This is a genomic window from Paenibacillus sp. HB172176 (assembly GCF_011947265.1).
Classification (GTDB): domain Bacteria; phylum Bacillota; class Bacilli; order Paenibacillales; family Paenibacillaceae; genus Pristimantibacillus.
On sequence record NZ_JAATHD010000002.1, the window covers coordinates 230,687 to 287,264 of the forward strand.

Genomic DNA, 56,578 nt, shown 5'->3' on the forward strand with positions numbered 1-56,578 from the left:
GACCAAGCCATCATGCGTTCGAGGAACGTCGCCGTCATATTTATCAATCAGAATGCGGCTGAGCTTCTGTATGTTGGAAGCTTTGCTTCGGAACAAGCCAATTCGCCTAATATCCTGCTCAAGCTCTTCTAATTCCACGCTCAAATAATCTTGAGGGGTCTTATATTTCCGGAAGAGATCCGCCGTTACTTTATTGACCGTCTCGTCCGTGCATTGCGCAGACAACAGAACAGCTATCGTAAGCTCAAATGGATTATCATGCCTAAGCTCGCAATGCGCGTCCGGGAACATCTCCGCTATAATATCCAATATATGACGCGTCTTCTGCTTTGCATTCATCATAAGCCTCCACTTTAATACTATCGTTCAAAGTGTAGCGAAATTTGTCACGCCGCGCAACCTAAAAACGTTAGAATTCCATAAAAAAACTGCCCCGAAGGGCAGTTTTTTCACAAAACGTTCCCGCTTTCGCGCAAAAGTCAAATATAGGACTGCCAGACTAGCCGTTCGAAGCGCTTGAAAGCAGTTTGACGGATGAAACCGAATTGCCGTTGTACGTCATTTCGATGCTGCCGCCTACCTTCAAACTCGAGGCTTTGCCGGCTGTGCCGTCCTCGTTCAGTATGTCCACATCCTGAATCGAAACCGCGCTGACATTTCCTTCGGCATTCTTCACATTAATCTTGCTGTCGGCCAGATTAATCGTCACGACCTGATACTGAATCGTATGATGAACGCGGATATTAATGGCGGAGAGCTCCTTCATATTCAGATTGGCCGTCACCGTATCCCCAATCTTCAAATTCTGTATTGTCGCCTTGGGCATCAGCATATCTTCATAAGCGCTGGTTGCATAAGAGATTTTGGCAGAGCCGCCATCCCTGGTTTGGAGCGTAATCATCTTCGCATCCATATTAATCTCGGAAACGACTCCTGTATACTCCAGCACGTAATCAAAGGAAACGATATTTTTGCCTGAATATTTCACGACGACATTTACATTCTGCGCGCCAAGATTCATTGCTGCTTCCTTCTCCATCGCATTGCCGAAATAACTGAATTTCGTCTTGTCTGTAAAGTAGAACGGCGAATACACATTGCCGTCGACATCCACCAGCGAAATGTAGTTCAGCTCTTCATTATAATGCTCGATCTCGACTCCGGCCAGCACCTTCAGATCGCGATTAAGCACCTTGATCTTTACGATTTGGTCCTCATTGTTCAAGCTTAACTCGACTTGATCGCTTTCGGCTATGAGATCGCTTAGAACAGCGTCGGGCAGACCGTTAATCTCCACCTTGGCGTCTGTAGCCAAAGGCTTCGTTACATAGGAGCCGTCAGCCATCTGCAATGTAACCGTCTTGGACGCATTGGCATAGAATAGGCCGGAAATCGACGTTACTGCCGGCTTTGCTGCCATGATAATCTCCAACGCCTCGGGCTCCTCGCGGAAGTCATCCTGAACGATAGTTAAGCTGACAGTCGCCTTCAAATCATCGATTGACAATACATTGCCATCTGTATCCTTAATCGCCAAATCTTCATGATAAGCCAAAGGAACAGGCTTGCCGTCAACCAAAATATAAATAACTCCATCCTCTTCATTATAACTAATGAACGTGCCCGTGATCGATGAGGTGTGCTGCTCCGTGCCTTGTACCTCGACGTACAGCGCCTTGCCGTCCTTGGCGAATACCGTCACGTCTCCGTATTGAAGCACATCGTCCATCGTAGCCGGACTTTCGGAATCGAAACGATAGAAAAGCGTTGCCGAATCGATCGCATAGGTCTGCTCTTTATCCTCCTCGCTGTTGTAGACAGTCAACGAAGATGCCGTCATGTCGGTAACGACACCGTTGATCTGCCCATTGAACGTCACCGGGAACGTCGATTCCGCGCGGCTGAACAGGGTGGCAAGACTGGCCCTTGTTACATCCAGTTCCGGCGCAAAGGTTGTTTCCGTAACGCCCTTCACCAGTCCCAATTGAACGGCGGCGTTCACATAACCGCGATAGAGGCTGTCGATGCTGTTATCGTCATCGAAGCGAGTCTCTGTACTCCCTAACTGATTCGCAATAGCCGCTTGTCCCATCGCTCTGACGATCAGCTTCGTTGTCCATTCCCGGCTGGCGGGCTTGGAGCCCCAGTCGACATCAGGCTCTGCCGCGGCAAGCGCGTATTCCTCAGAGCGATCGAGCAACCCCTCCGAGAACGCGACTTCGATGTATTCCTTGTAGAATTCTCCGACCTTGAAGGATTTGTCGAATACGATTAATGCATTATGATCCGCTTTCGTATCCAGTTTCGTGAAGCGAAGCGCCATAAGAACAGCCTCTTGCTGCGATACGCTGTTCTCCGGTTTGAACGTTACTGGTCCGTCAAGCGTTGTCTGATAACCATTAATAACGCCTTGCAGATACAGCTTGGCGATATGCTTCTCCGCCCAATAATCCCAAGCTACATCAGTGAAAGGCGTGTATGATCCGTAGGCTGCCGCATAGGTTGCAACAGGTTTCGATAATACTGCGGCGCCCGAACCCGTAACGAGAGTTACGGCTAGCGCGCCGGTAACTATTTTTTTCCATGCATCTTGCTTTGGCATTGGCGAAAATCCCCTTTTCTCATTCAAATGAATAATAAATATCATTAATCGATCATTATGATTGCGAATCTCTTGTAATAGGATCATCGAGATCCACATGTCCCATCAAGCTTTCAACCTTTTCGCCATCTTGGGTCAATTCAATTTCATTCACGAAGTCGAATTGAAACAACGTGCTCTTCAGCGTTTCGATCAGCATCAACTCGCCCGGCGCGCCTAATCGCTTCTCGTCGTTGAGGCCTACATCGATGCTGACTCTGCCTGCATCAAGCTTGACCGAATGAATAGCAATGTCCTTCCACAAAGAAATGATCTGTCCCTCAACCGATTTCTGAAGCTCATCCATCGTGTTCTGAATCAATTCTTCATGGGATGCATACGTAATTTCCGCCTTGCGCTCGACTGTTTCGGTGAAATCCGGATTTCCTCCATAGAGCATAACCTCCGCATGCTTCTCCGGATTCGGCGTGGCGGCAGGTTCATATTTATCAGCTTCCGCGCCGCCTCCGTTAGAAGCAGGCTCCTGCGTTGCTGTCGGCATGCTTGTCACCGCTCCGGCCTGAACGTTCTCCGACAAGCTCACATCGTTCTTCTGAACCGCCCCGCAGCCGGCAATCGCCAGCGCAAGGAGAACTGTCGGAAGCAACCGATGAAGGCCGTTGTTCCTTATTCCCATAGCATTCAACTCCTGCCCTTTAAGAGGTCATTCAAAAAGTCCATTTTTTTGAACATTTATCTTAATTCAGTTTCAAATATTCCAGAATGCCCTTCGCGACCTCGTCGGCAAGCTTGTTCTGCATGCTGTCCGAATACAGCATCTTAGCATCTCCGTCATTCGTCAGATAACCGGCCTCAATCAGAACGGCAGGCATCGTCGTTTCCTTGATTACCTTATAGGCGGCTTGTCTCACTCCTCGATCCTTGAGCCCCGTGCCTGCCAGTACATGCTTGTGAATGACATTCGCAAGCGGAATGCTCTCCGGACGCTGATAGTAGGTTTCGGATCCGCTGACAGCCGTATTATCATAAGAATTCGCATGAATCGATACGAATAAGTCCGCTTTCAAGTCTTCCGCGAATTTGATGCGATCGGTTAATTCGACGAAGGTGTCGTCCGATCTTGTCATGTGAACGGCGACGCGACCATCCTTCTCCAAAGCTGCGGCAATCTTGAGCGCCATGCTAAGATTGAATTCCTTCTCCCATTTATTCAGTGTCTTGCTGAACGCGCCAGGATCCTTGGCGCCGTGTCCGGCATCGATAACGACGTCGTACAGAGGCTCATCGCCGGTCGGCTCCTCCGGATTTGCCGGCGTTTCCGGGTCGCTTCCCTCCGCCGGCTCGGCTGGCGGAGCGGGATCGATGCCGGAATTCGAATCTGCCGGCACCTCGCTTGCAGGCATGAAGGTGAAAATCGTCTCATTATTCTTCTCCGTCATCACATAGCCGGTATCTTCACCAACGAGCACCACAAGCCTTGCTGTCAGCGGACTCAACTGAAACTGTGAGAATCGGAAGCTGCTTAGCAGCGGGTTGTCCTCAACCGCGATTTCCTTCTGACCTTTCTCGAATTGATTCGCGAGCAGCGCATTGAAGGAGGCGTTCGGAATGTCGAAGACTAGACGTCTCGGCTCCTCCAGCAAGAATGGCTTGTTCGGTGTAATCTTGCCGAGATGCTTAATCGAAATCGAAGAAGAATCCCCGTTATAGTCAATTGAAGTAATATAGCCCATCTTCACAGCGGGCGTTTGCGAATTATCAGGCGCAGATCCCTCACCGTCGACCGGATTTTCTCCGTTATTCGAGCCTGAATTTCCATTTTCGCTTTCCTCTTCGCCAGTCGGCGGATCCGTATCAGGAGTTGTGTTCGGCGTCTTCTCCGTCATATGTACTTCTCGTTCCTTGTCCAGCCACTCAAATTCAAGGCCGAGCAATTGTCCGACGAAACGGACCGGGACCATGGTCCGATCTTCAATAATCTCAGGAGGAACTTCTGTTTCCTGAATTTCGCCGTTCACTCTTACAGCGGTCTGACCAATAATCAATTCAATCGTCGTCACATCATTCTTGACCGTTACCATCCGCAAGTCATTGTTCCAATCGACATCGTAGCCGATGCCTTCGGATAGAATGGCAAGCGGAACCAATGTTCTGTCGTTCTCGATCCTTGGCGCGACATCAGAGATAAGCTGCTTCCCGTTCAAGAACAGCTTGGGAGGCGCTGCAGCGGCTTGTCCAACCGAAGCGAACATCGTAAACAATACGAACACGACCATCATAATCGATACAAATTTCTTCATTTCCCACCTCGATGACTGAATTGTCCGCGTCGAATACGCCCCTTCGACATGAGCAGACAACTGTATAGACGCTGCTTGTCAGAAAAAGTTGCGCATAGAGGAAAAAAGAGGACATTCGCCTCAGGGGCCAAATGTCCTCTCACCGATAAAGTCAATTAGCCCAAACGAGCCGCGTGCTTCTGCTCGTAAGCGGTTATGGCGTCTTCATGCTGAAGCGTCAAGCCGATATCGTCAAGTCCTTGCAATAAGAACTGTCTGCGATGCTCGTCAAGCTCGAAGCCAAGCTCCAGCCCGTAATCGTCCCTAAGCTTCTTGTTCTCAAGATCAACCGTAAGCTTGTAGCCCTCGTGAGCCGCCGTGCGCTGGAACAAATCCTCTACTTGCTCTTCGCTTAATTTGACAGGAAGAATGCCGTTCTTGAAGCAGTTATTGTAGAAAATATCCGCATAAGACGGCGCGATAATGACCTTGTAGCCATAATCGAGAATCGCCCAAGGCGCATGCTCGCGCGAGGAGCCGCACCCGAAGTTCGCGCGCGAAATGAGCACACTCGCTCCTTCATAGCGAGGCTTGTTCGGCTCAAAATCGGGGTTGATTTCGCCCCCTTCGTCAAAACGCCATTCGAAAAACAGAAATTGTCCAAATCCGCTGCGCTCGATGCGCTTCAGAAATTGCTTGGGAATAATGGCGTCGGTATCAACATTGACACGATCGACAGGCGCTACGATGCCCGTCAGTTGTTTGAATGGTTCCATAGTAAGTAATCCCTCTCTTCTCTATTAGTTCATGACGGCGGATTTGATTTCCCAGTCGCGCACATCGGTGAAGCGGCCTTTGACGGCTGCGGCTGCAGCCATAGCCGGCGATACGAGATGCGTTCTGCCTCCGCGTCCTTGGCGTCCTTCGAAGTTGCGGTTCGATGTGGATGCGCAGCGCTCGCCCGGCTTAAGCACATCCGGATTCATGGCCAGACACATGGAGCAGCCAGCGTCGCGCCATTCGAAGCCTGCTTCGGAGAAGATCTTGTCAAGCCCTTCCTTCTCTGCTTGAATTTTGACGCGGCCGGAGCCCGGAACAACGATTGCCGTTACTTTGTCGCTCACTTTGTAGCCTCTCGCAATCTCGGCGGCAGCGCGCAAATCCTCGATGCGGCCGTTCGTGCAGGAGCCGATGAACACATAGTCGATTTCGATTTCGGTCATCGGAGTGCCCGGCTTAAGAGCCATATATTCCAGCGCCTTCTCGGCTGCTTTGCGTTCATTCTCCGTGGGAAGCTCGGAAGGGATCGGCACGTTCGAAGTGATGGACGTTCCCATGCCCGGGCTTGTTCCCCAGGTCACTTGCGGAATCAGGGAATCCACGTCGAATTCGAGAACCGTGTCGTATTCCGCGCCTTCGTCCGTAGTCAGCTTCGACCACTCCGCCACGGCTTCGTCAAAGTTTGCAGGAGCGTATTCGCGTCCGCGCAAGTAATTGAACGTCGTTGCATCGGGAGCGATCAGACCTGCGCGAGCGCCTCCCTCAATGGACATGTTGCATACGGTCATGCGCTCTTCCATCGTCAAGCTTGTAATCGCATCGCCGGTATATTCGATAACATAGCCGGTAGCGAAGTCGGTACCATATTTGGCGATAACGCCAAGAATCAAGTCCTTCGCTGTAACGCCCGGCTTGCGGGTGCCGTTGAAGCGAACTTCCATCGTTTTCGCTTTGGATTGCTGCAGACATTGCGTAGCCAGAACATGCTCAACCTCGCTTGTGCCGATACCGAAGGCAAGCGCGCCGAATGCGCCGTGCGTGGAAGTATGGCTGTCTCCGCATACAATTGTTTTGCCCGGCAGCGTCAGACCCAGCTCAGGTCCCATAACGTGAACGACGCCTTGGTCGGCGCTGTCCAGATCGAACAAGGTGACGCCGAAATCTTTGCAGTTCTGCGTTAATGTATCGATCTGCTGCTTCGAGATCGGATCGGTAATATTGTAACGATCCTTCGTCGGTACATTATGATCCATCGTCGCGAAGGTCAGATCCGGACGGCGCACCTTGCGGCCGCTGAGGCGAAGCCCTTCGAACGCCTGAGGAGACGTCACTTCATGCACCAGCTGCAGGTCGATATAAATGACGCTTGGCTTTCCTTCTTCCTGATGGATTACGTGATTATCCCAAATTTTTTCGAACATCGTTTTTTTCGCCATCATGCTCACCCCATCGATTCTTAGTAAAATGTAAACCTATCATATCATGTCTTTCTTCATTGATCTAAGATATAATATCTATAGCCGCTATAGGTACTAACTATAATCCATTATCAAGTTTCTGTATAGCCTCAGATTAAGGAAGGGGAATCTTCATATGGAATTAAGACAGCTTCATTATGTGAATCAAATCGCCCAGGAGAAAAATTTCTCGCGTGCCGCCGATAAGCTGCATATCGCTCAGCCTTCTCTCAGCCAGCAGCTGTCCAAGCTGGAGCAAGAGCTAGGTTTGCTGCTCTTCCGCCGCACGACCAATTCCGTGGAGCTGACACAAGCCGGTCAAGTGTTCGTGGAGAAAGCGCAAGCGATTCTCGACGCCGTAGAGCAGCTCCGCCAGGAGATGGACGATATGGCCCAAATGCGAAAAGGCCGGCTTGTAGTGGGCACGCTGCCCATTACGGGCTCGCATGTGCTTCCGCTCGTTCTGCCCGCCTTCGGCTCGGCTTTCCCGCAAATCGAGGTTGTGCTGGTTGAAGAGACCACCTCGAAGCTCGAGCAATTAACCGCAAGCGGCGGAACGGATCTCAGCCTGCTCTCTCTCCCGCTGATCGACAATACGCTGGCATGGGAGCCTTATCTGGAAGAAGAAATTTGCCTTGCCGTTCCAAGGCGGCATCGACTCGCGGAGCTGGGCGAGCCCGTTGATATCGCGCAGTTAAAGGATGAGGCGTTCATCGTGCTTAAGCGCGGTCAAGGCTTTCGCCAGATCGCTATGGAGCTGTGCCAGAAAGCGGGATTCACGCCGACCGTCGTGTTCGAGAGCAGCAATATCGAAACCGTTCAATCTCTGGTTGCGGGAGGCATGGGCATCGCCTTTGTCCCGCAAATGCTCACTCGGCCTCCCGGCACGGATTTTGCCCCGTCCTATCTGCAGTTGAAGCAGCATCCCTTCCGCACGCTGGTGATCGCAAGCCGCAAAGGCAGATATTTGTCCAAAGCGGCCAGAGCGTTCATCGACACGCTGAAGCAAACGATTCACCCCTACCGCTAGACATACAAAGAAGGACGCCGATCCTCGAACACCGGAATTCTGGTGCGCACCTGATCGACCAGGGAGAGATCGATGTCCGCGTACAGAATCGTCTCCTCTTCGCCCGCTTCTGCAACGATCTCCCCCCAAGGATCGATAACGAGAGAATGGCCGAAGAAGGAGGTCTCGCCGCTTTGTCCCATACGATTGCAGGCGATGACGTACATCTGATTCTCGATCGCTCTCGCGGTGAGCAGCGTGCGCCAATGATGGAGCCGGGGATTCGGCCATTCCGCCGGAACGAACAGGAGCTTTGCTCCTTGGAGGGCGAGCTTGCGCGACAGCTCGGGAAAGCGAATATCATAGCAGATCATCATCCCTGCCTGCTCGCCTTCAAGCTTCAGTTCTCCGGGCTTTCCGCCCGCTTGCAAATATTTCTCCTCCTCCATCAGCCGGAACAGATGAATCTTGGAATATTCGCCGATCTTCCCGCCTCTGCGATCAAAAGCGTAAATCGTATTGTAGACGCCGTCCTCTCTCTTCTCCGCAATGGAGCCGCCAATGATGTAGACCTCATGCTCTTCTGCGAATCGGGACAGGAATGCGATCGTTCTTCTTCCTTGTTCATCCGCCAACTCTTCAATTTGAGTCAAAGCGTATCCGGTATTCCACATTTCCGGAAACATCAGCACATCCGGCTTCGGCTCAGATTGAACGGCTTTCTCCAGCAGCTGCTCTAATTTGGCAAAATTTCGTTCAGGAAATCCCGCCTCGACATCCATCTGAAGCAGTGCGATACGTAATGTTCCCGTCATAGCAGTCATTCCTCCTGTTTGTGTTTATTTCCCTATAATACCTTCTCATGGTTCCGTGTCAAGATGGGCAGTTTAATAGCAAGAAACGGCTGTGCGACATTTGCTTTTTTGCAAGCTTGACAATCGGCCAGGAAAAAGGAGAATCCAACCATGAAGAAAATTTTCAAACCCTTGCTTTTATCCCTATGCGCCCTGTTCGTTCTATTATCCGCTTGTCCGTCTGCCTTCGCCTCCCCTCAAGACAAGCAGCCTCAGAAGTCTGCCAAGTTTGCCGCGGTCGGAGAACAAACAACGTCCAGGCCCGTTCAAGTGTTCGACATTGCCGCAGGCAAGGTCATCAAATCGATTCCGAATGACCAAGCGTTTCAAAAAATGGCAGGTGATTGGATCGATTCGATAACCGGCTTATCTCCCCAAATCTCGAACGACAACAGCTGCACCTATGTATTCCGCGTGCCGCTGAACGAGCCGGTTACGGTTGCTTCGGGCAACCTCAGCTTGACGACTGCGGATCTGTTCCTGTTCTATTGCAAGGACAAGCCTCCTCTGCTGTTGGTCTTCGATGGCCAGCGCAAGCCGTATCTGTTCCTGTTTAAGGCCAATATCAAGCCGTTCATGAAGAAGACAGGCATGCTGTAGCGCGCCTCCCTTCAATTTTTCTCCCAATCATGCTACATTATTGCTAATGCAATTGAGGATTCCTTCAATCGCAAGCACATGATACGGAGAGAGTGATGACATGTTGACTGATAGGAATCAAAGAAAGATAGCGCCGGCGGATCGGCTGAATGGCTTGCCTACGCAGTTTTTCGCAAAGCTGGTAGCCAAGGCAAACGCGAGAGCGGCGATGGGACATGACGTAATTAACCTGGGCCAAGGCAATCCCGATCAACCGACTCCGCCGCATATTGTAGCGAAGCTTCAAGAAGCGGCCGCCAATCCGCTCTATCACAAATATCCGCCCTTCAGCGGCTATCCCTTCCTGAAGGAAGCAGTGGCGAAGCGTTATCTCGAGGATTACGGCGTGGAGCTCGACCCAGCCTCCGAGGTCGCTATTCTGTTCGGAGGGAAAACAGGTCTCATCGAGATCAGCCAATGCCTGCTCAATCCCGGCGATGTATGTCTCGTCCCGGATCCAGGCTATCCCGATTATTGGTCTGGCGTCGCGCTGGCGGGAGCGGAGATGACCTTCCTTCCCCTTACGGCGGAGAATCGCTTTCTGCCGGATCTCGGCGCGATACCGCAAGATAAGCTGGCGAAAGCCAAACTGATGTTCTTGAACTATCCCAACAATCCTACCGGAGCCGTCGCGGATGCTGACTTCTATGAAGAGGTGGTCGCCTTTGCAGCGGAGCACGACATCGTCGCGGCAAGCGATTTCGCCTACGGCGCCATCGGCTACGACGGCAAGCGTCCGATCAGCTTCCTGCAGACGCCGGGCGCGAAAGATGTAGGCATCGAATTCTATACCTTGTCCAAATCGTACAACATGGCAGGCTGGCGCGTTGGCTTCGCCCTTGGCAACGCCGAGATCATCTCCATGATCAATCTGATTCAGGATCATTATTATTGCAGTCTGTTCGGCGGCATCCAAGAAGCGGCGGCGCTCGCGCTCGCCGGCCCGCAGGCTTGCGTAGCCGAGCTTGGCTCCATGTACGAGCGCAGGCGCGACGCTTTGTTCGCGGCGCTCGCGGAAATCGGCTGGAAGGCTGAGAAGCCCGCCGGCTCCTTCTTCTGCTGGCTGCCCGTGCCTGAGGGCTGGAGCTCCGAGTCCTTCGCCGACAAGCTCCTGCAAGAGGCCGATGTCGTTGTCGCCCCCGGCGCGGGCTTTGGCGAATATGGCGAGGGCTATGTGCGGCTCGGCTTGCTGACGAGCGAGGATCGGCTTCGGGAAGCGGTACGGCGCATCGGCAAGCTTGGCATTTTCGAGAATTGAAATGGGGAGCAGCCTTTCTTTACACCGTCATGCGATCATGTTATTCTAGAGGCAACACTTAAAATGAAAGTTCAAAACTACCTATAAATGAAACGTGATGACGGGACCATTAAGCGAGATGGGCTGCGTTCAGAGAGTAAATTCCATTGGCTGCGAGAATTTACCGCATCAGCTCCTTGCCGAACCTACCTCCGAGCGGCCGACGCGAGTCGGACGGCGCCTCCTGTTACGAGGTTTAAGCTGGACGGCCTGCCTATGCTGCAGCCGTCAACAAAGGTGGTACCGCGGAAGCTACAGACTTTCGTCCTTTATTGGATGAAGGTCTTTTTTGTTTATTCAACCTGAATGAGGAAGGGATCAATCATGTCAGAGCGTATCGTAGTCAAAATCGGGAGCAGCTCCCTTACCTCCGAGGAAGGCGGCTTGAACCGTGGCAATATTCGATTTTTCGTGGAGGAGCTTGCGGCTTTGCACGAAGGCGGCGATGCGGTCATGCTCGTCACATCCGGAGCGGTGGCGGCAGGCTTCCGACCAATTGGCTATGCGTCGAGGCCGAAGCTTGTGCATGAGAAGCAAGCTGCCGCAGCCGTCGGTCAAGCGCTGCTGATGCAGGCTTACCAGGAGGCGTTCTCGCAGTACGGCATCGTCTCGGCGCAGATTCTGCTTACGCGTGCCGATTTCTCCGATCGGAAGCGAATCCAGAATGCGCTGATGACTATTGAAGAGCTGCTCAAGCAGCGCATCATCCCTATCATTAACGAGAACGATACCGTTGCCACCGACGAGCTTGTGCTCAAATTCGGCGATAACGACAATCTGTCCGCTCTTGTCGCCGCAATGACCAAAGCCGCCAAGCTCGTTATCATTACCGATATGGACGGTCTTTATACCGAGGATCCGCGCATTAATCCGAAAGCGGTCAAAATTGAACGCGTGGATCAAATCTCCGACGATATTCGCCGGCTGGCAGGCGGCGCCGGCTCCGCTGTCGGAACCGGCGGCATGCGCTCGAAGATCGAAGCGGCGCGAGTCGCGACGCGAGGCGGCGTCTCAACATTTATCGGCAAGGTCAGTCTCGCCGGAGAACTTCATATGGCGGTGAACGGGCAAGGCAGAGGCACTTATTTCGATACCAAGCTTCATAGCTTGCCAATGAAAAAGCAGTGGCTGGGCTTTCACTCTATGCCGAAGGGATGCATTACGGTTGACGACGGAGCTGCCGCGGCGTTGTTGACCGGCGGCAAAAGCTTGCTTCCAGCCGGGGTAATCGACAGCTCGGGCGATTTCAATCCCGGCGATGTGGTCGAAGTGAAAAGCAGGCAAGATGAAATACTCGGTCGCGGGGTGGTCAATTACGCTGCGTGGCAATTGCAAGCCGCTATGGGGCTCGGCTCCGAGGAGGTTGCCCGCCGGGTGGAGGTTGTCAGAATCGAAGTCATTCATAGAGACGAATGGATAACTTTGAATTAGTTGCTATCCATTCTCCATTGACGAATGGATAACTTTGAATTGATTATGATTAGGGAGGCATACAGGAATGCTAAGTGAAGAATTGGTTGTAAGCGAAGTAAGACAGAAGGCCGCGCTTGCGAAGATAGCGGCGGCGGCAATGAACCGTATGACCACCGAGCAGAAGAATGAGGCGCTCTCCTTGATGGCTGACGCTCTCATCGACAGACAACAGGAAATTATAGCTTCGAACGAGCGGGATATACAGCGCGGCCAAGAGCTGGGCACCTCCTCGTCGCTGCTTGACCGTCTTGCTCTCAACAGCGATCGCGTGAATCAAATCGCCGAGGGCCTGCGTCAAATTATTGCGTTGCCTGATCCAATCGGAGAAACGCTAGAAGCCTTCGAACGCCCGAACGGCCTGAAAATCGAGAAGCTGCGCGTGCCGCTTGGCGTCATTGGCATGATCTATGAGGCGCGGCCGAATGTGACCGTAGACGCGGCAGGATTATGCCTGAAAACAAGCAACAGCGTCGTGCTCCGGGGCGGCTCTGCGGCCATTGAATCCAATCGCAAAATCGTAGAGGTGCTTCGCGACGCGCTTCAAGCGTCGGCGCTGCCGAAAGACGCGATCCAACTCATCGAAGACAGCGACCGAGCTTCCGTGAATGAAATGCTGAAGCTGAACGGCCTGCTCGATGTCGTTATTCCTCGAGGCGGAGCGAGTCTTATTCGCAATGTCATCGAAAATGCGACCGTGCCGGTTATCGAGACGGGAGCCGGCATCTGTCACGTCTTCGTGGACGAAACAGCCCAGCTTGAGATGGCGCGGGATATCGCTTACAACGCCAAGGTTCAGCGTCCTTCCGTCTGCAACTCCATCGAGACGCTGCTTGTTCACAAGAGCCTTGCGAAGACGCATCTTCGTAGTCTCCTGAAGCCTTTCCAGGCTTACGGCGTAGAGCTGAAAGGCTGCGAACGAACGAGAGAGCTGTTGCCTGAAGCGCAGCCGGCCGACGACGAAAGCTTTGCGACCGAATTTAACGATTATATTATGAATATTCGCGTTGTGGACTCGCTTGACGAAGCGCTTCAGCATATTGCGCAGTTCGGAACGATGCATTCCGAATGCATCGTAACGCAGGACGAATCAAATGCCGACCGCTTCTTGCTTGAGGTCGATGCGGCGGCTGTTTATCACAATGCCTCCACCCGCTTTACAGACGGCTTCGAGTTCGGATTCGGCGCCGAAATCGGCATCAGCACGCAGAAGCTTCACGCACGCGGACCTATGGGTCTTCCCGCTCTTACATCAACCAAATTCCGCATTCGCGGCGACGGACAAATTCGTCAATAATCGACAGATCGACTTTTACGGAGGTTTTGCCACATGTCTCTATTAACCCAATCCGCGATATCCGCGATGAAAATATGCTTCTACGGAGCCGGCTCCATGGCCGAAGCGATTGCGAGAGGACTTATTCAAGAAAAGCTGATCCCGGCGGAGCGCATCTCGATGCTTAATCGCAGCAACCAAGAGCGGCTCGCCGAGCTTCATGAGCAATATGGCGTGCAGACGATTCGGCAAGGATTGGACTCCGAACAATATTTGCGCGAGGCCGATATTCTCTTCCTCGCGATGAAGCCGAAGGATGCCGCTTCGGCAATTCCGCAGCTTCGTCCGCTGCTGCATTCGAAACAGCTGATCATATCCGTCATAGCGGGCTTGTCCATTCCCGCAATCGAGAAGCTGCTTGGGAGCAAGCAGTCCATTGTCAGGGCTATGCCGAATACATCAAGCACGATAGGCCTTGGAGCGACCGGCATTAGCTATTCCGAAGAGGTTACGCCGCAGCAACAGCTTGTCACGGAGGCGATCTTCCAATCCATCGGCATTCATGCCGTCGTAGACGAGAGCTTGCAGGGAGCCATTACGGGCGTTTCCGGCAGCGGCCCCGCTTATGTGTATCATTTTATGGAGGCGATGCAGCAAGCCGCGGAAGAGTTGGGCCTGCAGCCCGATATGGCCAGAGAGCTTATTATTCAGACCGTGCTCGGAGCAGCCGAGATGCTGCGCGCGACGGGAGAAGCGCCCCAGGAGCTGAGACGCAAGGTCACGTCTCCGAACGGAACGACGCAAGCGGCGCTTGAGGAGATGGCGGAAGGCCGTTTCAAGGAAACCATCGTGAAGGCGGTGCGCCGTTCGGCTGAGCGCGCAGGAGAATTGGGCGTTGCCATTGAAGGGAGCATACAAGAATGACGGGATATTGCATAGCCACTTATCGCTGCTTTGACGACAAAGCCGATTTTCATAAGAAAGCAACCGGAATCGCTGTCGGTCTTACTGTCGGCAGCTGGACGGAGCTGCCCGAAGCGCAGAAAGCGGAGATGGAGAAGCATCTCGGCAAGGTTTTGTCTGTAGAGGAGCACGCAGCCGACGCCTCAAAAACGGGAGAGCGATATGCGGATATTAAAATCGCCTATCCCGATCTGAATTTCAGCAAGGACCTCCCTGCCCTGCTCGTCACGGTGTTCGGAAAGCTGTCCATGGACGGCAAAATCAAGCTTCTTGATTTGGAGGTTTCCGATTCCTTCGCTTCAGGATTTCCCGGCCCGAAATTCGGCCTGGAAGGCGTTCGTTCCCTCGTGGACGTCCAGAAGCGACCGCTTCTTATGAGCATTTTCAAATCGGTGATTGGACATGATATGTCCAATCTGAAGGAGCAATTCTATCAGCAAGCGCTTGGAGGCGTCGACCTGATCAAGGATGACGAGATTTTATTCGAGAATGAGCTGACGCCGCTTGAGAAAAGAGTGGAAGCTTGCATGGACGCGGCAAGAAAGGCGGAGCGGGAGACCGGCCAGAAGCTGCTGTACGCCGTGAACATAACCGGTCCCACTTCGAAGCTTGCCGATAACGCGCGCAAAGCGATCGCAGCCGGAGCGAACGCCATCTTGTTCAACGTGTTGTCCTATGGCTACGACGCGCTTCACGAGTTAAGCAAGGATGCTTCGATCAACGTGCCAATAGCCGCGCATCCAGCGATGGCAGGCGCTTCCTATCCTTCTCCGCATTACGGTATCGGCGCCTCGCTGCTGCTGGGCAAGCTGATGCGGCTTGCCGGCGCCGACCTGGTTCTCTTCCCTTCGCCTTACGGTTCGGTGGTTATGCCGAAGGAAGAGAATCTCGCCGTCAAGCATGCGCTGCTGAAGCCGCTTCATGAGCTGAAAACGAGCTTCCCTGTACCGTCGGCGGGCATTCATCCCGGCCTGGTCGAGCTTATCATCCGTGATTTTGGCACAGATGTCGTCGTCAATGCGGGCGGCGGCATCCATGGTCATCCCATGGGCACCGCGGCAGGCGGACAAGCCTTCAGACAAGCCATCGACGCAACATTGGACGGAAGTGGCTTGCGCGAAGCGGCGAAGCGACCGGGCAATGAAGCGCTGGCCGCGGCAATTGATGCATGGGGGATCAGAGAAGAATGAGCAATATGGGCAGATCAGCCAAGAAATCGATTGTATTCTGCGATTTTGACGGCACGATTACGATCAATGACAACATCATTGCGATCATTAAGCATTTTAATCCCCCAGGGTGGGAAGAGATCGCGCAGCAAACGCTGGACATGCGCATCTCCATTCAAGAAGGCGTCAGCCGCTTGTTCCGTCTCCTGCCCGCCTCGCTGCGGCAGGAGGTTATTGCGTACAGCATTTCGAATGTGAGAATTCGCGAAGGCTTCGGCGATTTTGTAAAGTACTGCAAGGATCGCGATATCGCTTTTTATGTGACAAGCGGCGGCATCGATTTCTTCGTCCACCCCGTTCTTGAACCGTTCGGTATTCCGAAGGAGCATATCTATTGCAACAGCGCCGATTTCTCGGGAGAGCGAATCGAAATCGTATGGCCGCATCCTTGCGATGATGCTTGCTCCAACCATTGCGGCATGTGCAAAACGACGATTATGCGCCGATTCCCGGCATCACTGTACCATCGTATCCTTATTGGCGACAGCGTTACCGATTTCGAAGGCGCGAAGCTGGCCGATGCCGTCTTCTCCAGAGCTTATTTGACCGAGAGATGTAGAGAGCTGGGACTTCCGCATACCGAATATGAAAATTTCCATGATATTATTGCTGCCATGAAGCAGGAAGGAGCCGCATCCTCATGCGATTCGAACAACTGACTACCGAACAGAAGCAGAAAGCCTTCTACGAGCTCCGCGAAGTGAAGGAGCTGTTCGCCTCGCGCGGATGGTTCCCCGGCACCAGCGGAAATCTCTCTGTAAGAGCAGGCGATTTCTCGCCCGAGCAATTCCATTTTGCGATAACGGCGAGCGGCAAGGACAAAACCGTTCATACGCCGGAAGATTATTTATTCGTCGACCAGGACGGCAAGCCCAGCGAAGCTACCTCGCTCAAGCCATCGGCGGAAACCTTGATACATTGCGAAATTTACCGTCTGACCGGCGCAGGCGCCATCTTTCATATTCATACCGTGTTCAATAGCGTGATTTCTGAATACTTCTGGGATCGCAAATCGGTGCCGGTCGACGGTGTCGAGCTGATCAAGGGCCTAAATATTTGGGAGGAGGAAGCGCAAATCGACATTCCGATCGTTTCGAATTTCGCCTCCATTCCTGCCATCGTGCCCGAGATTACGGATCGGCTTCAAGCCGGCATTCCCGGCATCCTGCTAAGGAAGCATGGCATCTATGCCTGGGGAGCCAATGCCTTCGAAGCGAAGCGCCATATCGAAGCGTTCGAATTCCTGTTCGAATACGTGTACCGCCTGGAGCTGCTCAAGCGATAATACCGTAAAATAATAAACCGACGTCAAAAACCGCCTCTCTGAAGCAGGAGAGGCGGTTTTTACCTGATGGGTTTCATCGCCGTCCGCTATGGAATTTTTGCGAATGCGCTCTCGCCTCTTCCGCGTTCGTAATTCGGTTGCGGCTCCACTCAATCAGAATCCGATCGATATAGCGCAGACTGAGCTTGCCCGCAAACACGGATTCCTTCAACGCGAACAGAATGATTTCTTCCGTATATCGATCCTGATCCAGCCAGCTCGAGATGGTCTCGCACTCCATCGGCGAGAGCAGTCGTCCGAATTCCTGTTCGAATGTCGAGAACAAATTGCTCTTCGGCTTTGCCTCCTCATCATCGCTGACGTTGATGTGATTTATCTCGTTCACGCTGTCCGTTTTGCGTTGCGTTTTTTTGGCGCTTCGCTGCATAACCGAGAACAGCTCGGCCGATTTCCGGAGCCAGCCGCTCCAATTATATCGTTCGGCTTGCCTGCCGGAGATCTCGTCCACATAATCGTCAATCGAGAGAAAACCGTCCTTCATCAATCTGCCGAGCGCTTCCTCGATCTCTTGCTTGCTTCGCCCCATACGCATGGACAGTTGCTGCGGAGTCGGGAATTCATTCTGTTCGGATTCCGCATACGCCTTAATATGGAGCAACAACAGGAACGACGTCTCGCTCAGCCCGAGAGGACTGTAGCTCGTCAGCAAGAGGCTATTCACGTAGATGCCTCCATTATTCATTGCCGCACCCATGCCATGAGCGTAGGCTTTCCAAATTTCATCGTTCAAGAGAAGCTCCCTCCCCGCTACAATTTCTGTCCATGCGTCAGCTTGTAAGTGTCTCTGGCAATGAGCAGCTCTTCATTCGTTGGCACAACGAGCGCTTTCACTCGCGAAGCGTCCGTCGTAATTTCTCTGGCCTCTTTGCTTCGCAGAGCATTTCTCTCTTCATCCAGCTCCAGTCCAAGAAACGTAATTCCGTCGACTACAGCCTTGCGCAGAGCGGAGGAATTCTCACCTACGCCGGCAGTGAACACAATCGCGTCGACTCCGTTCATTGCCGCAGCATAAGCGCCTATATATTTTTTGAGCCGATACACATACATGTCGAAGGCAAGCGCGGCGTGCTTGTCGCCTTCCTCCATCGCCTCCGTCACTTCCCTCATATCGGAGCTAAGCCCGGAAACGGCGAGCATTCCGCTATGCTTGTTAAGCATCGAATTCACTTCGTTAATGGTAAGATCCTCTTTGTTCATGACATACGGCACAATTGCCGGGTCGATGTCTCCGCTTCTCGTTCCCATCATCAGCCCTTCCAGAGGCGTCATGCCCATGCTGGTGTCGATTGACTCCCCTCCTCTAATAGCCGCGCAGCTTGCGCCGTTGCCGATATGACAGGTAATCATCTTCAGCGAATCGATTGGTTGGCTCAGATAGCGGGCGGCCATCTCGCTTACATAAGCATGCGAGGTGCCGTGGAAGCCATATCTTCTCACCTTATGTCTGCGGTACAGCACCTTAGGAATGGGGTACAGATAAGATGTCTCCGGCATGGTTTGGTGGAAGGCCGTATCGAACACAACGGCCTGCGGAGTACCGGGCATATTCGCCTCCACTGCAGCAATCCCCATCATATGCGCAGGATTGTGCAGCGGCGCCAGGTCGAACAATCGGCGAATTTCAAGCTTCACCTCAGAAGTTACCAGGACCGAGCTTTTGAACACCTCGCCTCCGTGCACAATCCGATGGCCTACGGCCTGAATGTCTTCGATTGAAGCGATAACGCCATGCTGCTTATGAATGAGCATGTCCAGCACTCTCTTGATCGCTGTTGTATGCTCCAATATTTCGCTCACATCGCGCACCTCGGCTTTACCCGCCGGTTCATGGGTCACGATCGAGGAATCCATGCCGATTCGTTCCACTCTGCCGCTGGCAAGCACCGACTCATCCGCCATATCGTACAGTTGATATTTTAGCGATGAGCTTCCCGCATTAATGACTAAAATCCTCATTGGATTCGATCACCGTCCTCATCGTAGCGGAAGAAGCCCTCGCCTGTTTTTACCCCGAGATGACCGGCTCGCACCAGTTTTTTCAAAACGATTGACGGCCGGTATTTCAATTCGCCGTATTCGCGGAACATTCGCTCCAGCGCGGTCACGACAGCGTCAAGCCCGAAGCGGTCGGCCATTTCCAGCGGACCATGCTGGAACGAATAGCCGATGCGCATCGCGTTGTCGATATCCTCCTCGGATGCGACCCCTTCCTCAAGCACGTGCAAGGCTTCGTTGATGAATAAGCAAATTAGCCTCGTCGTTATGAAGCCCGGAGATTCAAAGACCATAACGCCTTTTTTATGTATAATATGCTCAACGAAATTTTTCATTTGCTCGAACGTGTGATCGGATGTTTTTAAGCCTCGCACAATTTCCACCAAGTCGATCTTGAATACGGGATAAATAAAATGAAGACCGATAACTCGATCCGGAATTCGAGTCGCGCTTGCAAGCTCCGTCAAGCTTAAGGTTGAGGTATTGCTCGCAAGAATCGTTTTCTTCCCGCAGATTTGATCGAGCTGTCTAAACACTTCTTTCTTCGCTTCCAGGTCTTCGGAGATCGTCTCGATAATCAGGTCGCAGCCTGTCAGCATCATCATATCGGTGGCCGCTTGTATTTTCCCGAGCAGCAGTTTTTTCTCCGTGCCAGTCATCGCCCATTTCTCGATTTGCTTATCGCAGCTAAGCTCGATCATTCTCATGCCGTAAGCCAGACGCTCTTGCGTCTGCTCGATCATGACGACCTCTATTCCTTTCGACGCCAGCATTTCCGTGATGCTCTGTCCCATTGTTCCCGCGCCGATAACGCCTGCTTTTTTGATCATAGAAAACAATTGCTCCTTCACTAACATAATATCTTTCTTATTATAACGGATTTCGGACAAAAAAGAAGGCGGGCACGCTGCCCGCCTTATCCATTATGCATTCACGCCGCCGAAACCTGCCGCATCAGCTCGCGGAACTCGGAGCCGTCCAGCGTTTCCTCCCGAAGAAGAATGTCGAGCGCATGCTCGAATACCGCGCGACTCTTCTCCAGCATCTCCTTCGTTTCGGCCATCTGCTCGTTCAGCGTACCGTTCGACACCTCTGCCCATTTGTCCGGCGTCATCATCGAGGCGTCCACGATGCCCATCTCGGTCAGTCCTGATTCCACCAGCATCTTCACGATATTAACCGCTTGCTCGAAATCGCCGCGGGAGCCTGTGCTTCGTTCGCCATAAAACATTTCTTCCGCAGCGGCACCGCCTAATGTGATCTTGATCTGGCCGTTAAGGAAGGACTTCGTATACAAATATTGCTCTTGCTGCGGCTGATGCCTGACATAGCCCAGCGCTCCGCCGCGCGGCGACAAGGCAACCTGCGAAACGCTTCCCGGACGAACCAGCTCCGCCATAATCGCGTGACCAAGCTCATGCAGCGCAACTCGCTTGCGCTCCTCCGCCGTTGATTCGCGGTCCGTCTCCTCGCCAAGCATCACTTTGTCGATCGCGCTCGTCAGATGCTTGACCGTAATCGCTCCCGCGCTATCGCGCATCGCATAAATCGCGGCTTCGTTCATGACCGATTCCAATTGAGCGCCGGAGAATTGATAGGTCTGCTCCGCGATTCGGTCAAGATTGATTCCTTCTGCCAGCGGTTTATTCTTCGCATGGATTTGCAGAATATGAAGTCTCCCCTTCTTGTCCGGAAGCTCCACGCCGATATGGCGGTCGAAGCGTCCGGGACGAAGCAATGCCGGATCAAGCATCTCCTTGCGGTTCGTTGCCGCGATCAGCAGGATTCTCGGCAATTCATTCGCATGGATGCCGTCCATCTCCGTTAGCAGTTGATTCAAGGTTTGATCATATTCGCGATGTTGACCGCCGTCACGCTTGCCGCCAATGACTTCAATCTCGTCAATGAAGATGACGGCGCTGCTCTTGCCATTCTTCTTCGCCTTCGTTCTGGCCTCCTGGAACAAATCGCGGATACGTCCGGCTCCAACACCGACGTACATCTCAACGAACTCGCTGCCGGATGCTGCCAAATAGACGGAATCCGTATATTGAGCCGCCGCTTTGGCAAGCAGCGTCTTCCCGGTTCCCGGAGGGCCCGCCAGCAATATGCCTTTGAGCGGACGAATGCCGAGCTTCGCGATCTGCTCGCGTTTGACGAGAAAATCGAGCGCTTCAATCAGCTCTTGCTTCGCGCGATGCTGTCCGCCGATCTGATCGAAAGTAAAGTTCGAGGCCGCCACCTCCGTCCTTTTCTTCCCGCTTGATACGGCCGTCAGCTTGCCTCTGCCTCTTGCCGTGTAGAAGACGGCGCCGCCGATGACGACCAGGAATACGAACGGAATCACGTTAATGCCAAGCATGTAGAGAAACACAAGCAATACAGGAACAACGCCCGCAGCTACTTCTATTCCGTATTTACGCATTCGCGAACACCTCCATTGTCGCAGGCGTGCGCGGCAGCACAACATACTTGGAAGCGTCGCCGCTGCGCAGCGTAATATACACATTATCGTCATCCATTTCAGTCACGGTTTGTACGGTCTGGTCGTCCTTGGTCAGTTCCGTCATCGCCTCAGGTATCTTGGAGTACGTCTTTGTCTCCATCGCTTCCGCAACCTTGAACATCGATTTCGACCATAGCTCGTCCAGTTTGTCGTTAGACTCGGAACGAACCTGAAGATGGATCGAACGCGAACCCGCAATCTCCGTGCTTTTCTTCGACACATCCTCATAGACCTGACGCAGGTTCGCATCATCTTCAAGCGTCAGCGATATATTCACTTGATCCTGCTCCACTTCGGGCTTCGAGCTTTCCATTACGCCCGGTATATCATTCATGGCAGAATGGAGCGGCGAAGCTACCGCGGTATGCTTGTATAAAGTCCATCCACCGAATAAAATAATTGCTGTTGCTGCCGCTGTAAAAACGACCGGCCATACACGAGGCTTTCTCATGAATGAATCCCTCCTGCAATTAGAGTATATTAATATTCATTACAATCATATATCACCTTTGCTATACGATAGTATATCATATTTATACATCAAATTGCGGGTGTAAAAACAGGAAACGGGACTTCACAGTCCCGCTTTGGCCGGCAGTATATAGGTTTGAAGCAAGCTTCCTTGCAGGTCGAAGGAATAGAAAGCATAATAAGCGTGAACGCCGCCGTTCCCCTCATTTTGCTTATAATAAATTTCCCAGATCGGCGCGTTGTTATAGAAGCCGGGCGTAATTCGAACAATTTCGGCTTGCGGCTTCGATTGCTTGAACCTGGCTTCCATTTGCTCCTTCGATAATGCTTCGGATGCTTTCACCTGAACGAGCAGCTCCTGCTCTCTCTCGAACAAAAACACCTTCTCTCCTTCTTCATTCTCGCCCTGGACAATCCAAGTCGTATCCTCCCAAATATGCTTGAGAACATCGTCAATAGATTTCAAACGCTCCTGATTGACGCTCCAGCTTTTAACGAGATCCGCTTCTTGGCGTTGCGGTTCTTGAATATCCCGAAGATAGAAGATGAACCACACGCTGACGGTCACCAGAAATGCGAGAAGAAGCAGCAAGCTCTTCTTCAAGCTTATGATCGGCGGTCTTCTCTTGCTCGCAGCGCGCATTATCGGGTCAGCAACCGCTCGAAGCAAGCTTGAGCTTCGAATCGGATTTTCTCTTCATCCATCAGTAAGCACTCTCGATCCCGCAACACTTGAACTCCATCGATCCACACATGCCTTACATCTCGTCCTGATGCCGAATAGACAAGATGGGACACGATATCCGTCATGGGGAAGAAATGCGGCTGATCGGTATCGATGGCGATAAAGTCTGCCTTCATTCCCTCGCGCAGCATGCCAAGCTCATCACTTTTCCATAAAGCCGACGCTCCATGGACAGTGCCCAGCTTGAGAGCCTGCCAAGCGGGAATCGCGGTAGGATCGCCGGAAACGCCTTTATGAAGCAAGGCGGAAAGTCGAATCTCTTCGAACAAATCCAGATTATTGTTGCTTGCCGCGCTGTCCGTCCCCAAAGATACGTTCACTCCCGCCTTTAACAGGTCTGGCAGCCTTGCTACGCCGCTTGCGAGCTTAAGGTTGCTGACAGGATTATGGGAAACCGAAACCTCTCTCGCCGCCAGCAATGCGATTTCTTCGTTGTTCAAGTGAACAGCGTGAGCGACGAGCGAAGGCCGGGAGAAAAAACCCAACCGGTCAAGATGCTCTACGGGGCGCATGCCGTATTCCTTTACATGCTGCTCCACTTCAGCTCGAGTTTCGGACAGATGTGTATGCAGCGGCAGGTCGAGTTCGGTCGCCGCCTGGATGAAACGTTCGATATATGCCGGCGGACAAGTATACGGCGCATGCGGCGACAGCATCGTAGAGATTCGCCCTTCGGCCTTGCCGTTCCAGTTGCTCGCGAACGCAATCGCTTCGCTCAGCTTCGCATCTTGAACAGCCTCCGGGCACAGACCGATGACGCCTCTTGTCAACATGCCCCGAATGCCGCTTTTCTCCGTTTCCTCCGCCACGATGTCCATTCGGTCATACATATCGACGAACAGGGTTGTGCCGCTTCGCAGCATTTCGCTGATGGCCAGCGCGGATCCGGCCCGTGTATCCCCATCCACGAATTTGCCCTCCATCGGCCACATTTTCTCTTGCAGCCATACCTGCAAATTCTCATCATCCGAATAGCCTCTCAGCAGCGACATCGCCGCATGGCCATGCGTGTTGACAAGACCTGGCATGAAGACGAGCTTGCTGCCGTCCAATTTGGTCACATCTTCTCCCACAGGCTGTGGCGCCTCGGCGCCAAGATACACGATGCGGTCGTCTTTGATAACCATATGACCTTTCAATACGGGCGCAGCATCGTCCATCGTCACGAATGTTCCGTTCTCAATCCAAAGCCGGTTCATCGTCTTCCTCTCCTTTATGATTCAAATAGTAAGCCAAGCTCAGCAGCTCTTTCGTAAAATCGGCATGGTGGATGCGAATATCATCCGGAACCCGAATAATCGCAGGTGCGAAATTCAAGATGCCCTCTATCCCGGCTTCGGCGAATTGATTCGCCACATTCTGCGCTTCGAAGGCGGGCACCGATATGATGCCGATGCGAATATTCTGCTGGGCCACCGTCTCGGCCAGCTCGCTGATCGGCTGCACCACCAGATTATTGATATTGCTGCCGATCTTGCTTGGATGAACATCGAAAACGGCCGTAATTTGCATATTGTCTTTCGAATATTTGTTATAATTGCACAGGGCGTGACCGAGATTGCCCGCACCCACAAGCGCGACCTTAATCGTCTGGTTTACCTTGAGTATTTGCCTGATCTTATCGATGAGATACATAATGTCGTAACCGATGCCCTTTCGTCCGAATTCACCGAAATAAGCAAGATCCTTGCGTATCTGGGCCGGATTCAGATCGAGCTTGACGCCGAGCTCCTGCGAAGATACGGTCTGGATCTCTCTGACGCTTAATTCATTCAACACCTGCAAATAAATCGGAAGTCTTCTGACGACCGCCTCTGAAATTCTATTTTGTTTCATTCGGTATCCGCTCCCTTCTCCAGCCATTCCCGAATGCGCGGCACCATTTGATCCGTGAACATCGTCTCGATCTTGGGGCCGGGCAGGGAATAAAGGAAATGCTTCCCGTAATACGTATCTATTACTCTCGTGTCGTAGATAATAACGATGCCCTTGTCCTGTGTCGTGCGGACCAGCCTGCCAAAGCCTTGCTTGAAACGTATAACCGCCCCGGGTATCGACAGCTTCATGAACGGATTCTGCTTCTGCTTCTGCAACAGCTCGGCCTTCGCCTCCAGCAGCGGATGATTCGGAGGTTGGAACGGCAGTCTGACAATCGCAAGACAGGTTAACGCCTCGCCGGGAATGTCGACGCCTTCCCAGAAGGAGCTTGTACCAAGCAAAACCGATTTGGGTTGCTGCAGGAATCGTCTGGTAAGCTTGGTTCGGTTATTGCTGTCAATCCCTTGGCCGAGCAATGAAATTCCGCTTCCCTCCAGTTTTTGCTTCAATGGCTCATACACGCCTTTTAGCATTTTGTAGGAAGTGAACAGCACCAGCATTCTACCCTTCGTTTCCTTGGAAGTATCGGACAGCGATTGCACCAGCTTCTCTACGTAAGCTGCATGAACAACTGCGCCCTTCAGCACGGGGAAATCCCGCGGGATAACGACCAGCGCCTGCTCCCGGTAATTGAACGGAGACGACAGCTGCGCGGTCCTTAGCTTGCCTTGCTCCTCGTAGCCGCTTAAGCCAAGCTGCTCCTCGGCATACTGGAATGTTTTTTGCACCGTAAGAGTAGCGGAAGTAAGAATAATGCTGTCCTTCACATCGAAAAAATACTTCTGAAGCTTGGCGCTTACATCTACAGGAGCGGCGAAAAGCTGCACGGAACGAAAGCGATAATTCTGGCTTGCTTCAATCCAGAATACGAAGTCCGAGTCATCCGCTTTGATGAACAGGCGAAGCTCGTCTTTCACGCGAACCAAATCCCGAACAAGACCATTCAAATCGGTCAACACGGCTTGAATGGACAATTCATCCGCCCGATCTTTAATGTCGCTTAGAAGCTTCTCCATCGTGCGGCACATTCTGCCCAAGTCCACGTGTATGTTATTCTCTGCGGCAGCGATATCATCCCAGCCTGCGGGAAGCTCGGCTTGCCTTAATCTAGCCACCACGGAACCATTGTCGCCAGCGGCATCCGCTCCTCTTGAAGCGGCGTCGTAGAGCAGCTCGAACAGCTTGTCCCAGTGCTCTCGCAACTCATTGAATTGCGGAATGATCGTGTCGATTGTCTCCAACCAGGCATCCTTGTGCTCATCAACCTCATCCTGCAGCCTAAGCCTCAGCAAAGGCAATAATCCGCTGCGGGAATCCTTATGTAAGCGAATAAGCGATTGCACGAGCGAGAAATAATGAATATTCATACCGAGATGCTTGCCTGCCACCTCTTCAACATGATGAGCCTCGTCAATAATGAGATGATTGTAAGAGGGCAGCAAACGATGATCGGCCTGAACATCCGTGAACAGCATGGAATGATTCGTAATGCACACATCCGCCACATTCGATTCATGCTTCGCCCGGTGGTAATAACAGCGCTTGAACCAAGGACAAGCCCGATTCAAGCATGAATCGGCGTCGCTAGACACAGTAGACCAGAACTCCGATCCTTTGGAGCCGAAATTGAGCTCTTCCTGATCGCCTGTTTCCGTTTCGCCGAGCCATACGACCATCTGAGCGGCTGTAATCGCGTCATCGATCGGCGAAGCCAGATCTCTTGCATTGATTTTCCCCTCGAATTTGCGCAAGCACAAATAATTGCCTCTTCCCTTGAAGATTGAAGCCCGGAAAGGGAACGGCAATACTTCCTCGAGCAGGGGGATATCCCGCCCTCGAAGCTGCTCCTGCAGGTTAATCGTATGCGTGCTTACAACGATTTTCTGACCGGTGCTCACGCCATAATAAAGCGCGGGAATTAAGTAGCCCAACGATTTACCCGTTCCCGTTCCCGCTTCAATGAGCAGATGCTGATCATGGCTAAGCGCTTCGAAGACGCTGTGGAACATTTCCTTCTGCGAATCGCGTTCCTCATAATGCTCGAATTTCTCTTGAAATCGGCGCTTCACCTCAGCCAGATATTGCTCGAAGGTCATGCCTTCCCATCCTTGATCCGCGGAAAGCGTCTCCTCTCTTGCCGGCTTTTCTTCATTCCATTCCCGAACTTTGAGCGCGAATTGCCGGTGAAAATCAACATCCTGCGTTTCGAACAGCCGCAGCTCCATCATTCGCTCCGTTTCTTTCAGAAACCAATGTATATCCTTGCTTTCGTCTATTAATGAAGACAGCCGCTGCACGGTCAGCAGCGGCATGGAGCGGAGCTTCTTTACACATTCGATGAAGATATGAGCCGTTGCCAAAGCATCGCTGTCCGCGCGATGCTGCCTGTCATGCTTCACGCCAAACAACTCCGCTACGGCTCCCAACTGATAAGTCGTTATCGAAGGATAAAGAATACGAAGAAACTCGATGGTGTCGAGTCGGCGTCCCGTGAAGGGAAGGTAACCGGATCGATCCAGAGATTGATTCAGGAAACCCAGATCGAAGCCGACATTATGAGCTACAAGCACCGCATCCTCCAGCAAGGGAATCAATGCTAGCAGCACATCGCCTGCCTCTGGCGCGTCGGCGACGGTTTCTTCCGTAATTCCCGTAAGCTGGGTTATGAATGGCGGAATTTCAATCGTCGGCTTCACAAAGGAATGAAAAGAATGAATAATTTCAAGTTCTTCGGATACAATGACTGCTCCGACTTGAATCATTTCGTCCTCTGTCCCGTGTCCAGTCGTTTCCAGATCCAATATTGCGTAATTCATTCATCCCCGTTCCTCTCACAAACAGCACAGCTCCGTACTGCCGAAATATAACGATAAATGCCCCGGCGCGCTTTGTGTTGACTTCAAGCTTTGCAAATTATTCAATGAATCTGCAAATGCCGGATAAATCTCGTACGCTTTCTGAAAAAGCTGCTCCGCATGCGTCATGTTAAGCTTGACGGCTTGAATGCAGCCAAGGGCATTATAGCCTAAAGCGAGCCATTTTGGAAAGTGGGAAAGCCGAATCAACAAGCCGAAATGTCGTTCTGCCTCGCTCCAGTGCTGCAAATGCATCTCGCTCATGCCCAGAAACAATCTTGCCATATTGCATTCGGGAGCAACAGACAGAACCGATTGGAACAGCGGAGCCGCGTTATGAAACATAAATAATTTATAATAGCCCTGACCTTTATTCATCATGTCTGCCGCTTCATCGGGAATATGAAGATCGGATTCACTGCATTTCATCGCATTCGCCGCTGTCTGCGCAGGCGCCGCCGGATCTGCTGCAAGAAGCGGCTTCCCGAGATCAACAGTGTTCGTCAAGCCGGTTAAATGATCATTAAATTCCGTAAATTTTTCCTCGAAGGCAAGCCAATGCTCGACAAACGTATCGCTTAGCTTCTTAAGCTGATGGAGCTGTTCATGCAAGCAAACGCGCTCTTGATCGCTGGCTTCAGGATATTGCTCGATGATGCCGTCCAGAACCTCTGTCATGGATGAGAACATATGCTGAAACATTCCGTATCCCGCCTTTCGCTTTGGATGAAGGAGCGATACGGTCATTTTTTGTTTACAGCCTCGTTTTCATTCAGCCATCCAGCCGTTACATAAGGGAGGAAGCAGAAAAGCGATTAGAGCACAGTAGCATGCAGCTCTTCATTTAATTTCTGAAGCGGCTTGTTCTCGCTGTCCAGTATGGTAATAATCGGTTTATGCGTCTTTGCTTCTTCGTTCGACATAAGCGCGTAGGAGATAATGATGACGGAATCGCCAGGCTGCACCAATCGCGCCGCCGCTCCGTTCAGACAGATGACGCCTGAACCTCTCTCGCCGGTGATGACATAGGTTTCAAACCGGGCTCCGTTGTTGTTGTTTACAATCTGGACTTTCTCATTCTCGAGCAAATCGGCCGCATCCATCAAATCTTCATCGATTGTAATGCTGCCAACATAATTCAGATTCGCCTCAGTGACAGTTGCTCTGTGAAGCTTGGATTTCATTAATGTTCGAAACATAGCCGTTACCCCCGCTCCCATGCATAGAGTTGATTATCAATTAATCTTGTTGCGCCGAATTTGACTGCGAGCGCCATTATGAGTTGTCCTTCAGTGGCGGCTGTTCTCATCCCTGGATCGATCTCCTCGAGCGACGGATAATGGAGCAGCTCCGCATAATCGATGACGGCCTGCTCGGCCTCCTCAATCGCATCTCTTACCTTCGCCATGACATCCTCAATTGTCAGGTCGGCGTCTTGCAGCCAGCCTTCAGCAGCGGCAAGCGTGCGGGATAGCACGACCGCCTGTTGACGCTGCTCAGCGGTTAGATAGACATTGCGCGAACTGAGCGCCAGACCGTCGGGCTCCCTTACGATATCGCATTTAACCACTTCGAGGTCAAAATCCAGATCAAGCACCATCTGCTCAATAACGGCGGCTTGCTGGGCATCCTTCATACCGAAATATGCCTTGTCAGGCGCCGTCAGATGAAACAGCTTGCTTACAACAACCCCTACTCCGTCGAAATGTCCGGGTCTGGACGCTCCGCAAAGCCGCTCTGTTATATGTTCGACCTTCAAATTCGTCAGAGGCTTGCTCGGATACATCTCCTCCACAGTCGGGGCAAAAACAAGATCAGCGCCCTGCTCCGCTGCAATAGCCAAATCCTTTGCTTCATTCCTGGGATAGCGGTCAAAATCCTCATTCGGACCGAACTGCAGCGGATTGACGAAGATGCTCAAAACAACGATATCATTCTCCGCCCTTGCCCTTCTAAGCAGCGAAGCGTGACCTTCATGCAGAAAACCCATCGTCGGAACCAATCCGAGTGAGTAGCCGCCCTTCCTTCTCTCCTTCAATTCCCGCTTCAATTCTTGCTTGGTACGGCATACCTTCATCGTATGCGTTCCTCCTTCAATGACTGAAGCTGCTCGCTGCGCGACTCTTGAGCGGACTCGGACTTTTCCGATTTGCCCGGAAGCTCGGAGCTGGATCCGTCGCCGTACAAGCTGGCAGGAGACGCCGACTCGGGACTAAAGGCATGCTCCTCGGCGGGAAATTGCTTCGTCTTCACTTCCTTCACATAGGAAGAGATCGCTTCTCTTATCGAAGAACCGATATCCGCATATGTCTTGACAAAGCGTTTCGGATGACTTTCCGAGCCGTACTGCAACAGATCGTGGAAAACAAGCACCTGTCCATCGCAATGTCGTCCAGCGCCGATTCCGATCGTCGGGATTGAAAGCTTGCTGCTAATTTCGGCCGACGCTCGTTCGGTCATCAACTCGATAACGATGCTGAATGCGCCTGCTTCCTCTAACGCCAAAGCGTCTTTGACCAAACGGTCGATATCCTTGTCTTGCTTTCCTTGAATCCTATAACCGCTTAACTGATGCACCGATTGCGGCGTGAGACCGATATGCCCCATTACCGGAATACCCGCCTTTACCAAAGCTTTGACATCCCCTGCGACTTCCTCGCCGCCTTCAAGCTTAACCGCCTGCGCGCCTCCTTGCTGCATAATGCGGGCCGCATGCTGCATGGTTTGCTCTTTCGTTATGCCATAGGTCATGAACGGCATATCCGCCACAATGAATGTATGTGTTGCCGCTCTCGCGACAGCTCTTGTATGATAGACAATATCGTCGATCGTTACGCCGATCGTCGAATCATAGCCCAAAACCACATTTCCAAGCGAATCTCCGACCAGAATGATATCGATATCCGCCTCCTCCGCGAGCTTCGCGGAAGGATAATCATAAGCCGTTACAACGGAAATCGCATTGCGCTCCTGCTTCATCTTCTGCAGGCTTGAAATCGTCAGTCGTTTCCTCATCAGCTTCATCCCCTTATACGCTATTCTAAACACAAAAAAAACCTTTTAGCCGCAGCTATGAAGGTCCGCGCACATAAAAGGAAACTTTTCTCGCACGATGCTTCCTTCTGTCTCGGTCCAAGCGGCTCAGAGCAGAATTGCATGACAAATATTGACGAATTGCTGTGAACATTCACAGTGCAGCTTCCGAAGAATACCGCCTGCATTGTTCCGTACTTCGTTCTTATTCTAACAAATTTCCGACAATTCGTAAATGTGTATTTCACCTGAACCGTTTAAGATAAAGGTTCGCCCATTTCGGCAGAGAAGATTGACGCCGTCTCGCCGTTATCTCTTCGGATGCGCAAAGCTCCGCTTTCGTCGAGTCCTTCCGGGGTTCCGATAATAACGCCTTGGGGCGTTCTCAGGCTCACGCGCTTGCCGATCGTAACCGACAAAGACTCCCATAAAGAAGCAATCGAGCGGAAACCGTCCTCTTGGAACAAATCGTATAGCTGCTCCCATTCACTCAGGAAGTCAGCAATGATTAACGCTCTGTCGAAGGAAGCCCCGGCGGCCATGCGAAGCGAGGTCGCGACCGCTAACGTCTCTTCCGGAAAATCCTTCTCTGTCATATTTACGGAGATGCCTATTCCTGCAATTACGTATTTCAACCGATCATCCTCCGCGGCCGATTCGAGCAATATACCGCTAATCTTCTTGCCGGAGCATAAGAGATCATTCGGCCATTTGATGCCCAGCTCCAGCTTCGTTATTCTTCTCAAGCTTCGGCATAGCGCAACGGCCGTCAACAAAGTCAACTGCGGCGCGCAATGAATGGGTACAAAGGGTTTTAGGATCAGACTCATATAGATGCCTTTGCCATTCGGCGAAGTCCAGGCTCGGCCCATGCGTCCTCTGCCGTTTGTTTGTTGATCCGCAACGACCAGCACGCCTTCTGGAGCTCCCTCCTCCGCCATGGCTCTGGCAATATTCTGAGTGGACGGGACCTCCTCTTCATAGAGCAGCTCCTGTCCGAAACGGTCGGTGGAGGATGCGATGCAATCGCGAATGCGCGCTTTATACAGCTTGTCCGGTTCGAAGAGCAGACGATAGCCAAGCTTTGTCGATGCCTCGAATTCATAGCCCGCTGTCTCAAGCTTGCGTATTTGCTTCCATACGGCTGTGCGGCTAATGCCGAGCTTTTGACTAATCAACGCACCGGATAGATAATCATTGCCGCTTTCGCGGAACAGCTCCATCAAGGCTTCATTACTCATCATTGTCTTCCCCCTGTTTCTGTTCGTTCCACTTCTCGGCAAAGGTTAATAATGCGATCTTCTCGTTTGGAAGCCGACCCGAAGCTGCCATGCGCAATAGCGTTTGCAGCAATGCTTTCATCCAGGGTCCGGCTGGACGTCCCAAAAAATTGGAGAGCTCCGAGCCGTTTACGTTCAATTCTTTCAGTTGCTTTATCGGCATTTGTTCCAACATCGAGCCAAATCGACCTATGCTGTATTCCGAAGTTTCCGTATCGATCTTACCCTTCACAATTGGGAAGAGCCGCAGCCAAACGAGGCAGGCCTCCTCGCCGAATCGCAGAACGCATTCCCTCCAGCGTTCATTCAGCGCTTCCTCCGCTTCTCCATTCGTCTTAAGCATACTCTCGTGAATGCGCCATACAGACAGAAGGAAGGCCTTGCGTCCCTTGGAAAATCGCAAAGCCTCCGCTATCCGTATTGTCGCAGATTCATCCAGCTCCAATAGAAGAATCATGCAGACCAGCTTATCCTCCCCTTGAGAGAGCTCATTCAGCATCGCGAAGCGATTAGCTTCGATATCCCCGTCTCGCTTGCGATAGGGATAGGCTCGCCTTCTTTGCCAATACAACAGCTTCGATAAGCTTTTGCGATCAAATATCGGTTCTTTGGTGTGCTCAAGCAACCGACTGGCCGCAAGCCATGTCAAGCCCCGAAGCGTCTCGTCGCTCTCCAGCATCTTCGACAACTCGGCTTCCACTCTCTCCATGGCGATGAACTTCAGCAGGGGACGATGCTTCCGAAGCGCGCGCCATGCCGAAAGCGCTGGCGTTAATCGGTACGAACCGATAAATCGAATCGCGCGAAGCATCCGCAGCGCATCCTCTTGGAATCGGGTTTCCGCAGCGCCTACGCAGCGCAGCTTCTTCGCGAGCAGATCACCCCGTCCCTGATAAGGATCGTACAAAGTCCCGTCTGCCTGCGCGGCCATGGCGTTCATGGTAAAATCGCGCCTTAACAAATCTCCGTCAAGGTCGCGGATAAAACTTACCTCTGACGGCTTGCGGTAATGCTCATAAGCTGCTTCCCTTCGAAAGGTGGTTATCTCGTAAGAAGCGCCCTCCAGCAAAACTGTTACCGTTCCGTGCTGAAGCCCGGTCGGTATACATTTCGGAAACAACTTCATCACTTCCTCCGGCCTTGCCGAAGTCGCAATATCAATATCATTCACTGGGCGTTCAAGAAGGAGATCTCGAACCGCTCCGCCGACGAATACCGCTTCGTAACCTTGATTCTGCAGCAGGTTAAGCACCGGCAGGGCAGCTCGCATTCCCTCCGTCAGACAAAGCTTCATGAAAGCCTCTCCTTTCTCACAACCTTTACGATCAATATCCTATTCGCAAACCGGAACTTCGACCCGCGTATCGACGCCAAGCACGCGGTAATAAATGTTTTCATATTGTGCCGTGATGCTGTCATTGCAGAATTCATGCCTCGCGCGCTTCAGACAAGCTTCCTTGAAGGTCGCGTGCAATACAGGATCCGTCAATAACCGGATCGCATTCTCGGACATCGATTCCACATCGCCGAATGGAGAGAGGAATCCGGTCTCGCCATGCGTCACGAGCTCGGGAATTCCGCCGGCATTCGAGCCGATGGTAGGCACGCCGCAGGCCATAGCTTCGAGCGAGACCAAGCCGAAGCTCTCTTTCTCGGAAGGCAGCAGCAAGACGTCCGCAAGTGAAATGACTTGAGCGACATCCTCCTGCTTGCCCAGAAAGTGAACGCGGTCGGCCAGTCCCAGCTTATTGATCTGGCATTGAATTTTCGACAGCTCCGGCCCCTCGCCGACAAGCAGCAGCTTGGCTGGAATGCGTTTCGAAACGCGATCGAATATATCGATCACATCGCCAACGCGCTTCACCGGCCGGAAATTGGAGATATGCATAAGTATTTTCTCATTCGGCAACGCGAAGTCTGAACGGATATTCGTAACATCACGCGGATAATAAACTCGTTTGTCCACGAAATTATAGGTCAAATCTATAGGCGTCAGAATGTCCAGCAAGCTTCTCGTCTCCCGTATAAGATCATTTGAGACAGCCGTAACCCCGTCGCTCTTATGAATAGCCAGACGAATCAAGTCCTTCAGAGACTCATCCTGCGCCAGCACCGTAATATCCGTGCCGTGCAGCGTTGTTACCGTCTTCAATCCATTTCCCATCATTTCCTTGGCGAGATAAGCGCATACGGCATGAGGCACCGCATAATGAACATGCAGCAAATCCAGATTTTGCATCTTCGCAACCTGAGCCATCTTGTTCGCCAAATTCAAATCATAAGGCGGAAATTTAAACACATAATAATCGTTAACCTCGACTTCGTGGTAGAAAATATTTTTATGATATTTGCCCAATCGGAACGGCATGCTATGCGTAATGAAATGAATTTCATGGCCGCGCTCGGCCAGAAGCTTGCCCAGCTCGGTTGCAACAACGCCTGAACCGCCCAGAGACGGATAACAGGTTATTCCAATCTTAAGTTTTTTCATCTCTTCATTCGCACCTCCTGCGCTATGCTGCTTCAATGCTATTGTATTCAAGGAAGGCTGTACGTCTTGTCAAAATAATGCAATGCCATGCGGTCGCTTGATCGCAAAGCCTTCGGCGTAAGCGCAGCCCATCCTCTGACCCAGCAAGGAATCTCTTGCCTCCACCCGTTCCACGTAACGTTGCGTAAGCGGCGTCTCGACCGATTCCGCGCTTGCGGACCTTTCGAATTGAGAGCGGTATGCTTGCAGCGCTCTGCGCTTCTTCTCGTAGCTGGCGGTAATATCGACCGTCAGACTAACCTCTTCTGAATCGTTTATATAATAATAGATCAGCTCCGTCACCTGAACGGGAGGGAGTTCGCTCATATAATTTCGCAGCTTGCTGTTAAAGACAGCTTCCTCGATTAACTTACTGCAGCTTACATGATCCGGATGACGATCCACCCAATAAGGAGCAAAGACGAGCCTTGGTTTCGTCCTTCTAATTTCAACAACGATCGCTTCAATCTGATGAGGAGATCCATCTAATCCGCGATCGGGAAGCTGCAGATTCGTTCGACTAGACAAGCCAAGCACCGCAGATGCTTCGGCAGCTTCACGCCGCCTCAGCTCCACGGTGCCGTTCGATGACATCTCGGCCTGGGTCAAATCGCATACGCCGACCCGATATCCGGCTTCAACATGCTTGGCAATCGTGCCGCCCATGCCGATTTCGGCATCATCCGCATGCGCTCCGAATATGAGAATATCAAGAGCATCCATCAGACTTCACCGGGCTTGTACTTATGCACAAGCTCTCTCCATGCGAAATCGCCTCGATCCAGTGCGCGCACCAGCAACTCCGCGGTAGCGACATTCGTCGCAACCGGAATGCCTTGCACGTCGCAAAGTCTCAGCAAGGCGATAATATCCGGCTCATGCGGCTGAGCCATAAGCGGATCTCGCAGGAAAATAATCAAATCCATCTCGTTCTTGGCCACCATGGCTCCAATCTGTTGATCGCCGCCAAGCGGACCTGACATAAACCGGTGTATGGAAAGCTTCGTCTCCTCCATGATTCGCATGCCAGTTGTTCCCGTCGAATACAACTGATGCGGAACGAATACATGCTCATAAGCGATAACGAAATTAACCATCTCATCTTTCTTTCTATCATGGGCAATAAAAGCGATGTTTAGCATGACGTTCCCCTCTCCAGCTTGGCGCTTATCGCCGCCATCATTATTCCATTATATGTTCAAATCCATAAATCAAGCCGCTGTAGGTCATAACCTTCTTCACAGCGGTATTCACGCCCGGCATATACCCGGCCCGATCATAGGAATCGTGACGAATTTTCAAGGTTTGTCCGTCCCCTCCGAAGATCACCTCTTGCTGCGCGAATACGCCCGGCAATCTGACGCTATGTATGCGAAATCCGTTATAGTAGCCGCCTCTCGCTCCTTCTATGACTTCCTCTTCCTTCGGATTGCCTTGACGGAGCTCCCGTCTAGCTTCCGAGATTAATTCAGCCGTTTTAATCGATGTGCCGGATGGAGCATCCAGCTTCTGATCTCCATGATACTCAATAATTTCGACATTTGGCAAATATTTTGACGCATCCGCAGCGAATTTCATCATCAGAATGGCGCCGATCGAGAAATTGGGAGCAATAAGTCCGCCAATGCCTTTCTGCTTGCATAGCTCGTCCAGTTCCACGATCTGTTCCGGCGTGAAGCCCGTAGTCCCGATGACAGGACGAACTCCATATTCGATTGCTGTTCTTGTGTTGCTGTATGCCGCTTGCGGCACAGTGAAATCCACAAGCACATCCGCATTGGCATGAGCCAGCGCTTCTTCAAGGGATTGGCGAGTCAGTACGCCCGATTCGCCTGCTCCGGCAAGCAATCCGGCATCCATCCCAGTGGATGAAGCGTTCACCGCCGCAACCAGCTCGAGCGCCTCATCCTGCAGAACCATCTTCACAACCTCTTTACCCATTCTGCCGCTTGCTCCCGTAACTGCTACTCTAATTCGTTGTGTCGACATCTTCTCTCATCCTTTTCCTCTTCTTTTCGTAGAGCGATTCCGCTGCATTCTTCGTTTGCGGCTTATATCCGCAAATAATCTGCGCGCAGCGGCGTGCTGCGGGTCAAGCTTCAACGCTTCTCTGGCATGAACGATCGCTTCATCAAGTGTTCCTTCCTCCGCATATACCATAGCGAGCGTATAATAAGCATCGAAGCTGATCGGATCGAGTGAAATCGCCACAATCAATTTCTCGGCTGCTTCCTTCAGCTCGGGAGGCGTCGTGGACAAATGCAGATTCGCTTCCGCCAAGAGCAATCGGGATTGAATTACCCCGGAATGATAGCGGTATTCCTCATTGTCCGGTTGAAGCTGCTCAGCCGCATCCGCATAGATTTTCGCTTTCGACCATTTCAAGCTTCTCGCGCAGGAAACAGCGCATTTATGATAGAATTCCGCATTGTTCGGTTCCAAGGAGATGGCCTTCTCGAACCACTCAATAGCACTTTCGAAATCGCTCATTAGAATATATTCATAAGCCTTGTTAATGCACTCCTCGCCATTCATCTGCCCATCCTCCTTGTACAGGGTGATGGTACAGCATATGTAGCGAGCCTGTTTACAGTTCGTCGCTTTTCCTTGTCCAGCGATTTGCATCGCGGGTATTGAATTTATTCATAACCTTGTTATGCGCTTCCGTCAAATCAATCCCGAGCGAATTGGCGAAGCAAGACAAAATGAACAAAATATCGCCAAGCTCCATCTCTACGGTATTCTCGGCTTCGCTCTGTTTCTTAGGCTTTTCGCCGTAATAATGATTCACTTCGCGCGCAAGCTCGCCGACTTCTTCGGACATTCTTGCCATCAACGCGAGCGGACTGAAGTAACCTTCCTTGAATTGCGAAATATACGCATCAACCTCGCGTTGTATTTCTGCTAATGATTTTTCCGGCATTGCATGTCCAGACATTGTTCTGCATCCTCTCCGCATAGGCTGTTCATGTCTATGTTACCGCAACGCTCTTAAGAAAATCAATGTTTTTTGAATAGCGGAAAGTAGACATACTATAACCGAATGCTATTGAAAAGGGAGGATTTACGCAGATGAGCAACTTATGGATACATATTCGAAACAGCACAGGAATATGGATAGGCGCGGCAATCTATGCCTTCGGTCTTCATTATTTCGTGCTTCCCAATGAATTAATGGAGGGCGGAGTAACCGGGCTGGCCATTCTGCTGCATTATGCGTTCGGTTGGAAGCTGTCCCTGCTGACGATTCTTCTCAATCTGCCTCTATTCCTGCTCGGTTGGCGCGCCTTCAGCAAATGGCAGATCGTCTATACGCTCATCGGAACCGCCGGTTTATCTCTATTCCTGGCCTTGATGGAAGCGCTCATCGCTCGCAACTGGATCGTTCCATTCCGAAGCGAGAAGGATATCATGCTTGCGGCTTTGTATGCCGGGGTAGCGCTAGGGGCAGGACTTGGCATCGTATTCCGGTATGGAGGCACTACGGGGGGCATTGATATCGTGGCGAGAATTGTATCCCGTTGGCGAGGGAAAAGCATGGGGCAGATCATCCTGTTCTCCGATGCTTGCATCATTGGGTTGTCACTGATCTTCATCCCGCTGGAGAAGGTACTGTATACGCTTGTCGTCGTATTCGTCGCATCGAAGCTGATCGATTTCATTCAGGACGGAGCCTATTCAGCCAAAGCCTTCTCCATTATATCCGACCATGCAAGCGAAATCGCGGCTTCCATTACGAGGGAGCTCGAACGGGGCGTAACGCTGTTGCCGGCAAGGGGAGCTTTCTCGGGCCAAACGAAAGAAATCGTCTATTGCGTTGTCCAACGACAAGAGGTGCGTCGAATGAAGACGATTGCGCGTATAGTCGATCCCCGTGCGTTCATCGTTATTAACGATGTGCATGATGTGCTTGGCGAAGGCTTCAAAGAAGAGTAGCGCAATTGCTTGTTTTATTTCAATGATTTGATTCCATATGGCGTTTGCTTGTATTTGCGCCAGCCAATCCATGTCAGCACTGCGGATATAACAGCGCCGAGAAAGAGCGCCCAGCGCGTTCCGCCTGAAATCGCCGGAGGCGTTATGACTGGCGAAGTTGCAGCATCCACCGAGGTTTGATAAATTCCGGCCAATGCGCTATGAATCCCTTCAAACGCTTTTTCAATCTCCGACCTTCGATTCGAACGAGACTCGTCGCCGCTCTGCGCTTCGAACAATGTTGCGATATAATCAAGCCTGAACATGAGTTCGTTTGTCCGGATCGAATCGCCGGCCATCTTGGCCGCCGTCTCCATCCTTCGCGCATGAGCGTTCATGACGATTAATCTCGCTTGAGCCGCCATCAGGCTGTTCTCAGAACCGCCCAGCCAGGCTTGCTTGAGCTCAGCCAGATCGTTAAGCAGCAGCTCCTCGTATTGACGCCACAAACCCTGCTTGTCCCAGAGCAAAGCATCGGCTGCGAGTCTGATTCTAACTGCGGGTTCCAGCCAACCATCGCTTCCAGAGGCTCCCTGGAATTGTTCATTCAATCGCGCTATATCCGCTTCAAGCTCCTTCCAGCCTTCATCGCTTCCGTACAACCTTACATTCGCATGATCAATCACCTTGCCCAGCTTCTGCAATTCCGCGTAAACCGCCGCCCGATTCCCCGTATAGGCTGCCGTATATAAGGCTGCTGCCGACTGATCCATCCGGAGCAGTTCTTGATAGACTCCATCCTCGCTTTGTTGTACCGGGCTTGTTGGAGCCGCTTGCACCCATACGGCTCCGATCAATCCCGTCGTCATCGCGCAGCAAATGACGAGAGGCAATAGAAATCGCGATTTCATGGACATCCCCCCATAGCTTAATCTATGAGAGTACGTTTCGCCTTATGCCTTCCACCGCAAACGAGCTACAAGAGAGGCGATCAGAATACTGATAATCGACAGGCTGAAGGTGAATGCCTTCACGGTCTCAAGATGCGCAGTCAATCTTCTCGAAAGCCACGGATAGACATCCTGCGTGTAATCTACGACATCATTGAGCAGGAGCCAGCAAGCACTGACGACGATAGCCGGGATTCCGGCCGTCATGAATCGGAAGTACAGAATCGATTCTACCGCCATCGCAAGATGGGAGACAACAAGCATGATGCTTGTCCATGGCAAGGAGTCGCCAAGCCAGGTGCCGGCAACAATCATCGAAACCGCCCATACCCCGTATTTCACCGAGCATACGATCGCAAGCGCTTCAATAACAGCGCGCCCCGCAGTCGCAAGCTTATTCGCTCTCTGAAGCGGAAACAGGAAATATAAAATCGCAATCGAGAAAAACAAGCTCGATGTAGGAGAATCCGGAACAAACGGAAGCATCCATGCAGGCTTGTTCGCCGCTGTCCATTCCAGCTGATTCCCATACCAAATATATCCGTATACAGTTCCCGCAACATTGAAGACGAACAGCAGCCATAGAAATTTGCGGTTAAGCAAAAAGCTTTTACTGAGGAAAAATCCCAAATTCATAGCCCATTTCCTTTCAAAAAAAACCTGATCGTACTGCGAGTACGATCAGGTTTCGTATTGACTTCATTGCTTACTCTTGCGTTTGCTTGGACAGCCATGTTGCCAGTTGATTGATTTCATCTGTTGACAATTGATCCTTGAAGGCTGGCATTGCTCCGCCGCCTTTGCCGTTCGTAATCGTCTCCGCAATTTCTTCGGTTGAAAGTATATTACCTATGCCCAGCAATGCCGGACCGACTTGACCATTCAGATCCGTCGCGTGACAGCCCATGCAATTCGCGCTGACTGTCTCCACGATTGGATCGTCAGCATCAATAATTGCCGCCGCCTTCTTCATAAAGTTCGGACGCGGCAACCCTTTCTCAAGCGCTTCTTCAACCTTCATTTCACGCTCAATATGCTCCGGAACCTGACCGTTCTCCTCAAGCTCGTGCTGATAATGATCCCAAGATACGACTGTCAAATACACACATGCCGCAACGGTTAGCATCATTAGCGACGAAGCGATCGGACGGCGATAGAAGCGGCGTTCCTTGCCTGTGTCAAGGAAAGGCGCCAGCAGAAGGCCGCCGAACATAATAGCCGGAATGCCCATCGTGCCGAGCAAGACATACTGCTCGGATACATATGGATATTTCAAAAATTGATACAGGAACAAGAAGTACCAGTCAGGCATCGGTATGAATGCTCCGTTTGTCGGATCTGCCGGATAACCGAGCGGTGCCGGCTCCGCGATACACCAAACCAGAAATCCAACCAGAACAACGCAGCCAACCATCCATTCCTTAAGCAGGAAGTTCGGTATGAAGGCTTCTGATTTCCCTGGATAAGCTGTATAGTCCGGCGGAACTTGATAACCGCTTCCGCGCTTTACACGGGAGTCGCCGACAAATACAACCTTCTCGTTCGATTTAGGTCCATGCCCCATAAGTAGTCCTCCCTTCGCTTAAAGCGGTCCTGAAATACCTTGTCTGCGAATCATCAGGAAATGCGCTGCAAGCATAGCAATTAGCGCGCCTGGCAAGAAAAATACGTGAATCGCGAAAAATCGCGTCAGCGTCTGAGCGCCTACGATATCCCCGCCGTACAAAAATTCGGAGATATATTGTCCCAGGTAAGGAACGGACGCAGCAATCTGCACGCCGACCTTTGTTGCGAAATAAGCTTTGTTGTCCCATGGCAGCAGGTAGCCTGTGAAGCCAAGGCCGAGCATAATGAAGAAGATCAGCATCCCGACAACCCAGTTCATCTCGCGCGGAGCCTTGTACGATCCCGTGAAGAAAACGCGCAGCGTATGTAAGAACATCATGACGATAACGAGGCTTGCCCCAAAGTGGTGCATACCGCGAACGATTTGACCGAATGCAACCTGATGCTGCAAGAAGTCGACGCTCGTATAAGCGTTGATGACGTCAGGCACATAATACATGGTCAAGAACATGCCGGATAGAATCTGGATAACCGTAATAAAAAACGTCAGACCGCCAAAGCAATAAACAAAGGCTGAGAAATGATGTGCGGGATTGACATGCTCAGGCACCTCATGATCCGCTACATCTCTCCATAACGGCGTAATGTCAAGACGTTCGTCAATCCAGTTGTATACGTTTTTAAACATCTGAAATACGCCCTCCTTAAGCTTTAACTTCTGTGTTCGGTTGAATGCTGCCCAGATACACAAATCCATTTTCTATTTGCAATGCATACTGGTCAAGCGGGTAATTCGCTACTGCAAGGTTCTTGCCTTTAATGGAATAACGCGCTCCGTGACATGGGCAGTTGTATTCATTCTGACCCAGTGTGTTCCATGAGATGGTGCACCCGAGATGCTTGCAAATCGGCGAAAGCGCATAAATATTGCCGCTGGCGTCCTTCGTTATCCATGCTACTAGCTCAGGGTCGCTCTCATACCAGCCGTCTACCTGATGAATTTTGAATTTAAATTCCTGCGGCTCCGTTGTGATCTTGCTCTCTTCCACAACCTTGACGAAATCTGCCTTCTCCTTCTTCTTAAGAAGCGGATCAACTGCAAATCGTACCATTGGCAATACCGCGCCGCCCATCATAAAGGCAGTTGTGCCGCCAAGCGTATATGACAAAAATTGACGCCGGGACATTTCTTTGCGCTGAACCGGTCGATGCGCCGCATCATGCTGTTCGTGATTACTCATCTTCTGTTCTAACCCCCTTTGCCAACCATATATCGCTTCTTGCCGCATGGCAAAAAACACACGACGAACTAGGACATTACTTATAATAGCCTAGCTGTTTCGGAGCGTCAAGAATATGACGTCATAAATGCGACATTATGGAAAACGCGTTCAATAATTTGTTATCAATTTGTCACATTTGACCTGCTATGCCATTTGTTTTCCCCACAATTCGACGCTTTTATACGGAAGGAATGATCGAATCAGGAAGCCTTTCCATTCCACAGCCGGTTAATCAAGCCGGCAATTTCCGCTTTGTCCGGAAGAGAGCCGTCATCGAACGGTCTTACGATCAAATCGGCAGCATCGCAGCGCAAGGAAAGCTTCTCGTTCGCGGTTATGACGATCACATGCTTGAACCCGCTTTGCTTGAGAGCAAGGCACCAATGATTCAAAGCCTCCGCTCCCTCTGCTCCCTGCACCCGATAATGAGATGCGGGATAGGTCACGACTCTGCCCCTGAAAGGACCTTCAATCAAGTCCATGATATCGCGCAGTCTCTCCAGCGCCTCTCTCGCTTCATAGGGGGCTTCGCTCCCGCTCATGCCCGTAACCGGCAGAAGACAGGTGTCGAGATAAGGCCTTAACTGCTCCCATTCTTCTTGCTTCACTTCGCTGAATTTCATTGAATCCTCCTTATTGTCTCTTTCTCTTGTATGATGCATGAACGCTGTCTCTTATCTTACAAAAGAAAGCTTCCGATTGCTAGAAGGCGTGAAAATTATCCTTCGTAGCATGGAAGCTTCTCTTCATTCTATGACTCCAGCTCGTTGAGCTGCTGCGTTAATCGGTAAAAAATATCTTCATCTCCAGCGGCGAGCGCTTCGTCAATGGCATGGTTCAGTTGATCTCTCTGAAAATTCCGGACGGCCTCATCAAGCACAAGCTCTGCAACGAGTCCGAGCATAGCTTCATATGTTACCTTTGTTTTATCCATAGGATACACCTCCACATCGACGCCTAAGATATCCTATATTCCATTCCTTTCGTCACATAGCTCTCCATCGTCTTCCGCATCCTAAGCAAATCATCCTCTGTCAATTCTCTTACGACTCTGGCAGGTGTTCCGAGAGAAAGCGTATAGGGTGGGATCTTCTTGTTCTCTGTCACAATCGAACCGGCTCCTATTAAAGCATATTCACCAACATCTGCTCCGTTAAGTACGATTGCCCCCATTCCGATTAATGTACCTTTGCCTATCGTGCATCCGTGTATGATTGCTCCGTGCCCGATAGATACTTCATCCGCGATCAGCAACGGTTGATCCGTATTGACATGACCCACCGCGCCATCTTGCACATTGCAGCTTCGCCCGATACGAATTGGCGCCAGATCGCCGCGAAGCACCGCGTTGAACCAAATTGTGCTTCGCTCGTCTATTTCGACATCCCCGATGATTTTTGCGCCTTGGGCAATATAGCATTCTGCACCGATAGACGGCATTCTTTCCTTGTAAGGCAATAACATGGCAACTCTCCTCCCGGCTGGGGGCAACTCCTTGTTTGATTCCGCTAGCGCAGCTGCAGACTATTGCCCGCGACAAGCTTGTTTCCGGCCTTCGTCATTCGTACGACGGTCCCGAAGCTCTGATGCTCCCCTATACGTATCAAACCAAGATGCATCATCATTGTCAAGATTCGGCCTTCAAGGATGGATTTGGCATCATCGTAGAAGTAAGGCTTAATGAATGGAGCAAGTACCTTCCGGAGCGAATCGACGGTTACCCACTCCTCCGAGAACGCTTGTATCCAATGCACGAGCGCCGATACGTTGGCAATCGGCGTTCTGTAAAGCTTGAGCCAATAATGGAACATCTGATCCGCCTCGTCGGAGGGGGCTCCTTCAAGTCTCTCCAAACCGCGATCTGTCACTGATAGAAGCTCTTCTTGTTCGCTTATATATTTGCAATGGAAGCAATAATCGTAGAGAAAGGAGAAGCGATCGGGATAATGATTGAAATGTCTGCCATATCCGAAGCGCCATGCTCCCTTGGACGGCATCTCCTCCGACACTCCCATGCGGTCAATAAGCTGCAGCAGAAATCGTTTGTACATGGAGCCATCCGCCATTAATTGAATGTCATTATGACGAATGAAATGCAGCGCCGATTTCACATCCCCGATCATCAGTCCTTGTTCGTCGCGATATAACGGCGGTTCGTCTGTATATTGCAATTGCTGCACAAACCGCCTCCTGAGCGTCTCCCGAAAGCGCAGCTTCAAATCATGGGGAACCTGGAACAAATATCGGTTTGGTCCGCTAAAGCCATTAAACAGCCATCCATGATGCTTGAATCTTGCGATAACCTCTCTGGGACTGGGCGCTTGGTTGGCCATTGCAGCAGCCTTCCTGCTTCTGACGGTTTTCTTCCCCGCAGATGGTTCCTTCTGTTCCTCTTCGTCATTGCCGTACCTGCTTTGCTGAACTCTCGCCACCAGATCCTCCAGACTGTAGGACTCCCTCGTCTCGAACAAGAGCGAATTCAGGAATCTCAGTTCTTCAAGCTTCATCTGGCTGATTTGCTCGTCGAACACATCATGACGGCTGACGGTGGACAATATCGACTGGATAAGCTCGTTTTTAGAATTCCCGTTGCATTCGCAGCGGTAGACCTCCGCAATTCTGCTAAGCTGTCCTATGTCGGCATAACCGAGCATATCCGAGAAATTCATATGCAGCCTCCTTTGCGCACAGCACGGATGCAACTCTAGATATGTAATATCTGGCCTTTGGTTTTACTACCATTATGGGTCATTTCTCGAAAATCATACCTTTTGTAAGCGGAACACAATTCCGAATGCATGAAGAAATACAAAAAACACCGACTGGAAGCGTAACAGCTTCAGTCGATGCATAAGTGTATCCTCTATAAATGTTCCAGATGCTTCGAGCAATTGTGAAGCAACGGCAGCCAAGAATCACCGCTTCGCTCCAGAATGGAGTAAGACAGATTGTGGAGTCTTTGATCTTCCAGTTCTTCGCACAGCTCCAGCAGCATCTCGGCAATGAAGCTTCCATGCGTCACAATCAATAGATTCTCCTCTTTATTCCGAAGCAATCGCCTCTCTAGAAACTTTCTGCCTCTGGCGCGCAAATGCTCATCGGACTCAATGCCAAGCTCCTGCTCCCTCCATGATTCACCGTATTTCTCTTCGCGCTCCTCCAGAGTTGTTCCTTCGATTTCACCGAAGGATCGCTCGCGCAAAAGCGGATCCGGATCAAGCAACGGAATGTCCAGCGTGTCACCGATGATCTTCGCCGTTGCGTAAGCGCGGCGAAGATCGCTTGATATGACCGCATTCCACAGGGGAGGCTCACTGCCCAGACGATCGGCCAGCGCTTGCGCTTGTCTGATGCCTTCGCCATTAAGAGCGATATCCGTTTGCCCTTGAATTCTTCCAATTGCATTCCAATCGGTCTGTCCATGTCTGACCAAGCCTATTCGCAATTCTCAGCCACTCCATTCTGATTTCCTGCTTCTGAGGATGAAGTCTAATTTCTCGTTCGTGAAAACCAATTCAACAGGAGCAATGCCATCACGAGACCCAGAAGCGACAACGCTACGTAATATTGCGGGAACGACGGCACAACCTGGAGCACGAACGGATCGCTGATGCTCGCGACCGGCACTTCCGCATACAGACCGGTAGCGAGTACTGCGCTTTCCCCTGAAACATTCGCCGTGTCGATCAATCCGGTTAGCTGCTGTAGTTGCTCTTGGGAATGATTGTCCCTATAATCGAACAGAAAGACGAAAAGCGCACAAGTGAACATCGCCATGCAGGCGGCAATCATAATCGCCATATTGCGTCTGAAGCTCTTCGAGAAGTGATAGCTCTTATTCGAAACTGGCAACAGCCAGTATTGCTCTTTATAGATTCGATCCATAACGTTTCGATTGACATCATTGGCCAGCTCGAACGCTTCCTCCTCATTCGAGTATTCGCGAATCAACTCTTCGCTATCCTCCCAGAAGCTGAATTGTTCAGCGCATTCCTCGCATTCAAGCAGATGTGCCTCCACCTCGATCTTTTCCTGACAATCCTCAGGCCAATCGAAGAAGCTGCTGAGTTTATTCTGTGCCTCCTCGCATTTCATCACGTATTCATCCTCTCAAATTCTTCTTCCATCTGCGTTTGGCCGAAATAAGGCTCAAGCTGCGATTTCACACTTGCTCTTGCCCTGAACAGCAACGACTTGACGGAGCTGACCGTTTGACCAAGAATATTCGCGATTTCTTGATAATCAAGCTGATCATATTCACGAAGAATGAGCGCCGAACGCTGTTTTTCCGGCAATTGATTGATTGCCTCTCTTACCATTGCGACCCGCTCGTTGCGAAGCAGCTGCTGTTCCGGAGTGGCGTCCTTCGAAGCGACGGGCTCAAAGCCGGCTTCATCGAGGGATACATTTGCTGATTTTTGCTTGCGCAGCTCGCTTAGAACAGTATTGCGGGCGATTGTATAAAGCCATGTCGAGAAAGACGCATCCATTTCTCTAAAAGAGTGAAGGCTGCGATACGCTTTGTAAAAGGTTTCAGAACACAAATCCTCAGCCATGAGCTCAAGCTTCGCGCTTTTAAGCATATGGAAGACGAACGCCAGTATCTTGCGCTGGTACCGATTCATCAGCTCGGAGTACAGCTCGACATTGCCATCCTTAATCTCACGTATTAACTGGGAATCAGTCATGACAGGCGAACCTCCTCCACCTGCTGATTATCCCCGGAACCTCTTCTGTTAATTGTACCGATCCGGGAACAAAAAGTTGCGGTTGATATCATCATTTTTTTATTCATAGCGAGTAGTTAATAATTCGAGCTTCAAAGGCAAATTCCTGCTTTGTTCGACATTCCGACTTTTGAAATTAGAATAAAAATTGGTTTATACCAAGTTTTTTTACAAAAAAATAGCCACTCCGAGGAGTGGCTGGCGTTCATGTCGAGCGCCTCAGTTATTGGATAGGAGTGGAGAGAAACCATACTGTACCCTTATTATATGTATACGCTTCCAATTTGTCAATAAGCGTTTTCATTAAAATAATGAAAACGCTTATTGTGATTTTCTTTTATTGATGCACAGCGTAACCAAGCTCTCCCAGCAGCGAAATCGCCTGATCCAGATCATCCTGGCTGCGGAACGATAGTCGAAGCACGCCCGGTACATCCTCCCGGCTCTCGATAATCTGGATATTGCTCAAGTTAATGCGGTTATTCCCCAGCACGCTTGCAATCTTCCCGATGATTCCCGGATGATCGGGCACGTCGACATAGCAATCGTATATGGAAACGATCATGCCCTTGCGACGCTCCGGCAAGCCGTTCCGGAAATCCGCAGCCGTGCGGAACGCTTCCTCTATGCCTTCCCCGTCGCTTGTCTCGAGCATGCGAATAAATCCGCCCATCTGAGCGTTCCAATCCTCCAACAATCGGAGCAGCACTTTTCGGTTGTCCAACAGAATATCGCGCCACAGCACCGGATCGCCGGAGGCGATTCTCGTAATATCGCGGAATCCCCCAGCCGCCAGCGATTCATACAAATCATTCGCCTCATTATAGCCGCGAACCTGATTGACAAGCGCGGCTGCGATAATATGCGGCAAATGGCTGATCGCGCCGACGATCTCGTCATGCGTGTCAGGGTCGGCCAATACAATGTTGGCCCGGGTATAAGCCAGCAATTCCTTCAGCCTCGCAATCGCGTGGGTTGGCGCTCCTTCTGGAGGCGTAAGGACATAGAAAGCATTCTCGAGCAAATGGTACGATGCGGCTTCGACGCCTGTGCGCTCTGATCCGGCCATCGGATGTCCGCCAATGAAGGTAGCGCGATGCAGATCAAGCGAAGCGGCATAGCTTGCGATTGAGCCTTTCGTACTGCCCACATCCGTAATGACGCAGCCATCCTTCAGCCGGCATTTGCTTAATTCCTCCAAGTAATGCGGAAGACTTCCGACAGGCACGCAGAGGAAGATGAAATCCGCATGTTCTGCCGCTTCTTCAATCGAGGTTGTGCCTTTATCCACAACCCCGCGTTCCAAATATTTCTGCACGGAGGCCTCTCGATTGGAATATCCCGTTACGGTTATCCCCGGCTTGTCCTTCAGACATAAAGCAATTGAACCGCCGATCAATCCGACTCCAAATATGGCAACATTCATCATAAGCTGTTATCTACACCGTCACTTCCTGCAATACTTGTTCCAAGGCTGCGATAAATTTCTCGTTCTGCTCTTGCGTGCCGATCGTAACTCGAATATGCGTTGGATAGCATCTCCATCTCGGCCGGACGATTACGCCTTGACGAAGCAATCCATCGAACACTTCAATCGTTGAGCTCTTCACATCGACCATGACGAAATTGGCATGAGACTCGAAATATGCAAGACCCAGCCTGTCGAATTGCTTGTACAAATATTCGCGTCCGTCTTGATTGCGTTTCACGCAGCTTTGAATAAAATCTTGATCCTTCGCCGCTGCCGTCGCCGCCGCTTGCGCTAATCGGGTCGTGTTGAAAGGCTCGCGAACTTGATTAATGAACCCGATGACATCATGACGACCCACGCCGTATCCGATGCGAAGCGCAGCCAAGCCGTATATTTTCGAAAAGGTGCGAAGCACGACCAAATTCGCATAATCGTCGAGCATGCCCACTCCGTCGCTGTAGGATTCGTCAAGCACATATTCGCCGTATGCCTCGTCGAGCACGACAAGAACATGGGACGGCAATGCCTTCATGAAGGCATTCAGCTCCTCGTTGCTCACAATCGTGCCTGTCGGGTTGTTCGGATTGCATATCCAGATCACCTTCGTTTTGTCGGATACCTTGGCCAGCATCGCAGGCAAATCATGCTTGCCTTCCTTCAACGGAACCTCGATGATTCTCGCGTTCTCGATTTCGGCATTATGCTTGTATTGGCCGAAGGTTTCATCCGCCATGATCGTCTCATCGCCCGGAACGAGAAAGGCTCGCGCAATCATAAGAATAATATCGCTTGAGCCGGAGCCCATGATGATTTGATTCGTATGTACGCCAAGCCTTTCTGCCAGCACATTTGTCAGCTCTACGCTCGCTCCGTCCGGATACATATTGGATTCAGCGATTTCCTTGATCATCGCCGCTTTGGCATGCTCCGAGAAGCCGAACATATTCTCGTTGGAGGCCAGCTTTACGACCTCGGTCAATCCTAATTCTCTCTTCACGTCTTCAATGGGCTTGCCTGGCTGATAGACGGGCAAATGAACAATATTCGATTTGGGCTGCATGCTGGGTTCACCTCTCGATATAATCTACTATAAATCTCCGTTTTCCATTGTCTCATATCTGAAATCCGTTTTAAAGTAGTGAATGCAAAGAAAAAGTCTTCCAGTGAAGGAAGACTTCTTCAAAATACGCATTGTTTCGTTCAGCCTTTCAAGGAGGAAACAAAATCGCCGATTTGCCGCAGCCCTTGCTCACGAGTACCGCTATCAGCAAGCAATCCAACATTCTCTTCAATCTTGCGAACGATGGCGCTGCCCACGATAACTCCGTCGCATTGCATCTCGAAGCGCGCAACCTGCTCGCGGGTGGAGATGCCGAAGCCGATTCCGATAGGAAGATCGGTCGCCTCTCGCACCGTTGTCAGGAATTCGTCGATATCGCTGTGAAAATCCGAACGAACCCCGGTCACGCCAAGCGACGAGACGCAATAGACGAAGCCTTTTGCCTTCTTCGCAATCCGTGTGACGCGATCCTTTGAGGTCGGCGCAACAAGCGGAATGAGGTGAATATTCGCTGCCTCCGCCATTTGGCGCGTCTCCACATCCTCTTCGATCGGCAGATCGGGAATGATTAGTCCGCTGATGCCTTTATTTTTAATGCTTTCGAAGAAAGCGTCGAGGCCGAACTGGAGCACCGGGTTGAAATAGGTGAACAGAATGAGCGGTATTTGAACGCCTTCCTTGCGCGCGCTATCTGCCAGGTCCATGCATGCCGTCAGCGTAATCGCGCTGCGCAGCGCCCTTTCGGATGCGCGTTGGATAACGGGGCCGTCCGCAAGAGGATCGGAATACGGCACACCAAGCTCGATCATATCGGCGCCTGATTTCTCCAATTGTTTGACAATGGCCAGCGAGGTGTCCAGATCCGGGTCTCCGACTGTGATGAATGGAATGAGCGCAGTCTTTCCTTCCTTCTTCAGTTCAGCAAATTTCTGATCAATGGCGTTCATTCGCGTTTCCTCCCAAATATCCCATTATCGACTCAACATCCTTGTCTCCCCGGCCGGATAGGCTCACCACGATTACCTTGTCCTTGTCGAGTGTCGGCGCAAGCTTCATCGTCTGCGCGATCGCATGAGCCGATTCCAGCGCCGGTATAATGCCTTCCGTTCTGGACAGCAGCTGCAGCGCTTCAAGCGCTTCCGCATCCGTAATCGGCACATACTCCGCTCGCCCTGAGTCCTTCAGATAGGAATGCTCAGGGCCGATTCCCGGATAATCAAGTCCTGCCGATATCGAATGCGCCGGCATTACCTGTCCATGCTCATCCTGAAGCACATAGCTCAGCGAGCCTTGGAATACGCCATGCTTGCCTTTGGTCATCGTGGCCGCGTGCTCCTCTGTGTCCACGCCTCTGCCGGCAGCCTCCACGCCAATCAGCTTCACGTTCTCATCGTTCACGAACGGATAGAAGATGCCCATCGCATTACTGCCGCCGCCGACCGCCGCCACGATATAATCGGGCAGTCTGCTTTCTTCCTCCAAAATTTGACGACGCGCTTCATCTCCAATAATGCGCTGGAAGTCGCGAACCATCATCGGATACGGATGCGGGCCTGTAACAGAGCCGAGAATATAATACGTATCGTTCACGTTGCTTACCCAGTAACGCAGCGTTTCGTTGCAAGCATCCTTCAAGGTGCGCGTGCCGGAGGTAACCGGAACGACTTCAGCACCGAGCAGATTCATGCGGAAAACATTCAGTTGCTGACGCTTCGTATCCTCCTCGCCCATGAACACCTTGCATTCGAGCCCAAGCAGCGCCGCAATCGTCGCCGAAGCCACGCCATGCTGACCGGCTCCCGTCTCCGCGATAATTTTCTTCTTGCCCATGCGCTTCGCAAGAATGCCTTGTCCGATCGTATTGTTGATTTTATGCGCGCCGGTATGGTTCAGATCCTCGCGCTTCAAATAGATTTTCGCGCCGCCGAGCTGCTCGCTCAGCCTCTTCGCGTAATAGAGCGAAGTCGGCCTTCCCGAATATTTGTAGAGCAGCTCGCGCACTTCCTCCTGGAAGGAAGGATCCTTCGAATAATGCGCATAGGCTTCCTCGAGCTCAAGCAAAGCGTTCATAAGCGTCTCGGGAACGTATCTTCCGCCGAATATCCCGAATCTGCCATTCTCGTCTGGTATCTGATTCATGCTTCCATCACCCTTCTTACGAATAATCTCATCTTTTCAATATCTTTGATTCCATCGGTTTCCACACCGCTGGACACGTCGATTCCATATGGCCGGTAGGTTCCGAGCAGCGTCCGGACATTGTCGGCATGAAGACCGCCTGCGATATACATCGGCAGACCTATGCTGTCCGAAGCGGCCTGATAATGATCGATAGCCATCCAATTGAAGGCCTCGCCCGTTCCGCCCCCGGGGGCGTCGATCAGAATCGCTTCAACGCAAGAACGGTATGGAGCAAGCCGCGCCAAAGCGAGCTCGGCAAGTGCCGCTTCTGTACACGCAGCATCGCTGTCTGAGCTTCGAATGGAGAACACCTTCCACACCTGTATGCGGGGATGTCTGCGCCGAAGCTCGGCAATGTACTCGGGCGTTTCCGCCCCGTGAAGCTGCACGACGTCGAGCGAAGCGGTTCCGAGGAGCAAATCAAGCTCTTCGAGCGGCTCGTTCACGAACACACCAACAGCTCTCGGAGCCTGTCCGCCTCGTGCGGAAAGGCTATGAACAGCTTGTATCAATTTCGGAGCGTCAGCCTTATCGATCCGCCTTCTGCTCGGAGCGAAGATGAAGCCGATCTCATCAACAGGCAAGCCATTCATCGCTTGAATCGTTTTTTCGTCTCTCAACCCGCATATTTTAATTCTGGAATGACCGGCATTGAGGGCAGTCATCGCTGCGTCACCGGTCCCATCAGTTCACGAACGGAAGCTTCAATATCGTTCTGCCGCATGAAATGCTCGCCGATTAGAACGCCCTGCGCGCCAATGGATTGCAGATAGTCCATATCCTTCTTGCCTGCAATGCCGCTCTCGCTAATGACCGTAACCTCCTTCGGCATCATGCCGATTAACGCTTCCGTTGTTGTTAAATCGGTGACGAAGGTTTTCAAATTGCGATTGTTGATGCCGACGAGCGAAGCCTTATTCAGCTCCAGTACCGTGTTCAGCTCTTCTTCGTCATGCACCTCTACAAGTACATCCATGCCAAGCTCCTTGGCCAAATCATAGAGCCGGGAAAGCTCGGACGAAGTCAGAATGGCGGCAATCAGAAGAATGGCGTCCGCGCCGATAACCCTCGCCTCATACACTTGTCTATAGTCAATGATGAAATCCTTGCGAAGCAGGGGCACTCCGACCGTGCTTCTTACCAAGGATAAGTAATCGTTGGAGCCCTGGAAGTAATCGCGGTCCGTCAGAACGGAGATGCAATCCGCTCCGGCGGCTTCATAGGCCTCAGCCAGAAACGCCGGATGAAAATCCTCTCTGATCAAGCCTTTGGAAGGCGAAGCCTTTTTCACCTCAGCGATCAACCCAAGCTCATGCTTTCGTTTCCCGCGTCCAAGCGCAGCCTCAAAGCCTCGGCAAGGCGCCATGGCATCAATTTGCTTCTCGTATTCGGATAAATGAAAAATTTCGGTCAAAGCTTCCACTTCTTGTTTTTTGGTCGCTACGATTTTATCAAGAAACATGCGCCAGCTCTCCTGTCATTTGAATAAGCATCTTCAATTTATCGTTCGCCTTGCCGGAATCAATAACATCCGCCGCTATCGCAACGCCGTCGCGGATCGATTCGGCCAAGCCGCCGACATAAATGCATGCGCCGGCATTCGCCAGCACAATATCGCGGTAAGCGCCCTTCTCTTCACCGCAGAAAATCGCGCGAATGATCGATGCGTTCACTTCAGGCTCGCCACCCTGCACTTCCGTTATCGCATGACGCTTCAGCCCAAGCGCCTCCGGCTCAAGATCAAAGGTGGTCACAAGTCCGTTCTTCAGCTCGGAAATTTGCGTGGAAGCCGAGATGCTGATTTCATCAAGGCCGTCATGGCTGCTCACAACGAGCGCGCGCGTGAGGCCAAGCTCGCCAAGCACCTCGGCAATCGTTGACGTGCGTGAGCGGTCGTAGATGCCGAGCAGCTGGCGGTCGGCGCCCGCCGGATTCGTCAGCGGCCCAAGCATATTGAATATCGTACGAATGCCAAGCTCCCTTCTCGGCGCTGCCGCATGCTTGAGCGACGGATGATAGAGCTGCGCGAACATGAAGCATATGCCGATCTCGTTCAAGCAAATCGCAGCCTGCTTCGGCGATAAGGAAATATTGACTCCGAGCGCTTCCAGCACATCGGCGCTGCCCGTCTTGCCGGACATCGCGCGATTGCCATGCTTCGCGACGCGTATGCCCGCCGCTGCTGCAATGATCGAGGATGCGGTCGAAATATTGAACTTATGAATGCCTGAGCCGCCTGTCCCGCATGTATCGAGCAAGCCTTTTTGCTCTGTGCTCACATGATTGGAATGCTGCCTCATCGCTGCCGCGAAGCCCGTAATTTCTTCCTTTGTCTCGCCTTTCATGCGCAGAGCCGTCGCAATGCTTCCAATCTGCGCGGGCGTGGCCTCGCCGTTCATGATCATGCTCATGACGGCCTCTGCTTCCCCTCTCGTCAGGTCATTGCCGCTGATGATTTTGTTCAATGATTGCTGGATCGTCATTACATTCGTCATCTTAAGAAATCCCCTCTCCGGCTGCGACATTATAATCCGAATTAATCGTGGCAGCGGTATAATCGGCAGCCGGTTTCAAGAAGCCGGCTTCTGCCGCGCGTATCGCCTTCAGCATGGCCTTCGCCTTATTCACGGTTTCCATGTATTCATTCTCAGGCACGGAATCCCATACGATGCCGGCTCCGCTTTGCACATAAGCTTTGCCATGCTTGAATATGATCGTGCGAATCGTAATGCAAGTATCCATCGTGCCGCCGAAGCCGAGATAGCCGATTGCTCCGGCATAGGCGCCGCGCGCTTCGTTCTCCAGCTCGGCGATAATCTCCATCGCGCGAAGCTTCGGCGCGCCCGATACCGTGCCTGCCGGAAGACAAGAGATGAACGCGTCGAAGAAATCCTTGTCCTCGCGAAGCTTGCCCGATACATTCGACACAATGTGCATCACATGGGAGTAGCGTTCGATATCCATGAACGTATCGCATTTCACCGAGCCGAATTCGGATACTCTTCCGATATCGTTGCGACCGAGATCTACAAGCATCAGATGCTCCGCTCGTTCCTTCTCGTCGGCAAGCAAGTCCTTCTCATGCGCCAGATCCTCTTCGGGCGTAGCGCCGCGAGGTCTCGTGCCCGCGATCGGCCTCGTCTCGACCTTGCCGTCATTAACCTTCACCAGCGCTTCCGGAGAGGTGCCGACAATAATCTCTTCCCCCATCTTCAAATAATACATGTAAGGCGATGGATTCATCGTGCGAAGCACGCGATACACATGCATGGGATCGACCGTCGTTTCAATGCTGAAGCGCTGCGACAGCACCACCTGGAAGATGTCCCCCGCTCGAATATATTCCTTCGCCTGGTTCACGTTCGAGATGAATTGCTCCTTCGTCAGATTCGAGGTTACGTCGCCGAGCTCGGGATCGACAGGAATTGCCGAGCTTGGAATGGCGGCCGGCATAATCGGCTGCTGCAGCCTTTCAATGGTTGCCTCCAGCTTCTCCACCGCAGCGGCGTATGCAGCGGCAATTTCGCGATCCGAAGCTCCTTCCGAAATATGCACGTTTCCGACAATTTGGAGATGCTGTTTGAAATGGTCGAATACGATGACTTGATCGCAGAACATGAATTGCATATCGTTCATCCTCAAATCATCAACGCGATGCGCAGGCAGCTTCTCGTAATATTGCAGAAGATCATAGCCGAAAAAACCGATGGCGCCGCCGGTGAAAGGAGGAAGCTCCGCGAGCGACGGGCTGCGGAAGGAACGCAGCTTTGCCTTCAATAATTCAATCGGCTTCTCGTTCACCGCTTGTCGATCGCCCTTCACCTCAAGAATCATTTCGCCGTTTTTCCCGTACAGCTTCATGAAGGGATCCGTACCGATGAACGAATATCTCGCCCATTTCGCTCCGCCCTCCACGCTTTCAAGCAGGAATGCGTGATCCTCCTTCGCGAAATGCTGGAACAGCCGGATAGGCGTTTCGGTATCCGCCATTACGCTTCGCATAATTGGGATCAGATTATACGTGCCGGCAAGCTTAATGATGCGATTCAATTCATTCGTCATAGTGAACGACCTCCATTTTCTTAAGAAAAAAACTTCTGCTTTCGCTTTGCGGCAATTCGCAGTGCAAATAAAAAAGCTCCTGCAAGAGCAGGAGCGCCTAAGTTATGGATGATATCAACCGCGCCGTATGCCAAATTTCGCCTTCGAGCAACAACGCAATATAGGAACAGCTCTACAAGCGCTTGCTCAGCATGACCGAACAACTGCTTGTTCCCATTTCCATTGCGTTCTGACCTTAGGAATTTATCTCGGCTCTACTGCGGTACAAATGCTCAGCTCATCTCAACTCGGCTCAAATCTGCTCTACTCATCTCTGCTCGTCAAATACTTATGGGTATAAATATATAGCAAACCGCGGCTCTGCGTCAACCGCTTATTTCGAATTTGCCAAATCCGGACGAAGCGCTTTCGCTCCTCCCAGATATACATGCTGAATCTCGGCTTGACTGAGCTCGGTATTCACAAGAACCATCAACCGGACGCATCTCTCGAGACTTCCCTTAACCGGCACCTCCAGCGCGCACATCAAAGGAACTAGCTCCCAGCCCGGCACTTGTCGAATCGCCTGCGCAGGGAAGGCTTCGTCCAGATCATTCGTAACCGTAATCAGAACGCTGCAAATATCTTCAGGCGCGATATGATTATACGCGATAATATCATTAATCATTTCCAGCGTTGCGCTTGCAATCAGCTTGGGATCATTCGAATCTACCGTATGTGCTCCCCGAATTCCGCGTACACTCATAGCTGTTTTTCCTCCCGTTTCAATTCCTCAACAATTTCTCTTACCCATGATACAGGAACATCGGGCTTGATCTCCACTTTCCCGATCGCAGTCGGTACGACAAAGGTCATAATGCCTTCGGAAAA

Annotated in this window: 60 protein-coding genes (2 of these 60 cut by a window edge); 10 read left to right on the top strand and 50 right to left on the bottom strand. The window is 51.6% G+C overall.

Going from position 1 to position 56,578, the window contains the following annotated elements; genetic code table 11:
• The 6 genes from nth to leuC all read right to left on the bottom strand — a co-directional run.
• Positions 1-339, bottom strand: the 5' portion of a protein-coding gene (gene nth, locus HFP08_RS03355) for an endonuclease III (RefSeq protein ID WP_168119447.1). 336 nt of this gene lie to the left of the window's left edge; only the first 339 of its 675 coding nucleotides appear in the window; its start codon is at positions 337-339; the stop codon falls past the left edge of the window.
• 160 nt (positions 340-499) lie between these two features.
• Positions 500-2,602 carry an S-layer homology domain-containing protein gene (locus HFP08_RS03360; protein ID WP_168119098.1) on the bottom strand — a complete coding sequence of 701 codons (2,103 nt, stop codon included), beginning with the start codon at positions 2,600-2,602 and terminating at the stop codon, positions 500-502.
• Positions 2,603-2,657: 55 nt separating this feature from the next.
• Positions 2,658-3,278, bottom strand: a complete 621-nt coding sequence (locus tag HFP08_RS03365; RefSeq protein WP_168119099.1) for a GerMN domain-containing protein — start codon at positions 3,276-3,278, stop codon at positions 2,658-2,660.
• Positions 3,279-3,339: 61 nt separating this feature from the next.
• Positions 3,340-4,902 (bottom strand): N-acetylmuramoyl-L-alanine amidase, encoded by a 1,563-nt coding sequence (locus tag HFP08_RS03370; protein ID WP_168119100.1) that lies wholly within the window; start codon positions 4,900-4,902, stop codon positions 3,340-3,342.
• A gap of 155 nt (positions 4,903-5,057) precedes the next feature.
• Complete coding sequence (gene leuD, locus HFP08_RS03375; RefSeq protein WP_168119101.1) at positions 5,058-5,657, bottom strand: 3-isopropylmalate dehydratase small subunit; 600 nt, start codon at positions 5,655-5,657, stop codon at positions 5,058-5,060.
• Positions 5,658-5,681: 24 nt separating this feature from the next.
• Positions 5,682-7,097, bottom strand: a complete 1,416-nt coding sequence (leuC, locus tag HFP08_RS03380; protein WP_168119448.1) for a 3-isopropylmalate dehydratase large subunit — start codon at positions 7,095-7,097, stop codon at positions 5,682-5,684.
• A 157-nt stretch (positions 7,098-7,254) separates the two neighbouring features.
• On the opposite strand from leuC, the gene HFP08_RS03385 reads away from it, so the two are divergent.
• On the top strand, positions 7,255-8,148 hold the full coding sequence (locus HFP08_RS03385; RefSeq protein WP_168119102.1) for a LysR family transcriptional regulator: 894 nt from the start codon (positions 7,255-7,257) through the stop codon (positions 8,146-8,148).
• Here HFP08_RS03385 and HFP08_RS03390 read toward each other — a convergent pair.
• Positions 8,145-8,942, bottom strand: coding sequence for a carbon-nitrogen family hydrolase (locus HFP08_RS03390; RefSeq protein ID WP_206109169.1), 798 nt, complete (start codon positions 8,940-8,942; stop codon positions 8,145-8,147). The genes HFP08_RS03385 and HFP08_RS03390 overlap by 4 nt on opposite strands.
• A 150-nt stretch (positions 8,943-9,092) precedes the next feature.
• Here HFP08_RS03390 and HFP08_RS03395 point away from each other — a divergent pair, with 150 nt between their 5' ends.
• From HFP08_RS03395 to mtnB, 8 genes are all read left to right on the top strand, one after another.
• Positions 9,093-9,581: a hypothetical protein gene (locus HFP08_RS03395; RefSeq protein WP_168119104.1), complete on the top strand. Its 489-nt coding sequence runs from the start codon at positions 9,093-9,095 to the stop codon at positions 9,579-9,581.
• Between the two features lie 100 nt (positions 9,582-9,681).
• Complete coding sequence (locus HFP08_RS03400; RefSeq protein ID WP_168119105.1) at positions 9,682-10,878, top strand: pyridoxal phosphate-dependent aminotransferase; 1,197 nt, start codon at positions 9,682-9,684, stop codon at positions 10,876-10,878.
• A gap of 363 nt (positions 10,879-11,241) precedes the next feature.
• A complete protein-coding gene (gene proB, locus HFP08_RS03405) occupies positions 11,242-12,348 on the top strand; it encodes a glutamate 5-kinase (protein WP_168119106.1) in 1,107 nt (368 codons plus the stop codon).
• A gap of 67 nt (positions 12,349-12,415) precedes the next feature.
• Entirely contained in the window at positions 12,416-13,684 is a 1,269-nt protein-coding gene (locus HFP08_RS03410; RefSeq protein WP_168119107.1) for a glutamate-5-semialdehyde dehydrogenase, read from the top strand.
• Positions 13,685-13,717: 33 nt separating this feature from the next.
• Complete coding sequence (proC, locus tag HFP08_RS03415; protein WP_168119108.1) at positions 13,718-14,587, top strand: pyrroline-5-carboxylate reductase; 870 nt, start codon at positions 13,718-13,720, stop codon at positions 14,585-14,587.
• A complete protein-coding gene (locus HFP08_RS03420; RefSeq protein ID WP_168119109.1) occupies positions 14,584-15,816 on the top strand; it encodes a 2,3-diketo-5-methylthiopentyl-1-phosphate enolase in 1,233 nt (410 codons plus the stop codon). Before proC ends, HFP08_RS03420 begins: the two co-directional genes overlap by 4 nt.
• Positions 15,817-15,821: 5 nt before the next feature.
• On the top strand, positions 15,822-16,514 hold the full coding sequence (locus tag HFP08_RS03425) for a 2-hydroxy-3-keto-5-methylthiopentenyl-1-phosphate phosphatase (RefSeq protein WP_168119449.1): 693 nt from the start codon (positions 15,822-15,824) through the stop codon (positions 16,512-16,514).
• Entirely contained in the window at positions 16,496-17,140 is a 645-nt protein-coding gene (mtnB, locus tag HFP08_RS03430; RefSeq protein ID WP_168119110.1) for a methylthioribulose 1-phosphate dehydratase, read from the top strand. The genes HFP08_RS03425 and mtnB overlap by 19 nt, the downstream gene beginning before the upstream one ends.
• A 73-nt stretch (positions 17,141-17,213) precedes the next feature.
• Here mtnB and HFP08_RS03435 read toward each other — a convergent pair whose 3' ends face one another.
• From HFP08_RS03435 to HFP08_RS03535, 21 genes are all read right to left on the bottom strand, one after another.
• Entirely contained in the window at positions 17,214-17,930 is a 717-nt protein-coding gene (locus tag HFP08_RS03435) for a DnaD domain protein (RefSeq protein ID WP_240941059.1), read from the bottom strand.
• A gap of 17 nt (positions 17,931-17,947) precedes the next feature.
• Positions 17,948-19,156: an acetate kinase gene (locus HFP08_RS03440; RefSeq protein WP_168119111.1), complete on the bottom strand. Its 1,209-nt coding sequence runs from the start codon at positions 19,154-19,156 to the stop codon at positions 17,948-17,950.
• The gene (locus tag HFP08_RS03445) at positions 19,153-20,025 is read right to left on the bottom strand and encodes a 3-hydroxyacyl-CoA dehydrogenase family protein (protein ID WP_168119112.1); all 873 of its coding nucleotides are present in this window, start codon (positions 20,023-20,025) and stop codon (positions 19,153-19,155) included. Before HFP08_RS03445 ends, HFP08_RS03440 begins: the two co-directional genes overlap by 4 nt.
• A 101-nt stretch (positions 20,026-20,126) precedes the next feature.
• Positions 20,127-21,620 (bottom strand): AAA family ATPase, encoded by a 1,494-nt coding sequence (locus tag HFP08_RS03450; protein WP_168119113.1) that lies wholly within the window; start codon positions 21,618-21,620, stop codon positions 20,127-20,129.
• On the bottom strand, positions 21,613-22,152 hold the full coding sequence (locus HFP08_RS03455; protein ID WP_168119114.1) for a hypothetical protein: 540 nt from the start codon (positions 22,150-22,152) through the stop codon (positions 21,613-21,615). Before HFP08_RS03455 ends, HFP08_RS03450 begins: the two co-directional genes overlap by 8 nt.
• A 123-nt stretch (positions 22,153-22,275) precedes the next feature.
• Positions 22,276-22,815 (bottom strand): hypothetical protein, encoded by a 540-nt coding sequence (locus HFP08_RS03460; protein ID WP_168119115.1) that lies wholly within the window; start codon positions 22,813-22,815, stop codon positions 22,276-22,278.
• Complete coding sequence (locus tag HFP08_RS03465) at positions 22,815-24,116, bottom strand: amidohydrolase (RefSeq protein WP_168119116.1); 1,302 nt, start codon at positions 24,114-24,116, stop codon at positions 22,815-22,817. The genes HFP08_RS03460 and HFP08_RS03465 overlap by 1 nt, the downstream gene beginning before the upstream one ends.
• Positions 24,097-24,753 carry a redox-sensing transcriptional repressor Rex gene (locus tag HFP08_RS03470; RefSeq protein WP_168119117.1) on the bottom strand — a complete coding sequence of 219 codons (657 nt, stop codon included), beginning with the start codon at positions 24,751-24,753 and terminating at the stop codon, positions 24,097-24,099. The genes HFP08_RS03465 and HFP08_RS03470 overlap by 20 nt, the downstream gene beginning before the upstream one ends.
• Positions 24,750-27,611, bottom strand: coding sequence for an ATP-dependent DNA helicase DinG (gene dinG, locus HFP08_RS03475; RefSeq protein WP_168119118.1), 2,862 nt, complete (start codon positions 27,609-27,611; stop codon positions 24,750-24,752). The genes HFP08_RS03470 and dinG overlap by 4 nt, the downstream gene beginning before the upstream one ends.
• A 15-nt stretch (positions 27,612-27,626) precedes the next feature.
• Positions 27,627-28,352 carry a tetratricopeptide repeat protein gene (locus tag HFP08_RS03480; RefSeq protein ID WP_168119119.1) on the bottom strand — a complete coding sequence of 242 codons (726 nt, stop codon included), beginning with the start codon at positions 28,350-28,352 and terminating at the stop codon, positions 27,627-27,629.
• A 113-nt stretch (positions 28,353-28,465) separates the two neighbouring features.
• Positions 28,466-28,849 carry an aspartate 1-decarboxylase gene (gene panD, locus HFP08_RS03485; protein ID WP_168119120.1) on the bottom strand — a complete coding sequence of 128 codons (384 nt, stop codon included), beginning with the start codon at positions 28,847-28,849 and terminating at the stop codon, positions 28,466-28,468.
• A gap of 5 nt (positions 28,850-28,854) precedes the next feature.
• A complete protein-coding gene (gene panC / locus HFP08_RS03490) occupies positions 28,855-29,727 on the bottom strand; it encodes a pantoate--beta-alanine ligase (protein WP_168119121.1) in 873 nt (290 codons plus the stop codon).
• The gene (gene panB / locus HFP08_RS03495) at positions 29,724-30,665 is read right to left on the bottom strand and encodes a 3-methyl-2-oxobutanoate hydroxymethyltransferase (RefSeq protein WP_168119122.1); all 942 of its coding nucleotides are present in this window, start codon (positions 30,663-30,665) and stop codon (positions 29,724-29,726) included. The genes panC and panB overlap by 4 nt, the downstream gene beginning before the upstream one ends.
• 275 nt (positions 30,666-30,940) lie before the next feature.
• Positions 30,941-31,927, bottom strand: coding sequence for a biotin--[acetyl-CoA-carboxylase] ligase (locus HFP08_RS03500; RefSeq protein WP_168119123.1), 987 nt, complete (start codon positions 31,925-31,927; stop codon positions 30,941-30,943).
• Positions 31,917-33,257: a CCA tRNA nucleotidyltransferase gene (locus HFP08_RS03505; RefSeq protein ID WP_168119124.1), complete on the bottom strand. Its 1,341-nt coding sequence runs from the start codon at positions 33,255-33,257 to the stop codon at positions 31,917-31,919. Before HFP08_RS03505 ends, HFP08_RS03500 begins: the two co-directional genes overlap by 11 nt.
• A gap of 39 nt (positions 33,258-33,296) precedes the next feature.
• A complete protein-coding gene (gene bshA, locus HFP08_RS03510; RefSeq protein WP_168119125.1) occupies positions 33,297-34,454 on the bottom strand; it encodes an N-acetyl-alpha-D-glucosaminyl L-malate synthase BshA in 1,158 nt (385 codons plus the stop codon).
• A 69-nt stretch (positions 34,455-34,523) separates the two neighbouring features.
• Positions 34,524-35,216: a bacillithiol biosynthesis deacetylase BshB1 gene (bshB1, locus tag HFP08_RS03515; RefSeq protein WP_168119126.1), complete on the bottom strand. Its 693-nt coding sequence runs from the start codon at positions 35,214-35,216 to the stop codon at positions 34,524-34,526.
• On the bottom strand, positions 35,216-35,635 hold the full coding sequence (locus tag HFP08_RS03520; protein ID WP_168119127.1) for a methylglyoxal synthase: 420 nt from the start codon (positions 35,633-35,635) through the stop codon (positions 35,216-35,218). Before HFP08_RS03520 ends, bshB1 begins: the two co-directional genes overlap by 1 nt.
• Positions 35,636-35,675: 40 nt before the next feature.
• On the bottom strand, positions 35,676-36,482 hold the full coding sequence (gene dapB, locus HFP08_RS03525) for a 4-hydroxy-tetrahydrodipicolinate reductase (RefSeq protein ID WP_168119128.1): 807 nt from the start codon (positions 36,480-36,482) through the stop codon (positions 35,676-35,678).
• 6 nt (positions 36,483-36,488) lie between these two features.
• Complete coding sequence (locus HFP08_RS03530; RefSeq protein ID WP_168119129.1) at positions 36,489-37,028, bottom strand: tetratricopeptide repeat protein; 540 nt, start codon at positions 37,026-37,028, stop codon at positions 36,489-36,491.
• 52 nt (positions 37,029-37,080) lie between these two features.
• Positions 37,081-37,416, bottom strand: coding sequence for a nucleotide pyrophosphohydrolase (locus HFP08_RS03535; protein WP_168119451.1), 336 nt, complete (start codon positions 37,414-37,416; stop codon positions 37,081-37,083).
• A gap of 149 nt (positions 37,417-37,565) precedes the next feature.
• On the opposite strand from HFP08_RS03535, the gene HFP08_RS03540 reads away from it, so the two are divergent.
• A complete protein-coding gene (locus HFP08_RS03540; protein ID WP_168119130.1) occupies positions 37,566-38,429 on the top strand; it encodes a YitT family protein in 864 nt (287 codons plus the stop codon).
• Positions 38,430-38,443: 14 nt separating this feature from the next.
• On the opposite strand, the gene HFP08_RS03545 is transcribed toward HFP08_RS03540, so the two are convergent.
• The 22 genes from HFP08_RS03545 to aroB form a co-directional block, all read right to left on the bottom strand.
• The gene (locus HFP08_RS03545) at positions 38,444-39,319 is read right to left on the bottom strand and encodes a sporulation protein YpjB (RefSeq protein WP_168119131.1); all 876 of its coding nucleotides are present in this window, start codon (positions 39,317-39,319) and stop codon (positions 38,444-38,446) included.
• Positions 39,320-39,361: 42 nt separating this feature from the next.
• Positions 39,362-39,994 carry a DUF1405 domain-containing protein gene (locus HFP08_RS03550; RefSeq protein ID WP_168119132.1) on the bottom strand — a complete coding sequence of 211 codons (633 nt, stop codon included), beginning with the start codon at positions 39,992-39,994 and terminating at the stop codon, positions 39,362-39,364.
• A 70-nt stretch (positions 39,995-40,064) separates the two neighbouring features.
• On the bottom strand, positions 40,065-40,922 hold the full coding sequence (locus tag HFP08_RS03555) for a menaquinol-cytochrome c reductase cytochrome b/c subunit (RefSeq protein ID WP_168119133.1): 858 nt from the start codon (positions 40,920-40,922) through the stop codon (positions 40,065-40,067).
• Between the two features lie 18 nt (positions 40,923-40,940).
• Entirely contained in the window at positions 40,941-41,612 is a 672-nt protein-coding gene (qcrB, locus tag HFP08_RS03560; RefSeq protein WP_168119134.1) for a menaquinol-cytochrome c reductase cytochrome b subunit, read from the bottom strand.
• Positions 41,613-41,628: 16 nt separating this feature from the next.
• Entirely contained in the window at positions 41,629-42,165 is a 537-nt protein-coding gene (locus HFP08_RS03565) for a Rieske (2Fe-2S) protein (protein WP_168119135.1), read from the bottom strand.
• 242 nt (positions 42,166-42,407) lie between these two features.
• A complete protein-coding gene (locus HFP08_RS03570; RefSeq protein ID WP_168119136.1) occupies positions 42,408-42,830 on the bottom strand; it encodes a DUF2487 family protein in 423 nt (140 codons plus the stop codon).
• A gap of 128 nt (positions 42,831-42,958) precedes the next feature.
• Entirely contained in the window at positions 42,959-43,141 is a 183-nt protein-coding gene (locus HFP08_RS03575; protein ID WP_168119137.1) for an IDEAL domain-containing protein, read from the bottom strand.
• Between the two features lie 23 nt (positions 43,142-43,164).
• Positions 43,165-43,671 (bottom strand): gamma carbonic anhydrase family protein, encoded by a 507-nt coding sequence (locus HFP08_RS03580; RefSeq protein ID WP_168119138.1) that lies wholly within the window; start codon positions 43,669-43,671, stop codon positions 43,165-43,167.
• Positions 43,672-43,715: 44 nt separating this feature from the next.
• The gene (locus tag HFP08_RS03585; protein ID WP_168119139.1) at positions 43,716-44,876 is read right to left on the bottom strand and encodes a hypothetical protein; all 1,161 of its coding nucleotides are present in this window, start codon (positions 44,874-44,876) and stop codon (positions 43,716-43,718) included.
• A gap of 194 nt (positions 44,877-45,070) precedes the next feature.
• On the bottom strand, positions 45,071-45,652 hold the full coding sequence (locus tag HFP08_RS03590) for a histidine phosphatase family protein (protein WP_168119140.1): 582 nt from the start codon (positions 45,650-45,652) through the stop codon (positions 45,071-45,073).
• 44 nt (positions 45,653-45,696) lie between these two features.
• Positions 45,697-46,305 carry an anti-sigma factor family protein gene (locus tag HFP08_RS03595; RefSeq protein ID WP_168119141.1) on the bottom strand — a complete coding sequence of 203 codons (609 nt, stop codon included), beginning with the start codon at positions 46,303-46,305 and terminating at the stop codon, positions 45,697-45,699.
• The gene (locus tag HFP08_RS03600; protein ID WP_168119142.1) at positions 46,302-46,895 is read right to left on the bottom strand and encodes an RNA polymerase sigma factor; all 594 of its coding nucleotides are present in this window, start codon (positions 46,893-46,895) and stop codon (positions 46,302-46,304) included. The genes HFP08_RS03595 and HFP08_RS03600 overlap by 4 nt, the downstream gene beginning before the upstream one ends.
• A gap of 376 nt (positions 46,896-47,271) precedes the next feature.
• Positions 47,272-48,360 carry a prephenate dehydrogenase gene (locus HFP08_RS03605; protein ID WP_206109179.1) on the bottom strand — a complete coding sequence of 363 codons (1,089 nt, stop codon included), beginning with the start codon at positions 48,358-48,360 and terminating at the stop codon, positions 47,272-47,274.
• A 13-nt stretch (positions 48,361-48,373) separates the two neighbouring features.
• Positions 48,374-49,465 carry a histidinol-phosphate transaminase gene (gene hisC, locus HFP08_RS03610; protein ID WP_168119144.1) on the bottom strand — a complete coding sequence of 364 codons (1,092 nt, stop codon included), beginning with the start codon at positions 49,463-49,465 and terminating at the stop codon, positions 48,374-48,376.
• Positions 49,466-49,605: 140 nt separating this feature from the next.
• Complete coding sequence (trpA, locus tag HFP08_RS03615; RefSeq protein WP_168119145.1) at positions 49,606-50,412, bottom strand: tryptophan synthase subunit alpha; 807 nt, start codon at positions 50,410-50,412, stop codon at positions 49,606-49,608.
• Positions 50,399-51,604, bottom strand: coding sequence for a tryptophan synthase subunit beta (gene trpB, locus HFP08_RS03620; RefSeq protein WP_168119146.1), 1,206 nt, complete (start codon positions 51,602-51,604; stop codon positions 50,399-50,401). The genes trpA and trpB overlap by 14 nt, the downstream gene beginning before the upstream one ends.
• Positions 51,601-52,311 carry a phosphoribosylanthranilate isomerase gene (locus tag HFP08_RS03625; RefSeq protein WP_168119147.1) on the bottom strand — a complete coding sequence of 237 codons (711 nt, stop codon included), beginning with the start codon at positions 52,309-52,311 and terminating at the stop codon, positions 51,601-51,603. Before HFP08_RS03625 ends, trpB begins: the two co-directional genes overlap by 4 nt.
• On the bottom strand, positions 52,308-53,108 hold the full coding sequence (trpC, locus tag HFP08_RS03630) for an indole-3-glycerol phosphate synthase TrpC (RefSeq protein ID WP_168119148.1): 801 nt from the start codon (positions 53,106-53,108) through the stop codon (positions 52,308-52,310). Before trpC ends, HFP08_RS03625 begins: the two co-directional genes overlap by 4 nt.
• On the bottom strand, positions 53,098-54,141 hold the full coding sequence (gene trpD, locus HFP08_RS03635; protein WP_168119149.1) for an anthranilate phosphoribosyltransferase: 1,044 nt from the start codon (positions 54,139-54,141) through the stop codon (positions 53,098-53,100). Before trpD ends, trpC begins: the two co-directional genes overlap by 11 nt.
• Position 54,142: 1 nt before the next feature.
• Positions 54,143-55,708: an anthranilate synthase component I gene (gene trpE, locus HFP08_RS03640; RefSeq protein ID WP_168119150.1), complete on the bottom strand. Its 1,566-nt coding sequence runs from the start codon at positions 55,706-55,708 to the stop codon at positions 54,143-54,145.
• A 373-nt stretch (positions 55,709-56,081) separates the two neighbouring features.
• Entirely contained in the window at positions 56,082-56,453 is a 372-nt protein-coding gene (gene aroH / locus HFP08_RS03645; protein ID WP_168119151.1) for a chorismate mutase, read from the bottom strand.
• A protein-coding gene (gene aroB, locus HFP08_RS03650; protein WP_168119152.1) for a 3-dehydroquinate synthase crosses the window boundary here: on the bottom strand, positions 56,450-56,578 show its final stretch. It continues 975 nt past the right edge of the window; the window shows 129 of its 1,104 coding nt (coding positions 976-1,104); the start codon falls outside the window, past its right edge; it ends in the stop codon at positions 56,450-56,452. Before aroB ends, aroH begins: the two co-directional genes overlap by 4 nt.

What these genes read in the sequence shown, in the direction of transcription:
- HFP08_RS03360 (WP_168119098.1), bottom strand. Translation starts at nt 2,602, where the DNA reads ATGCCAAAGCAAGATGCATGGAAAAAAATAGTTACCGGCGCGCTAGCC.
- HFP08_RS03365 (WP_168119099.1), bottom strand. Translation starts at nt 3,278, where the DNA reads ATGGGAATAAGGAACAACGGCCTTCATCGGTTGCTTCCGACAGTTCTC.
- HFP08_RS03370 (WP_168119100.1), bottom strand. Translation starts at nt 4,902, where the DNA reads ATGAAGAAATTTGTATCGATTATGATGGTCGTGTTCGTATTGTTTACG.
- leuD (WP_168119101.1), bottom strand. Translation starts at nt 5,657, where the DNA reads ATGGAACCATTCAAACAACTGACGGGCATCGTAGCGCCTGTCGATCGT.
- leuC (WP_168119448.1), bottom strand. Translation starts at nt 7,097, where the DNA reads ATGGCGAAAAAAACGATGTTCGAAAAAATTTGGGATAATCACGTAATC.
- HFP08_RS03385 (WP_168119102.1), top strand. Translation starts at nt 7,255, where the DNA reads ATGGAATTAAGACAGCTTCATTATGTGAATCAAATCGCCCAGGAGAAA.
- HFP08_RS03390 (WP_206109169.1), bottom strand. Translation starts at nt 8,942, where the DNA reads ATGACGGGAACATTACGTATCGCACTGCTTCAGATGGATGTCGAGGCG.
- HFP08_RS03395 (WP_168119104.1), top strand. Translation starts at nt 9,093, where the DNA reads ATGAAGAAAATTTTCAAACCCTTGCTTTTATCCCTATGCGCCCTGTTC.
- HFP08_RS03400 (WP_168119105.1), top strand. Translation starts at nt 9,682, where the DNA reads ATGTTGACTGATAGGAATCAAAGAAAGATAGCGCCGGCGGATCGGCTG.
- proB (WP_168119106.1), top strand. Translation starts at nt 11,242, where the DNA reads ATGTCAGAGCGTATCGTAGTCAAAATCGGGAGCAGCTCCCTTACCTCC.
- HFP08_RS03410 (WP_168119107.1), top strand. Translation starts at nt 12,416, where the DNA reads ATGCTAAGTGAAGAATTGGTTGTAAGCGAAGTAAGACAGAAGGCCGCG.
- proC (WP_168119108.1), top strand. Translation starts at nt 13,718, where the DNA reads ATGTCTCTATTAACCCAATCCGCGATATCCGCGATGAAAATATGCTTC.
- HFP08_RS03420 (WP_168119109.1), top strand. Translation starts at nt 14,584, where the DNA reads ATGACGGGATATTGCATAGCCACTTATCGCTGCTTTGACGACAAAGCC.
- HFP08_RS03425 (WP_168119449.1), top strand. Translation starts at nt 15,822, where the DNA reads ATGGGCAGATCAGCCAAGAAATCGATTGTATTCTGCGATTTTGACGGC.
- mtnB (WP_168119110.1), top strand. Translation starts at nt 16,496, where the DNA reads ATGCGATTCGAACAACTGACTACCGAACAGAAGCAGAAAGCCTTCTAC.
- HFP08_RS03440 (WP_168119111.1), bottom strand. Translation starts at nt 19,156, where the DNA reads ATGAGGATTTTAGTCATTAATGCGGGAAGCTCATCGCTAAAATATCAA.
- HFP08_RS03445 (WP_168119112.1), bottom strand. Translation starts at nt 20,025, where the DNA reads ATGATCAAAAAAGCAGGCGTTATCGGCGCGGGAACAATGGGACAGAGC.
- HFP08_RS03450 (WP_168119113.1), bottom strand. Translation starts at nt 21,620, where the DNA reads ATGCGTAAATACGGAATAGAAGTAGCTGCGGGCGTTGTTCCTGTATTG.
- HFP08_RS03455 (WP_168119114.1), bottom strand. Translation starts at nt 22,152, where the DNA reads ATGAGAAAGCCTCGTGTATGGCCGGTCGTTTTTACAGCGGCAGCAACA.
- HFP08_RS03460 (WP_168119115.1), bottom strand. Translation starts at nt 22,815, where the DNA reads ATGCGCGCTGCGAGCAAGAGAAGACCGCCGATCATAAGCTTGAAGAAG.
- HFP08_RS03465 (WP_168119116.1), bottom strand. Translation starts at nt 24,116, where the DNA reads ATGAACCGGCTTTGGATTGAGAACGGAACATTCGTGACGATGGACGAT.
- HFP08_RS03470 (WP_168119117.1), bottom strand. Translation starts at nt 24,753, where the DNA reads ATGAAACAAAATAGAATTTCAGAGGCGGTCGTCAGAAGACTTCCGATT.
- dinG (WP_168119118.1), bottom strand. Translation starts at nt 27,611, where the DNA reads ATGAATTACGCAATATTGGATCTGGAAACGACTGGACACGGGACAGAG.
- HFP08_RS03480 (WP_168119119.1), bottom strand. Translation starts at nt 28,352, where the DNA reads ATGTTTCAGCATATGTTCTCATCCATGACAGAGGTTCTGGACGGCATC.
- panD (WP_168119120.1), bottom strand. Translation starts at nt 28,849, where the DNA reads ATGTTTCGAACATTAATGAAATCCAAGCTTCACAGAGCAACTGTCACT.
- panC (WP_168119121.1), bottom strand. Translation starts at nt 29,727, where the DNA reads ATGAAGGTATGCCGTACCAAGCAAGAATTGAAGCGGGAATTGAAGGAG.
- panB (WP_168119122.1), bottom strand. Translation starts at nt 30,665, where the DNA reads ATGAGGAAACGACTGACGATTTCAAGCCTGCAGAAGATGAAGCAGGAG.
- HFP08_RS03500 (WP_168119123.1), bottom strand. Translation starts at nt 31,927, where the DNA reads ATGATGAGTAATGAAGCCTTGATGGAGCTGTTCCGCGAAAGCGGCAAT.
- HFP08_RS03505 (WP_168119124.1), bottom strand. Translation starts at nt 33,257, where the DNA reads ATGAAGCTTTGTCTGACGGAGGGAATGCGAGCTGCCCTGCCGGTGCTT.
- bshA (WP_168119125.1), bottom strand. Translation starts at nt 34,454, where the DNA reads ATGAAAAAACTTAAGATTGGAATAACCTGTTATCCGTCTCTGGGCGGT.
- bshB1 (WP_168119126.1), bottom strand. Translation starts at nt 35,216, where the DNA reads ATGGATGCTCTTGATATTCTCATATTCGGAGCGCATGCGGATGATGCC.
- HFP08_RS03520 (WP_168119127.1), bottom strand. Translation starts at nt 35,635, where the DNA reads ATGCTAAACATCGCTTTTATTGCCCATGATAGAAAGAAAGATGAGATG.
- dapB (WP_168119128.1), bottom strand. Translation starts at nt 36,482, where the DNA reads ATGTCGACACAACGAATTAGAGTAGCAGTTACGGGAGCAAGCGGCAGA.
- HFP08_RS03530 (WP_168119129.1), bottom strand. Translation starts at nt 37,028, where the DNA reads ATGAATGGCGAGGAGTGCATTAACAAGGCTTATGAATATATTCTAATG.
- HFP08_RS03535 (WP_168119451.1), bottom strand. Translation starts at nt 37,416, where the DNA reads ATGCCGGAAAAATCATTAGCAGAAATACAACGCGAGGTTGATGCGTAT.
- HFP08_RS03540 (WP_168119130.1), top strand. Translation starts at nt 37,566, where the DNA reads ATGAGCAACTTATGGATACATATTCGAAACAGCACAGGAATATGGATA.
- HFP08_RS03545 (WP_168119131.1), bottom strand. Translation starts at nt 39,319, where the DNA reads ATGAAATCGCGATTTCTATTGCCTCTCGTCATTTGCTGCGCGATGACG.
- HFP08_RS03550 (WP_168119132.1), bottom strand. Translation starts at nt 39,994, where the DNA reads ATGAATTTGGGATTTTTCCTCAGTAAAAGCTTTTTGCTTAACCGCAAA.
- HFP08_RS03555 (WP_168119133.1), bottom strand. Translation starts at nt 40,922, where the DNA reads ATGGGGCATGGACCTAAATCGAACGAGAAGGTTGTATTTGTCGGCGAC.
- qcrB (WP_168119134.1), bottom strand. Translation starts at nt 41,612, where the DNA reads ATGTTTAAAAACGTATACAACTGGATTGACGAACGTCTTGACATTACG.
- HFP08_RS03565 (WP_168119135.1), bottom strand. Translation starts at nt 42,165, where the DNA reads ATGAGTAATCACGAACAGCATGATGCGGCGCATCGACCGGTTCAGCGC.
- HFP08_RS03570 (WP_168119136.1), bottom strand. Translation starts at nt 42,830, where the DNA reads ATGAAATTCAGCGAAGTGAAGCAAGAAGAATGGGAGCAGTTAAGGCCT.
- HFP08_RS03575 (WP_168119137.1), bottom strand. Translation starts at nt 43,141, where the DNA reads ATGGATAAAACAAAGGTAACATATGAAGCTATGCTCGGACTCGTTGCA.
- HFP08_RS03580 (WP_168119138.1), bottom strand. Translation starts at nt 43,671, where the DNA reads ATGTTATTGCCTTACAAGGAAAGAATGCCGTCTATCGGTGCAGAATGC.
- HFP08_RS03585 (WP_168119139.1), bottom strand. Translation starts at nt 44,876, where the DNA reads ATGAATTTCTCGGATATGCTCGGTTATGCCGACATAGGACAGCTTAGC.
- HFP08_RS03600 (WP_168119142.1), bottom strand. Translation starts at nt 46,895, where the DNA reads ATGACTGATTCCCAGTTAATACGTGAGATTAAGGATGGCAATGTCGAG.
- HFP08_RS03605 (WP_206109179.1), bottom strand. Translation starts at nt 48,360, where the DNA reads ATGAATGTTGCCATATTTGGAGTCGGATTGATCGGCGGTTCAATTGCT.
- hisC (WP_168119144.1), bottom strand. Translation starts at nt 49,465, where the DNA reads ATGCAGCCCAAATCGAATATTGTTCATTTGCCCGTCTATCAGCCAGGC.
- trpA (WP_168119145.1), bottom strand. Translation starts at nt 50,412, where the DNA reads ATGAACGCCATTGATCAGAAATTTGCTGAACTGAAGAAGGAAGGAAAG.
- trpB (WP_168119146.1), bottom strand. Translation starts at nt 51,604, where the DNA reads ATGAATCAGATACCAGACGAGAATGGCAGATTCGGGATATTCGGCGGA.
- HFP08_RS03625 (WP_168119147.1), bottom strand. Translation starts at nt 52,311, where the DNA reads ATGACTGCCCTCAATGCCGGTCATTCCAGAATTAAAATATGCGGGTTG.
- trpC (WP_168119148.1), bottom strand. Translation starts at nt 53,108, where the DNA reads ATGTTTCTTGATAAAATCGTAGCGACCAAAAAACAAGAAGTGGAAGCT.
- trpD (WP_168119149.1), bottom strand. Translation starts at nt 54,141, where the DNA reads ATGACGAATGTAATGACGATCCAGCAATCATTGAACAAAATCATCAGC.
- trpE (WP_168119150.1), bottom strand. Translation starts at nt 55,708, where the DNA reads ATGACGAATGAATTGAATCGCATCATTAAGCTTGCCGGCACGTATAAT.
- aroH (WP_168119151.1), bottom strand. Translation starts at nt 56,453, where the DNA reads ATGAGTGTACGCGGAATTCGGGGAGCACATACGGTAGATTCGAATGAT.